Below are 57,671 nucleotides of genomic sequence, written 5' to 3' on the forward strand. Positions count from 1 at the left end.
GGCCGCCAACAGGCTTTTCAATGTGCCCGTATCACCCTGTACGACGGCGTCGGCGGCTCGTTCGAACCTCGATACAGGCGAACTAATGTCTCTGACATCGGAAATATGTTGCAGAAAAGCCGGCCAGTCTTCAAAGCCATGCTCCCGCGCTACGACGGCTCGGGCATCGTCCAGGCCGAAATTGGTATCCGGACGGTTCAGCAGCGTAATTTTTTCGGGATCAGGATGGTATTCGCGTATGAGCTTCAACGAATCGGTGTGGATCGACCGGCATGAATCCGCCAGTGCGGCGGCTTGTTTTTCATAGTATTCAGGGGTCGGGTCCGAGGTGAGGGGGGTAAGATCGGTCGTGTTCATGGGTGCGGTTTGGTCGGGGTTGAAACATAGAACAATTAGTATGTTTTTTAGAGCAATTACAATATCAACTCAGGAACTGTGGCAACGGGCTATCCCAGTTGTGCCTTGAACCATCGGTACCCGTACGCTTCCAGCGTAATGGTATGCCGGCCCTTGTGGTCCAGCACGCTTTCTATGTTGTTCATCAGGTCTATCAGCCGACCTGTACCTGCCTGGTTTTCAGGCACAACGAGTTCCAGCGACTTCTCACTGAAATTGTGCCAGATAAGCAGCGACCGGTTTCTCCAGGTATACCGCATTCCCAATATTTCACGGTAACCGGTGTCGATAATTTCCCACTCGCCGTAGCCGATTTCGGGACATTCTTTCCGGAGCCGGATCAGCGTGGTCATCCAGTTGAGCAGCGAGCCCGCGTCGCGCCGCTGGTGCTCCACATTGACATGCTCATAGGCATAATATCCTTCATCGATCACCGGATGGATCAGCTTGTTAGCCCTCGAAAAGCCGCCATTCACTTCGCCCGACCATTGCATGGGTGTACGCACAGCGTCGCGTTCCTGAAGTGCCAGGTTATCACCCATCCCGATCTCATCGCCGTAGCGGATCACGGGCGTGCCGGGGAATGAGAACATCAGGCTGTAAGCGAGTTCGGTTTGCTGGCGGTTGCCAAGCATTGGGGAAAGCCGGCGGCGGATTCCGCGTTCGTAAATCTGCATGTTTTTTTCCGGCCCGAAACGGTCAAATACAATCTGCCGCTCCTCGGGTGCGAGCCTGTCCAGGTCCAGCTCATCGTGGTTGCGGAGGAAGAATGCCCATTGGCTCCCCGGCGCTTTTTCGCGCGTCGCTTCCAGTGCTTTAATGAGCGGGCGCGTATCGGCGGTGGCCAGCGCGTAGAACGTGTATTGGTTTACATAAAAATTAAACATGAGGTGAATACCTTCCCCGTTCTCGCCGAAATACTTCTTGCTTTCTTGCGGCAGCACGTTAGCCTCGCCGAGCAGCACCGCATCTCCCCGCCTCCATTGCAGGAAACGGCGCATTTCTTTCAGGTATTCAAAATGCAGGGGCGATTTACCCTCCGCCGCGGGCGATTCGAGGATAAACGGAACGGCGTCGACACGGAAACCTGCAATGCCGAGTTCGAGCCAGTAACCCATGATGCGGTTGATTTCCGCGCGGACTTCCGGGTTATCCGTATTGAGATCGGGCTGAAATTCGTAAAACCGATGAAAATAATAGTCGCCGGTTTTCTTGTCGCGCGTCCAGGTGGCTTTTTGTACGCCGGGGAATACCATCCCTTTGTTCCAGCCTTTGGGCCGCTTGTCCGACCACACGTACCAGTGCCGTTTGGGATTATCTTTGGAACTGCGCGATTCTTTAAACCACCGGTGTTCGTCGGAAGTATGATTCACAACTAGGTCGATGATTACTTTAATCCCCAGCTTGCGGGCTTTGTGAATAAAATCCACGAAATCGCCGCTGGAACCATGGCGCGGGTCTACGCCGTAGAAATCGCTGATATCATAGCCGTTGTCGCGGTTCGGAGTGGGCTGGAACGGGGCCAGCCAGATCGTGTCCAGCCCCAATGCATGTAAATAATCGAGGCGATTGCAAAGTCCTTCGAAATCGCCCGTACCATCATTGTTGCCGTCCATAAAAGTCTCAAGGTCGAGGCTGTAAATGACGGCGTTTTTATACCAAAGTTCTTCCAGCATAGTTTCCGGGTTGATAATGCTAATTATATATAAAAGCAATGCCACCCGGCCCGGCGCCCGCTGGTGCGCGCCTCATACCTCCGAATACGCCCACTTGCTGATGTCGTTCCAGTTGTGCGTGGTGAGTTCGGCAGAATAAATTTCGATAAACATTTTATTTTCCGCGTCGTATTCGCCGTCGCGCCACTCTTCGTCGTCGATCCGCATGAAACGCACTTGTGATCCGTTTTCGGGCAAAGTTTTTCCTTCCATAAACCTGTATTTTGAGATAAATATGGTTTAGGAAGAAAAAACCTTGCCCGGAATCCCCTATCCGCCGTACATATTAAACGCCAGCAAATGCTTCCTGAAAATCGCGTCGAAGCGGTCGGCTTCCTTGTCTTGCTTCGCTCTCCGACATTCGCGGACGATACTTTGCAGAATGAAAAGGTCGGTGTTGACGTCGCGGCTCCGGCCGTTGCCTTTCTCTTTGATCCACGAAAGGTTTTCGTCCGAGCGAATGGCCATTGTCCGGGCGGAATCCAAGGCCTTTTCATGCTCGCCCACATCGAACAACGCCCCCACGAAACCAGCCGACACCTGGTCGTACGGAATGGTATCATCCGGCATGACGGCCATGGCCTTGTTCACCACTTGCCGGGCTTTGTCAATGCGGTTTTCGGCAATGAGCTGCTGCGCGAGCCGCAGGAACGACAGCCGCGCGGTGATCACAGGCGAGCCGAGATATGTATCGTCGTAGTACACCGCGGGATTATCCATTTCCCGCCATTGGGTTTTGTTCATCAGGTTGTCGTACATCAGGACCGAATTCACGTAGCCGTCCGACGCCCCCGGCACGCGCACGGGCAGCAGGCGGTAGGCATAACCTTCCAGTTGCAGGTATTCCTGCAAGCCCAGGTTGTGCGAAGAGCCCATTGTCGAAGAGAAGTAGACCGGCCGCTTCCAGTTGTTGCTCGCAATGATGTCGAGCATAACCAGGTCGCCTTTGAGCAAGTCGGTTTCGCCGATTTTCCAGCTCATGGAATCGCTCAGGTAGGGCAGCAGGTCTTGCTGGATGATGTTCATTTCTTTCACTTTTTTGGTATCCACGGGCAGAAAAAGCGTGGAAGAAGGCAGAATAGACGCCATATCGCCACTTGTGAGCGGCACCTGGATGGCCTTATTCTCCTGCTTGATCAGTTCGAGGTATTCTTGCAGGTTGATCCCGCTTTTCACCGAAGCGATTTCATAGAACGGCATGTATTCATTTTTGCCCAACTGATAATTCCCCGAATCCAGCGAAAGCGGCAGCGCATCCGACTTGTTGATCTTTCTTTTCAACTGCTCAATGTACCAGTCGGCCCCGAGGAAGGTTTGCACGCACACGCGCACATCGGTTCGAAACCCTTCCACTTCCTGCACATACCACAGCGGAAAGGTGTCGTTATCGCCTCCGGTGAAAAGTATCGCATTCGGGGCGCAGGAACTGAGAATGTTCCGGGCAAAATCCACCGCATGGTAACGATCGGCGCGGTCATGATTATCCCATCCCCGGATTACCATAATGCCAGGCACCGAAAAACAGGCCAAACCCGCCGCCACGGCACACAGGGAAGGCTTGTGGATGACGTTTTGGAGCAACCGCGCCGCCGCAATCACACCGAAGCCGATCCAGATGCAGAAAATGTAGAATGAGCCTACATAAATATAACCGCGCTCCCGGGGCTCGGAGGGTGGTGAGTTGAGGTAAAAAACGAGTGCTACGCCGGTCAGCGCGAAAAGCAGGCCTAATATCAGCAGGTCTTTGCGCCGGTAGTAATACATATAGATAATCCCGGCAATGCCCAGAATGAATGGGAGCATGAGGAAATTGTTATGTCCCCGGTTTTGGCTGATGCTTTTGGGAAATGAACCGGCGGTTTGCCATGGCAGCAACGTTCCCGCACCTTCCCGGTCGCTCTCCCTACCGGCGAAGTTCCACAGGAAATACCGCCAGTACATATGTCCCAGTTGATGCGAAAACAAATAGGAAAGGTTATGCCGCATGGTGGGCTTTTCACCGTCGGCCAGCCCGGTCATTTGCTGGTACAGCTTGGAATGGCCCGGCTGCGAACTGTACAGCCGCGGAAGAAGCATTTTGCTGCCTGGCTCGTATTCGTAAACGGGTTTGTGGTCGATCAATTCGTATTTGCCGTTTTTCTTTGCATACACGGGTGCGCCGCGCTTCTGGTTAATAGGCCGGGAGTCGAATGACGGCCCGTACAGCAACGGCCGGCTCTCGTACTGCTCTCTTTTTAAATAATATACAAACCGCAGGACATCGCTCGGGTTGTTTTCGTTGATCGGCGTGTTATAGCCCGAGCGCACCAGCACCAAAGCGTACGAGCCATAACCTATTAGAATAAACGCAAGCGAGAGCAGGCCGGTGTTCAGCAGCACCCGGCCCGTGCGATGCGTGTGGCGGATACCCCAAACCAGTCCGCCGATGAAGAGTATTGTGAAGAATGCAATGCCGGTATTGTAAGGTAACCCAAGCGAATTCACAAAAAACAGCTCGAATTTTCCAGCCAGCTCCGGCAGGCCCGGAATAATGCCTGCATTGATAATGCCCAAAATCAGCAATCCAAACGTAAACGCAGCACATGCACCGAAGAATCCCGGCTTGGGGTACCGTTTGAAATAATACACCAGCGACAGCGCCGGAATGGTGACCAGGTTGAGCAAATGGACGCCGATGGAAAGCCCCACCAGGTAAGCCGTGAATATCAGCCACCGGTTGCCGGCGGCGGGATCTTCGATGCCCTCCCATTTGAACACCGCCCAGATGACGATGGCCGTGAAAAAAGACGACAGCCCATAAACCTCCGCCTCCACCGCCGAAAACCAGAACGAATCGGACCAGGCGTATGCCAGCGCGCCCACCGCAGCGGCCGCATTCACGAGCAGCACATCCGCGGTTTCACCGGCTTCGGGCCGCTTTTTGAGCAACTTCCACACGAGCAGACTAATGGTTTTGAACAGGAAAAAAATTGTAAAAGCGCTGCTCAGCACCGATACCATATTGACCCAATAGGCCACGTTCATCACATTGCCCAAGGCCAGCAGCGAAAACAAGCGGCCAATGAGCAGGAACAGCGGCGCGCCCGGCGGATGCGGTACCTGAAGTTTGAATGCGCAGGCGATAAATTCCCCGCAATCCCAGAAGCTGGCCGTCCGCTCCATGGTAAGGACGTAGGTGGCCAGGCTGACGGCAAATACTGCCCAAGCCGCCAGATCGTTCCACTTTTTTAAGGATATCATGTTTGAAGGTGTTTTGGATGATGACCCAAAACTATCCAACACAATAGCCCGGCAGCAAACCGGCGATCTTAAAAAAAGTTAACAAAAGCCCTTGACAATGAGGCTTTAACTTTCTTTAACACCACAACAGGCTTACCAGCACGACGATAGCGTACCGACCGATCAGAATAACAGGGAAATACAGTAAAATAGTGAAGTCCACAGGGCAGCGCCTGCGGTTACAGTGATGATTACGCCCCCCAGAAACGGCAATTCAGCAGATTTTGAAAGTTTTACCGACCTTTCCATTCTCAATATTAACTTTTAACGATAGAGGTGAAAGCTGCCTCATTGCAGATCCATTTTCTATCAGCAAAAGTAAATATTTGAAATGAAATATAAAGTAGCCGGAAATAAATTGTAGTTTACTGATATATCGACAGATACTAGTAGCAATTCGACAATAATCATAGTAGAATTTTCATCAAAGCTCCGACCCGTTAGATCCCGTCTTCCTCCGCTTGTAAATTTCCACCTTTTTGAAGAGTTCGAGGATATTCGTCACTTCCAGTTTTTCGAAAATCCGGGCTTTATAGGTTGACACCGTGCTTTCCTTGATATTCAGATCGAGCGCAATGTCCTTGGTCCATTTGCCGGTGAGCAGCATGTCCATAATTTCCAGTTCGCGGTTGGAAAGGATTTCGAGGGGACTTTCCTTGCTTTCCCGTTCGAGCAGGGTGTTGTTTACAAGCTGATCCTGGATCACGTTGCTGATGTACGTACCGCCCGCCAGTACCGAAGTGATCGCCTTTTCAAGCTCTTCGTTGGAGGTATCCTTGGGCAGGTAGCCGTTAGCCCCCGCCTTTACGTAATGTATGGCGTACAATTCTTCGTCCTGCGACGAAAAAACGAGGATTTTCACCTTGTTCTGAATGTCGCGGATCTTCCCGATCATATTAAATGCCTCGCCGCCCGGGATTTTGATATCCAGGATCACCAGGTCAAAAAAACGCGACTGCAGATGTTTGAGGGTTTCGCTAAAAGTAGCCGCCTCGACGACCGTTACCGAGGGCAAAAAATCTTCAATCAGCAACCTGACGCCCATTCGCACAATGGAATGGTCCTCTACCAGCAAAACTGTTTTCATTCAAATTCCTTTTACTTCAAATCAGTTTTAAAAGTAGTTTAATATAAATGAATTCTAATGTAGAAAATCAACTACGCCCGACTTTATTTCATGAAAATGATATGCACTGCCGTTCCGTTGGGTTCGTTCGGCCTCGCCTGCAAACGCGCACGTATGAGCGTGCTGATCTCCTTGACTATCAGGAGGCCCATACCGAATTTTTGGGCGGCATTGCCGTTTCCGGGTAACTGTTTCGAGTCGCTGTTGATCCACTCGCTCACGGTGGCGTCCATGCCCGGGCCAGTGTCTTTCACGATCAGGTGCAGCTCATCGCGGAAGTCCTGGTAGGTGACGCTAATCGTGCCGCTGTTGGTCGCTTTGTTGGCATTGTCGATCAGGTTATGCAGGATAATGCTCACCAGCTGCGCGTTGTTCTTGATAATGACGCCCGGCGTGACTTCATTCACAAATCGGTTGGCATTCACCTCGGCGTCCTGGGTAAATATCGCAAACTTCTGCTCGACCATTTCATTCATGTCGAGATAGGTAAACTGGACGTCGGAGTTCTTATAGCGGAACTCTGTATATTCCAGCAGGTTTTTCATGAAGTGGTACAACCGGTAGCTCGACTGGCTGATGGCGCGCACCGTCGATAAGTCGGGATGATTGCGCGCCAGGCGGCCGGTGGTGGTCATCAGGAACCGCAACGGGCTTTTGATATCGTGTGAAATGCTGGCTATCAGGTGTTTCTGATGGGTGTATTCCGTTTCGAGCCTCTCCCGGGAATCTTCCAGGTATTGCAAGCTCGACCGCAGCTCGACTGTTTTGGCATCCAGATCGTTAATCGTGTCATAGAACGAACTGAAAAAGAAGTAGTTAATAAGAACAATCAGCGTAAAATTCTGGAATAGCTGAATGGCGATCGTGATCCGTCCCGAGCCATGCGGGCCCCAGGAAATGTAGCCTGCCAGATGTTGCTGGGCCAGCACATAAGCAATGAACGGCACCACCGCGAACGTCGAATAAATGACACCCCATCGGTTACCAAGCCCATAAAAGCCCGCCACGCTCACCACGACGAGGTACTGCAACGTGACCAGATCGAACCCTTTTTGAAAAACGTAAAGATTGGTCCAGATGATGGCCATGAAAATCGCCATCGCGGCATGCACGGCCTTGCGCCATGGAAAGCCGTAGGAAACTGCAATGTAGTAGACAACGATGATGCCCAGTAATACCGCCGCCCTGATCGCCTGCACATGGTAATGCTCCATTTGATAAAAAATAAGCAGGAGCGATGTCGTCAGGATTTTCAGGTTAAGTGCGTAGGAAAGTACCTTAATGCGGGCCCGGTTGAGGATACTTGGTTCAGTCTCCAACTGTTTTCGCACAGGCCATTCCAGAATCGATCGGATCATGTATTCACGTTTTCAAAATCGCTTTCCGCTGCGGGGTATGACGGTGCGAGAAGAGCCAAATCTACCTAAAAAACGCAACAGATAATGTAGAGATATTGCCACAAACAAAACAATAGCGATCTACAATGGCATTTTGAGGCCGATGTTAAATTTGTAAATTCCTGCTAATGAATGGCTGCGGAACGGACGCGGGAACACTGGAATCGAACGTATGATGTACGTTAATAAACGTTGAGTATAATTGACACCTTCCGGTCCTGCCGCGAAGGTGTTTTGTTTTACCGGGGTAGTTAGATTGTGGAGGTGCCGGCAGAACAGCTGCATCGGGTCCGCAGATCACCGGCCCAGATGGATGCCGATGATGTTGCTGATAAGGACCAAAAGTTATGAAGAGGAACGTGGTAAATAATGGTTGTGGAGGTGTGTGCGAGCTTTATTTCCCCGGCTTATCGGGAGCCTGCTTTTTGGATTTCTTCACTTCGCCAGGTGTAAACTCCCCGTTGATCCACCTTACAAAATTTTTGGACTGAACCTGATAAACCTGTGCTGATAGGGGTTTCAAATCCGACTTTTCGATTTCAAGAAGATAATCAGCCAAAAGTCGGTTGATCTCTTCCAGATATTTGCTTTGCGTCTTCATGAGAGGATTTTGTGTTTTTACAAATAAAGAACGATTATGATGCTCGATCAAGTGCGTGATTTCTATATCACATTGCAAGTATAATCCATTGCCTCCGATCGGTTTTTGTTTTTGGGGTGAGGGTGCTCATTTTGAGGGTGTAACAAGCCCTTCATGGGGAGAGAAAAGAGTGCTATCAAAACCCTTCAGTGGTCACTAAATTTTTACTACAAAACCATGTACAATGGTCGCTACCGGCCTTTCCAGAAGTTATGAAGTTGTAAATATCAAAGATTCGCCGCGACGCTGTCGCATACAAAAATGAAGGCCGGGACCGACTCCGGACCCACTCTCTAGTACTATTTCGACAACCGGCGTAACGTACAGCCCTATACTATCGAGGGGCGGAAAGTGATTGTCGTTACCGGCTTTTCCCGTTGCGTCCAGCACCGAACAAAACTGTCCGCTTTCGGACAAAAATTGAAGCCGATTAACGCTCTCGTAGCGCGGAAACGGCGTTTTGCGCGATTGGCAAAGTATTTGGGCATATTTTAGGGCGTATATGCGGCAAAACCGGCCTCACGGTAACCGCAGGCCTGCTTACCTGACTCTATTCGAAATCGCCCATGATCAGAAACTATATCAAAATCTCGATCCGCACGCTCACTAAAAACAAGGCGTACACCTTCATCAACATCACCGGGCTTGCCCTGGGAATGGCCGTGGCGATGCTCATCGGCCTGTGGATCCATGACGAACTGTCGTTCGACCGCCATTTCAAAAACTTCGACCGCATTGCCCAGGTATGGCAGCACCAGACGTTCAATGGCCACATCGGCACGCAAACGTACGTGCCGTTTCCGATCGGCGACGAAATCCGGAAGAACTACGGGGCCGATTTCAAACACGTGATCATGGCTTCCTGGAATGCCAGGCACATCCTGGCCGCCGGAGACAAGAAATTCAACAAAAACGGCCCGTACATCGAGCCGGACGCGCCCGAAATGCTGAGCCTCCGGATGATCCACGGCACGCGGGCCGGATTGAAAGACCCCTACTCCATTATGCTGTCCGAATCCGTGGCGAAGGCCTTTTTCGGCGACACCGATCCAACCGGCAGCGTGATGAAGGTCGACAACAATATCAATGTGAAAGTAACGGGCGTTTACGAAGATCTGCCCCACAACACATCGTTCCGCGAGATGTCCTTCATGATGCCCTGGCAGCTGATGGTCATCACCAACCCCTGGCTGAAAACCATGGACGATCCCTGGCGGCCCAACTCCTACCAAACCTACGTGCAGCTGATCGACAATGCCGACATTGATCAGGCTACGGCACGCATCCGGGACATCAAAAAGCGCAACATCAATAAGGAGCAGCTCAAATACAAGCCCGATGTTTTCCTGAACCCGATGAGCGACTGGCATCTGTATTCCGAGTTCAAAGAAGGCTATCGCGTGGGCGGGCGCATCGAATTTGTGTGGCTATTCGGCATTATCGGTGCTTTTGTGCTCATGCTTGCTTGCATTAACTTCATGAATCTCAGTACCGCACGCTCCGAAAAGCGGGCGAAGGAAGTCGGCATCCGCAAAGCCGTGGGATCGGTGCGGAACCAGCTCATTATCCAGTTTTTTTCCGAATCGTTTATCGTCGTCGGCTTTGCATTCGCAGTGGCGATTATGCTGGTGACGCTCTTCCTGCCGATGTTTAATGAGGTAGCCGACAAAAAGATGACCATGCCCTGGACGGAACCGCAGTTTTGGGCCGCAGGCATCGGTTTCAGCATTATTACCGCCCTCATTGCGGGGAGCTATCCGGCATTGTATCTGTCGTCGTTCCAGCCGGTGAAGGTGCTGAAAGGTACATTCCGCGCCGGGCGGTTGGCTGCGGTCCCCCGAAAAGTGCTGGTGGTGGTCCAATTTGCCGTGTCGATCATCCTGATCATCGGCACAGCCGTGGTCTTCAGGCAAATCCAGTTTGCCAAAAACCGGCCCGTAGGTTACAGTCGCGACGGACTTGTGTCCATTTCAATGTCGACCGATCATATTCACAAGCATTTTGAAGCGGTACGTCACGAATTGAAAAGCGCGGGCGCCATTGTCGAAATGGCCGAATCCGACAGTCCGATTACCGACACCTGGTCCTCGACGAGCGGCTTTGAATGGAAAGGCAAAGATCCTGAACAATCGGTCGACTTCCCGTTCGATGAAATATCTCACGAATATGGTAAAACGGTAGGCTGGCAGTTTGTTCAAGGCCGGGATTTCTCCCGCGAATTTGCGACGGACTCACTGGCGCTGGTGGTCAACGAAGCTGCGGTGAAGTTCATGGGACTACAAAGCCCTGTTAACGAAACGCTTACGTGGTTCAAAAAACCTTACAAAATCATCGGCGTGATCAAGGATCTCGTCGTGAATTCACCCTACTCGCAGGCCCAGCCGCAGATGTTCTGTCTTTCGGCCAGCCAGGGAAATATGGTCAGCATCCGGCTAAACCCCGCCGCAGGCGCATCGGAGTCGATCGGGAAGATCAAAGCCGTTTTTGAGAAATACGATCCGGGGTCACCGTTCGAATATGATTTTGTGGATCAAATGTACGCCAGGAAGTTTTCCGACGAAGAGCGGATCGGGAAACTCACCACGTTTTTCTCCGTGCTCGCAATCCTGATCAGCTGTCTGGGCCTGTTTGGCGTGGCATCGTTCATTGCCGAGCAGCGCACAAAGGAAATAGGCGTTAGAAAAGTGCTGGGCGCGACCGTGCTGAATGTGTGGGGACTGCTTTCGCGCGATTTCGTGCTGCTGGTTTGCATTGCCTTCGTGATCGCCTCGCCGGGCGCGTGGTACTTCCTGGAAGGCTGGTTGCAGAAATACGAATACCGCACGACGATTTCCTGGTGGATTTTTGCACTTACCGGCATCGGTACATTAATGATCACGCTGCTCACGGTTAGTTTCCAGGCCATCAGGGCGGCGATGATGAACCCCGTCCGCAGCCTGCGCTCAGAGTAGTCGCATTAGATTTTCGGCTCGATCCAAACCAGCGCAAGCACCAATACCAACCACGCAAGCCAGCCCCAGCCAGGTAGTTTTGCTACCGAACGTTCATTAGTGGCTACTGTTTTACCATTTTTGGGTTGAATGGAGAGTGTAAATTGCTGCATGAGCGCAGCATTCCGCAGCGGCGAGTGGGACGCTACAAAAAGCTCAGTCCCCAGCGAATCGTGGAGACTGAGCCATCCGCTTTCCGTTGGCTGGAATGTGGCCGCTGCCGAGCGGTTGTTCAATGCGGAAGTGGTTGTAAAAACCGTGTCGGCGCCAATGCGGACGAAGCGGGGCATGGGTTGAAAGTTGTTCAAATGGATGTTAGCCGGTAGGTTTTTAAAAGCCGGAGCGTCCCATTCAAGCACGGATGCAGGCGCAGGGCGCACGTACGCCATAATTTCGCTCCAAATCTTCCCGTAGGCAATGCTATCGCCCGAAAGCTGCAAGGGAAACGTCTCGTTCAGCAGGCTGGCGGCGATCGTTCCCGTTGTTTTTTCAACAACCAAAGGGTAATGCGGCGCTTTCACCTGGAAACTTTGCGGGGTAAAACGGAAAGGCTGCGCCGTGAGAATGCCCGACACCGGTACCGCTTCTTCATTGGAAATTTTAGTAGCCTCAAAGCCTGTCCCCTGGGCCTGGTTAATCACCCTCAGTTCAGCCGGTGGGTCGCTCAATTGGACAAAAAGCACACTTTTACCGTCTTTAACGGCCTTGCGGACCACTGCATGGGCTGCATTAGAGGGTGTGGTGACGATCAGATCGGGACTGCCCGTATTATTGATTTTAAGCAAACTACGTATGTCCTTGGATAATCTGGCGTCATACAGCGCCGCATGGCCTTGCTTACCCAGCCAGGTGGCAAGGTTTCGCGTCTCGAAATCGGGGTTATCGACCAGGAAACGGACGGTGAGCGGCTTGTCCGGCTGCGTGAAAAAACGCACGGTGTCGATCGTCCGTCCATCCAGGTGCAGCGTAGTGGTCGTGCGCCCTTCACCGAATGCCGCGAACGAGAGCGTAAAACGGCTATTTCCCGGATTCAGCAGCACGCTGTCCAGAGTTTGCCCCGCATATTTAATTTGTAAAACCTGCTTCTCAGCTGATTGAATAGCGCCTGTAATGCGCTGCAAGCCACCTCTTTTTACCACGCCTTTCCAATGCAGGTCCGACGCCTCACCGGATTTGAAATATGGTAGCCATCGCACCGCCGCCATGCCGCGCGACTGCCGGATACCGGCAAAAATTCCCGGCGCAAAATCCTGCCCGGCGATCACCAGCGTGTCCAAATCCGCCTGTTCGATTTCATCAGCGGAAACCACCCGTGCAGCCGGAAGGCTATCGCGCAACCGCCCTGACACTTCCTGGGGCACATTGCCGGCTATCAGCAGTCCGACGGCGGATTTACCCGCCACCGGCCAATAGGGGTCCAGCACCCAGGCCACCACACTTGCCCATAGCAACGCATTCAACCCCAGCCGCACTCCCAACCGACCCGAGTGCCGATGCCGCGTGTACAGTACCACGCATTGCACGGTCAGCAAGGCCAGCAGGGCCAGGGCAATCGCCAGGTTCAGAGGTACATTCCAGTTGAAATCAGTTTGGATCATTCGGGTTTAGTTCGCTGTGAGTCCGTTACCGCAGTGCCTTCCGGAACGCCGCTTCGAGTTCCTTTTCCGCCTTCCATGACGGCCGGCTTTGCAGTATGGCGTTCGTTCGGTGATGGAGGTCGCGCTTTAAAATGTTTGTTTCGGTGACTGTTAATGTGCGGCCCGTTGCCAGCTTTTGCAATGCGGCTATCATCGGCCAGTTCTGCAAACCGCCGTTCAAAGGCCCGCTTTCGATAATCCGCTGTGCCAGCTCCGAGCTGAAAGCGGCCAGTTTTGTCCGTTCGCTTTTTGGCAAATAGCCCTTTTCAAGATAACCCAGTAGCGTCGACGCCAGTCGCGCTGTTTGTTGGTCCTTAAACGCAATTTCATACTCCCATTTGGCAGCAAGGTCTTTTAGCTCGCCCGTGAGCCGCTTCTCCTTTTCCTTGATCGGCGGTGGGTCGTAGCCGCTTTTTTTCACGTAAGTCCGTGCCTTTTGCTGGGCTGTTTTGAGGTATTCCAACGCCTTGTGCTCAAACGGCAACGCCTTTTCGGGCGCATAAGTGCGCAAATGCAGCTCCGACTGCCACATTTGCTCCAAAGCCATTTTCAAAAGGCTTCGCGTAGATTGTTCGTAAAATGTATTCAACTCGCCATCGTCGTGCGAATGGGTGTATTGTTCCATCAATGCGGCCAGCGGGTCCTTTTCACCTGCGGGCGGTTCCGCGTGTCCGTGCGCGTGGTCGTGCTGATGCTCGTGTGCGGGTTCGTCCGCGTGAGAGCCGGCTCCCTCGCCGTGGCCGTCGGAATGGTGCGTGAAAGCGTCGATGATATCGCCGTTTTCAGCCCCCGCCGGGCTTTCCGCGCCTCCAATGCTGGTTTCAAATTCTTCGCCCAGGTACTGCCCGTAACGCAGCCGCAGCACCTTCTGATCGAAGCCGATCTCATTGGAAGTTGCATTAAAATCGCGTGTACTGAGCTTTTTCCGCCTGGCTATCAGCTTTTCCGTATCGATAATGATCTGCCGCTGGCTGCGGAAATATTCCGGCATGATGTTCACAGCCATGGTCGCGAGCTCGGCTTCCTCTATTTTCGCAGTGTCCTTATAAACAATGAAATACGTATCCGATTTGGTAAAATTCGCTTCCGGCTGGCGATTATCGACCGCCGCCCAATAGTAATAAAGCTCATCGCCCGGCGCGAAGTTAAGCGCATTCAGGTCCATCGTTTTGTGAAGGTTAGCCTCTTTGAAATCGGCCGGGCTGAGCGGCATCTTCACCTCTCTGAACTTGACATTCTCGCCCGACCCGCGCGCCACCGTGGCAATGATAAATGCCTGCTTTACGCGAAAATCATCCGATATTCTGGCAGAAACGCGGATGTTTTTAGGATCTTTTAAAAAATGATAATGGTATAGCTCCTTCGAAGCAGGCTCTATGCGCGGCGCGAGGTCCGGTAGCGCCTCCATTTTGTAAAACTCGGATTGGTACACGAGCGAATCCTTCCAATAGCCTTTAATCGAATACAGCCCCGAGCCGGTGATGCGATCCTGGTGCGTAAATACGCCGTTCGCTTCCCGCAAAGTCACTTCCTCTCCGCGGCTGCCGGCAATGCGGACCGTCAGGTTTTCATGCCTGTCGAACCGCACCGACCATGCTATTTTCGAACCGGTAATGGCACTGATATTCAGGTCGCCCGACTCCCGAGCGGGCAACCCGGTGTAGCCCGGCGCCACCACGCTCACCCGCGCGGAGCTCAACTTTGGAGCCGAAACAATGTGCTTCTCCGGCTTGCCCAGCTGCAACACAGCCGCGTTATCCGCCTTGACCGGCCAGTTTCTCAGCTTCATCGATCCATAAGCGACGCCCATCGCCAGCAGCACAGCTCCCAGGTAAATCCAGGTGCCGCGGTACACTTCGCGAACGGGAAAAGCAACGCGACCGGCGGCAATGCGTTCGAGCTGCATTTGTTCCACCACATTCAGATCGGGCTTATCGAGCAGGTCCAAGCTGTATTCCAGACCCGGATTGTGCCTGTGAATCAATGAAATGGCTATATTTTTTTTATCACTAAAAGCTTTTGTAGCAAACACACCGATCATCCCGCCAACAATGCCGATGAACAATTCCAGCCAGGGGTGGCCCGCCAGAAACGCGCCGGCCACCAAATGGAACGCGACGCTCAGCAATAAGCTCTTGAACACAGCCACCCATTGAGCCTGCATCTTTACCGAATGGACCAATTTTCTCAGATCAGCCATTGTTTCCCACCGGTTTTAGTAGCGACAGCCAGCGTTCGGCCACTAACAGCAATACCCAGGCCAGCAACAACCACGGCCTGAACAGGGCGCTTTGCTCCGTCACTGAGTCGCCCGATTTTTCAAACAATGCGTTCAACTGCTTCGTACTCAGCGGCACATTCGCCTTCTGCAGATCCATTTCCTTTACGAATAGATCGCCGAGCCACTCTGGCAATCGTGCGGTTTCCACCAGCTGCGACTCGGCCATAAGCAACCTTTCGGGCAGCTGGATCACCTGCGCCGGAGCGCCCCATTGATAAGCATTTCCCGAAACCACATAGGTTGTGCCACTCCGCGTGGCCTGCACGGGCTGGTCGGTAAAAATCCAGTCGTAGTGCTTTGTGAGGTTTTTCTGCGTTTCAATTTCAAACAAAAAACCATGAACCTTGGCCAATGCCGCCAATGCTGCGCTCATGGTTTGGCGCTGGCCGGCATCACTGTAATCGAGCAGCATGTGAATGAGCGCTTTTTCAGCGGCATTGATTTCCTTCAAAACCAATGGTTTACGACTGGCTGTATCGGCAAATGCAAATAACTGATAAGCACCGGGGACATACACTCGCGGAAAGTCGGAGGGCAAAGCGCTGTTGAAGTACAGTTTAAAGAACTTTGGAAATCCGTCTGCCAATGCATTCATATTCCGCTGCAAATCAGCCGGATCACCGGCCTTCATCGGTACATTTTCCAATCGGCTGATCCGCTCGGGGGATGCGCCGAGCCAGTACATTTTTTCACCCCCGGCAAGGGCGTTTTCCAGTTCAAATCGGTAGTTTTCGAGCACTGCCCGGTCCGCCTGAACCACGTGGATTACCTCTTTGAGCTCCGTGCCGCCAAACCAATCGGTAATGGGTTTGCTCAATATGAATGCCAACAGGGCAACCAATAAGCAGCGCAAAAGCATCAGCCAGACCTCGTTGAGCCGGAAGCCGCGGTGGCGGAGCGCCGTTTGCTCACCAAGCCAGCGCGTAGCGGCCCAGGCGATCGTCCGGCCTTTTTTCTGGTACCAGAAATGGATGGCAACCGGAATTGCAATGGCCAGCAGGCCCCAGAGCATATATGGCTGTAACAATGTCATGCGCTCTTTTTCCGGGCTAAAAATGCTTTCAAAACCATTCCGATGGGATCGCTCAGCCGTGCGCGTATGAAGCGGACGTGCGGGATTTGCAATGCATTCCTCAATTCATCGAGGTAGGTCTGCATGGATGCGTGAAAACGTATCCCGGCCGATTCCGCGTCGAGCTCTATTTCGCGCCCGCTTTCGAGGTCTTTGAAACGGTAAAATCCTTTCAGATCAAAATCGGCCTCCTGGTCGCCCAGGATTTGAAAAACGACTATTTCTCGGTGCGGACCGGCGAGCGAGCGCACCCAGGAAAGCCACTCGTCGCCTGCCTGAAAAAGGTCGCTCACCAAAATAAGCTGTTCCTTCCTTTTCGACTGAAACTCGGCATGCCGCAGCCCGCCGGATTGCCACGAGCCTTGCGCGCTCGTTTTTTCAAGCCCTACCAGTATTTTCTGGAATGCCTGCTTGGCCGACGAACCCGAACCCGTCCCGCAGATCGTCTCCACGTGACCGTCTCGCAGACCGTATAAGCTCATCTGATCATTCTGAATGTAGCCCAGGTAGGCCAGCGACGCGAGCAGGATTTGCGCATATTGAAGTCGGCTCACGCCGTTTTCCGCATAATTCATGGAACCCGACAGGTCGATCACAAACCGGATCTGGCGATCGCTTTCCGTCGATGATTCCCGGACAAGGTGCTTGTTTGTCCGGGCAAACAGTTTCCAGTCGATCCGCTTGGGATCATCGCCGGGGGCGTAATGCCGGTATTGTTCAAATTCGATGCCGATACCGGAGCGTTTACTGGAATGAATGCCCAGCATCAGCTCCTCGCTCACCAGCTTGCCGGTGAGTTGCAGGTTTTTGAGCTTGATCAGGCTGGACGCCAGTAATCCGGTGGTTTTCTGCATAATGTGATGTTCAAAGTTATCGGGCAGAGAGCAGTTCGTCGATCACCTGGTCGCTGGTAATGCCTTCGGCCTCGGCGCGGAAGTTCATGGCAATGCGGTGACGCAGCACGGGAAATGCCAATGCGCGAATGTCCTCCGGCACCACCGCAAACCGCTCGTGCAGCACGGCCCGCGCCTTCGCGCACAACACGAGCGCCTGGCCCGCGCGCGGTCCCGCACCCCAGTCGCACCATTCGCGCACGAATTGCGAGTCGGTATTCTCCGGCCGCGAAGCACGCACCAGCTGGTTGATCTGAACGAGCAGCTCGTCCGCAATGTGTACCTGACGTGTAAGCTTTTGCAGCTCCGCGATTTCGGTATCCGACAATATCCGGCCGATTTCCGGTTTCAGTGTCCCGGTTGTGGTCCTCAGCACGTCCAGCTCCTCCGTTTCGCTGGGGTAACTGAGTTTGATATACAACAAAAACCTATCCAGCTGCGCTTCCGGGAGCGGATACGTTCCGGCCTGCTCGATGGGGTTTTGGGTGGCGATGATCAGGAATGGGTTCGGCAACGGATAATTCTCGCCGCCGTACGTGACGCTCTTCTCCTGCATGGCTTCGAGCAATGCGGCCTGGGTTTTGGGCGGCGTGCGGTTGATCTCGTCGGCCAGCACGACATTCGCGAATAGCGGCCCGCGGTTGAATTTGAAAAACTTCTTGCCCGTTTCGTGATCTTCTTCCAATATTTCGGTGCCTATAATGTCGCCGGGCATTAGGTCGGGCGTGAACTGTATCCGCCGGAAGCTCATATGTAGCGCCTCCGACATTGTTTTGACCATCAGCGTTTTAGCCAAACCCGGCACACCTTCTAGCAAGCAATGCCCCGATGCGAGCAATGCAATCAAAATTTCTTCAATAGCATCCTGCTGGCCCACGATCACTTTCGCGATTTCGGCTTTCAGTAAAGGAAGCTTCGCGACGAGCGAGCGGTAATGTGACGTTGAGGTTTCCAATTTTGAATGATTGAATGAGTGAATTAGTGAATAAGGGGAGGCAAGGGAGGATGGAAGAAAGGGAGGAAAGAAAGTGGGACACCCTTCCTCCATCGTCCCTTTCTTCCCTTTCCTCCTCTACCCCGTCAACGCATAAACCACAATATTCACCCCAAATCGCGTATTGTCAACCGCTAGGAAGCGTTTGTTGCGGAAATCGTAGTCCCATTCGCAGCCGTAATCCTTGTTGCTGTACAGCACGCCGATCTTTCCGTTGATGATAATGGCTTTCAGGTAGTCGTGCACGAGGTCGTCGCCCCAGCCGTTCAGCTCGAAGGAGGTGGTCGGCGGGCCGTCGTCGAATTTGAAAAAACTGTGGTAGATAGGATGGTTGTTCGGGATTTTCTGCAAGGCTTTCGGGCCGAATGTCCGTGCCATTTCCTGCTCGAACGATTTGGCAAATAGTCCGTCAATGTCGTGGTTGCAGTCATCGACGAACACGAAGCCGCCATTCTGCACATACCGTTTGAAATGGTCGCGTTCCTGGGCCGAAAATTCTACCAGCTTGTGCCCGCTCAGGTAACAGAACGGACTTTTAAAAATCTCATTACTACTCAATTGCACCACTTTTTCCTTCTCGTCGACCGGGATTGTGGTGTACTCGACCAGCGAATGCAGCAAATTGGACGGCATTCGCTGGTCGGTATCCCAGTTACCGGAAGTGTATTGGATTCTGGTGAAGAAAAAAGGTTTCAATACTAAACTGCGTCGGACAACGATGAGAACGTAAATTCCCGGATTTTCATCGGCGGGATCAGGTAATTACTGTTGGTTTCGGTGCTCACCACGCGTTCGGGCTTGCCGAGCGTTTCGAGGTTGTTGAGCATGATGACCGGGCTTTCATTAAAACGGAAGTTCTTGATCGGATGTTTGATCACCCCGTTTTCAATGTAAAAAGTACCGTCGCGCGTGAGGCCCGTGAGCAGGAGCGTTTGCGGGTCCACTTCACGAATATACCAAAGTTTGGTAACCAAGATGCCGCGCTGCGTGGATTTGATCAACTCTTCCATGCTCGCTGTGCCGCCGGCCATGATGATGTTCGTCGGGAATGGCACCGGTTTGACATTGTTCTTTTGTGCCCAATAGCGCGAACAAACGAGGTTTTTGACCACCCCTTTCTCGATCCAGCTCATCTTATTGGCAGCCTGCCCGTCACCAGCCCAGGGCGACGACGGCAATTCCGGGTGCGTAGGGTCGGAGTAAATGTTAACGCGCTCGTCGACGATCTTCTCGTTCAACTTGCTTTTGCCGCCTGCTTTGCTCAGGAACGAGCGGCCTTCGTCGGCGCTTCTCGCATCGAAATTGAAGAATATGTTTTCCAGCAGCACTGCGGCGGCCGTCGGTTCGAGGATTACCGTGTATTTACCGGGTTCCAATGCCTTCGCATCCACCGATCCTTTTGATTTCTGAATGGCGATTTTCGTAGCAGCGGCCGTATCCAGCTTGGTCACGTCGCTATACCCTTTCGCCACATAGCCGGAGCCCTTGCCGTCAGGCGTGCGCACAGTGAGCGAAAAATTCACGCTCGTGCTCGGATAATAGGCAAACAGCCCTTTCGAATTCATCATAGCCGAATAGCCCTTCTGGTTTTCGAGAAATCCGGCGGCGGTCATGTTCTGCGAACGGGTGAGGTCGAGGCTTTTGGCAACGGCGTCAGCGCGGTAAGCGGGGTTGACACCCGCAGTGGAATCGAAGAAACCGTTCGATTTCAGATAGGTCTGCGGTTCCAGCAAGCCGACGTACTCGGGATTTTCCGGCGCCAGCCGCGCCAACTCCTCGGCCCTTCTGACCACTTTTTCAATGGATTCGTCGCTGAATTCGTCGATCGTCGCGACGCCCACTTTTTTCCCGAATGCGGATTGAACCTGCAAATTCTGGTTGATCAGCGAGCCGCTCGTCGACACTTCGTTGCGGGCATAGCGCAGGTTCCCGCGCTCCTCGCCCAGTATATTCACCTCGCATTCATCTGCTTTGGAATAGCTCAGCACTTTCTGACAAAGCGCCTTTGCTTCTGCTTCTGTTAGTATGATGGCCATTTTTTAATTTTGAATGATTGAATGATTGAATGAGTGAATGAGTGAATGAGTGAATGAGTGACCGGGTCGCCGGAGCGATGAGCCGCCGTGGAACGGGGAATGACCGAATCAGTGAATGAGTGAATTTTGAATGAGCAGCCGTGGAACGGGGAGTGAGTGAATAAAAGTCAAGTATCGTCAGGTGAGCTGAGGCGTTGACTTTTTAATCCTGACAATTTCATGACTACTCCTGACTCAATGACAATTTATTCAATCATTCAATCATTCGGTCATTCAGTCATTCACACATTCGCTCATTCACTCATTCACTCATTCACTCATTCCCCGTTCCACGGCGGCTCATTCCCCGTTCCACGGCGGCTCATTCCCCGTTCCACGGCGGCTCATCGCTCCGGCGACCCGGTCACTCATTATATCTTCCTCGCCGTATTGATCACATTTACCCCATTGAACCGCGCCGTCGAACTGCCGTGCGAAACGGCGCTGGATTGCATGGGTTGGCCTTTGCCGTCGAAGAATGAACCGCCCAGGCGGTAGTCGCGCTCGTCGCATACCTGTACGCATGAGTTCCAGAATTCCTGGGTGTTGGACTGGTAGGCCACGTCTTTCAGCATGCCGGCGATTTTACCATCTTTGATTTCGTAGTACAGCTGGCCCCCGAACTGGAAGTTGTAGCGCTGCTGGTCGATCGAGAAGGAGCCGTCGCCGATGATGTAAATGCCCTTTTTGACATCCTTGATCATCTCTTCTACCGACAACGGCGTTTTGCCTGCCGCCAGCGATACATTCGGCATGCGCTGGAACTGGACGGAGCTCCAACTGTCGGCATAGCAACAGCCGTGCGATTCTTTGGCACCAATAATGTGCGCCTGGTCACGGATGGCCTGATAGTTGACCAGCACGCCGTCCTTCACCAGGTCCCACTGTTTGGTATCCACCCCTTCATCGTCCCAGCCCACGGCCCCGAGCGAGCCTACTTGCTTTTTGTCGGCAATGAGGTTCACTTGCTTGCTGCCGTACTGGAAGTTTTTCGATTGCCATTTGTCAAGTGTAGCGAAGGATGTTCCGGCAAAATTGGCCTCATATCCCAGCACGCGGTCGAGTTCGAGCGGGTGACCTACGGATTCGTGGATCGTCAGCCACAAATGCGACGGATCGAGGACCAGGTCGTACTTGCCCGCTTCCACCGATTTCGCCGTCAGCTTTTCTTTCGCTTGCTTTGCGGCGGCCGTGGCGTCTTCGAGCATGTCGTAACCCATGTTGTAGCGGGTCGTGACGCCGGTAATCTTGTCTGCCGGGTTTGCTTGCAAATAATCATAGCCCATACCCATCGGCGCGCTGAGCGAGCGGCGCGTTTCGAACTTGCCGGTTTTGGGATCAATGGCGGTGACATTGAAAAGCGGCCAGATCCGGTGAATGTCCTGGTCGATGTAAGAGCCGTCCGTGGAAGCGAAATATTTTTGCTCATTCACCTGGAAAAGTATTGAATTCACGTAGTTGGCCCCATTTTTCATCGCTGCGTCGTTCACCGAAAGCAGCAGGTCCACCTTTTCCTTGATGGGAATTTCAAATGCATTCTTTTTAATGGGCGCCTTCCAGCTTACTTCGCCGAAACCCTTCTGAGGAGCGAGCTGCACAGGCTCCTTCACCAGCTTCGCATTGGCTTTGGCAATGGCAACGGCCTCTTCCGCTGCTTTTGCCAGCTGGGCTTCATTCTTGGCGTCGACTACCGCAGCAAAGCCCCAGCAGCCATTGGCGATCACCCGCACACCCACGCCGTAAGATTCGGTATTGACAATATTTTCGACCTTATCCTCCCGCGTAGTCACATATTGATTGAGGTAGCGGCCGATGCGCACATCGGCATAGGAGGCGCCTTTGGACTTGGCCGTGTTGAGGGCGGCATCGGCGAGCCGTTTCTTAACGGCCACGTCGTCACCCGCGACCAGGAATGCCTCCGGTGCCACGGGACGGCCCGTTGCGAAGCCGGGCAACATGAACGCTCCCGTTCCCAGCCCGGCCAGATGAATGAAATCTCGTCGTTTCAAAGTGTAGATATTTAGCTAATAGTGATATTGGGTGAGTTGAAAAAAGTGCAAATCATAAGTTAACGAATGACGGCACTGAGATCAACTCACCTGGTATGGGTGGCAGGAAATCGGTTTAAATGGATTACGGTTACCGCTACACTGCGTCCGAAAGGCTTGTAAACGTAAAATCGCGGATTTTGAGAGGTGGAATCAGGCTGCCGTTCGTGCGCACGGGTTTCCCGATCGCCTCCACGTTATTGAGCATGATTACCGGGCTTTCATTGAACCGGAAATTTTTGACCGGGTATTTGATCTGGCCGTTCTCGATGTAAAAAGTGCCGTCGCGCGTGAGGCCGGTGTAGAGCAGCGTTTGCGGGTCTACGCTGCGGATATACCAGAAACGGGTGACGAGAATGCCCTTTTCCGTGCTTTTGATCAGGTCGGCCAGCGAGTCGTTGCCGCCCTGGAAGATGATCCCGCCCGGCGACGGAATGGCTTTCACGCCTTTTTTGTCAGCCCAAAAACGGGAGTAGTACATATTCTTGACGACGCCGTTTTCAAACCAGGTCACTTTTTCCTGCGGACGACCGTCGCCGCCCGCAAATGGCGAGCCGGGCACTTCGCTGTTGGCCGGATCGGAATAGATGGTGACGCGCTCGTCCAGCAGTTTTTCACCCAGGCGGGTACCGCCGCCCTTTTTGCCCAGAAAGCTCCGGCCTTCGTCGGCGCTGCGCGCGTCCATGCTGCGCATCATGTTCTGGATCAGGTCGTGACCGGCCGTAGGTTCGAGGATCACCGTGTATTTGCCCGGTTCCAATGCCTTTGCATTCACCGACGCCAACGCCTTTTGCATGGCTATTTCCGTCGCGACCTGCGTGTTGAGTTTGGAAACATCGTTATAATCCCGCGCCACATAGCCCGAACCGGTGCCATCGGCGGTTCTCACAGTTACCGAAAAGTCGACGGAAGTGAATTTATTGTACCCAAACAGGCCTTTGCTGTTACCCAGGGCCGAAAAACCACTGTTGTCTTCCATGTAACCGGCGGCAGTGAGGTTTTTCCGGATGCAAGGGTCAATGCTTCCGAAAGCCGCCTTCGCGCGGTATTGCGGGTCAATGCCCGCGGTGCTGTCGGCAAATGCCTTTGTTTCTATATATTGCTGCGGGCCGAGCATAGGCATGTATTCGGGATTATCCGGCGCCAGCTTCGCAATTTCTTCCGCCCGCCGGACCGTCTTTTCCAACGACGCATCATCGAACTCATTGATCGTCGCAGTCCCTGATTTTTTGCCAAAAACAGCCGTAACAGAAAGCGAAAGATCGGTCGTTTCACCACTGGTCGACACCGAGTTACGGGCATAACGAATATTACCCACGCGGTCGCCGGACAGCGAAACACTCACCTCATCCGCCTTCGAAAACGCCAGCACCTTATCTATGATTTTCTTAGCCTGTTCTTTTGAAAGTATAGCCATTTTTGCGTTAGTCTTTTTTTAATTTTGAATGATTGAATGATTGAATGATTGAATTATGAATGAGTGAATGAGCCGCCGTGGAACGGGGAGTGAGCGAATGATTGAATCGTCAGGAAGTCAGGAGATCAGGAAGTCAGGTATTGTTAGGTCAGGTGTTGATTTTTCATACTGACAATTCATAACTATCTCTGAATCAATAGCAATTTATTCAATCATTCAATCATTCAGTCATTCAATCATTCCCCCGTTCCACGGCAGCTCATTCCCCGTTCCACGGCGGCTCATTCACTCATTCACTCATTCACTCATTCCCCGTTCCACGGCGGCTCGTTAAATCCTCCTCCCCGTATTAATAACATTCACCCCGTTAAACCTCGTTGTTGAACTTCCGTGGGATACTGCGCTGATTTGTGCGGGTTGTCCCTTGCCGTCGAAGAATGAGCCGAAGGTACGGTAATCGTCTTTGTCGCACAGCTGCACGCACGAGTTCCAGAATTCCTGGGTGTTGGATTGGTAGGCCACGTCGTCGAGCATGCCGGTGAGCTCGCCGTTTTTGATTTCGTAGAAGACCTGCCCGCCAAACTGGAAATTATATCGTTGCTGATCAATCGAATAAGAGCCGCGGCCGATGATGTAAATGCCTTTTTCGACGCCTTTGATCATGTCCGTCACGCTGCGTTTCTCGGTGCCCGGTTTGAGGCTGATGTTGGGCATGCGCTGGAATTGTACTGAACTCCAGTCGTCGGCATAGCAGCATCCGTGCGACTCTTTCTCGCCCAGGATTTGCACCTGATCGCGAATGGCCTGGTAGTTGACGAGAATGCCGTCCTTGATAATGTCCCATTCCTTGCACGGCACGCCCTCGTCGTCATAACCGACCGCGCCTAACGTGTTTGGCTGGGTTTTGTCGGCAACTATGTTGACGAGCTTGCTGCCGTAATTGAAGTTGCGGGTTTTCCATTTGTCTAGCGTTGCGAAGCTGGTTCCGGCATAGTTCGCTTCGTAGCCCAGCACGCGATCAAGTTCCGTGGGGTGACCTACCGACTCGTGGATGGTAAGTCCGAGGTGATTGGGGTCGAGAACAAGGTCATATTTGCCCGGCTCTACGGATTTGGCCGTCACTTTCTCCTTCGCCTGCTTGGCCGCCACGATCGCGTCTTCGACCATATCGTACGAATTCCGATAGCCGACTAATCCGTTCGGGCCTGCGATTTTTTCGGTAGCCAGGCCGTCGAGGTATTCGTAGCCCATGCCCATCGGCGAGCTGATCGCGTCGCGCGTTTTGAATTTGCCTGAGGCTTTGTCGGTCACCGTGACGGTAAACGTCGGCCATATGCGATGGATATCCTGGTCGATAAATGAGCCATCGGTAGAAGCAAAATACTTTTGTTCGTTGATAAAGAACAGGTTGGAGGTCACAAAATTGGCACCATTGTCCATTGCGGCGCCGTTCACCTTCATCAGCAGATCGATCTTCTCCCGCACGGGTATTTCGAATGCATTTTTGCTAAGGGGCGTTTTCCACGTTTTATCGCCGACACCCTGCTGAGCGGCAAGTACCACCGGCTCCTTCTGGAACTTCGAATTGGCCTTGGCAATCGCCACGGCGGTTGCGGCGCAGCGGGCAATGCCTTCGGGCGAGACGTCGCTCGTAGCAGAGAAGCCCCAGGTCCCATTGGCGATCACGCGAATGCCGATGCCGTAGGACTCACCGTTGACAATGTTTTGAACCTGTTTTTCGCGCGTGAAAAGGTATTGCTGCAAATACCGTCCAATACGGACGTCTGTGTACGTAGCCCCTTTGTCGCGCGCGCCGTTCAGTGCAGTTTCGGCGAGCTTTTTCTTTACTGAAACGTCGAGCCAGGGTTCCAGGAGCCGCTCTTCCTGCACAGGATACCCTAAAACGGGCACCTCGGCAAGCATCATTGCTCCCAGGCCGAAGCCCGACATTTGCATAAAATCTCTTCTTTTCATGGATTAAGGTTTAGCCTTGCGGCGCCGGATGAAGTTTTGACAGCATATTCAAACTCCAATGTAGTCAATATATTCGCAGCAAATATTGGTGTGGCAATTTTTTTAAAACCGGCATTTACCCCAAAGAAAAAAGCGCCGGAAGCTCTGTGGCTCCCGGCGCTTTGCGGGTGTGATAATCAGTACCTAGTACAGACGCGAAACCATCAGCGTCCGAAGCTGCTGCTCGTCCCAGGGCTTGTTCACATAGCTATGGAAATATCCTTTGCCGGCTGCCCAGCGAAACTCTTCGGTATATGCATTGCCGGTAAGCAGCACGCGCATACTGGAAGGATATTGGTTCGAAGCGTGTTTGAGGAATTCCAGCCCTGTCATTTCGGGCATCTGATGATCGGCGAAAATGACGTCGATTTTATGCTCGTCGAGGATCTTCAAACCTTCTTCGGTTGACTTGGCCAGGTAAATCTTGGCATCCCTGCGGAAGGTCGCTTTGAAGGAATTCAGATTATTAATTTCATGGTCAACATAAAGGATGCTCATAGTTATTAGATCGATCGGGGGTTACTACAAAGCAAATTTATGAATTAACTCATTACCCGGCACACAATCCCGGAAAGCGTAAAACACAGAAACGCCCCCTACTAATTCCAAAAGGTACTACAAATTAGTTCCTATGTAGCTAAAACCAACTCACTGTCAGTATTTTAATGACAAAAATTTTATTTAACGGTTAAATAAAATTCAATTAAAATATTAAAAAATAATTAGAGCAGGCCTCTAATTATTGCGGTATCGCTGCTGCAAAAGGTTCTTCATGTGCACATTCACATCCCACTGGCTCACCAGCGGCATCTGCGTGTACGGCATGGATGGCATGTAGGGTGCAGGGCCGAACTCGGTGGTGATGGTGAGTGTCGTTCCCCTTTGCTCGTGCGCAGCTACCACGCGATCCCACCAGCCCAGATGTGCATCAAGTACGTCGGCCCATTCGGGCGCGCGCGGGTCGTTCACCTGCGGGCCTTCGGGATGGCCCACGCGGCTGTGGATGTGATCGGTGCGGGAGATGGCGAGCGCTACTTCGTCGGGCAGGTCGGCCAGGAGTGACTCGTGAACGCTGCACCAATGTGAAATGTCGAGCGCGATGCGGAGCTTGGGGTTGGTTTGCAGGTAATGCTTAGTGACATGCGCCGCAAAAAGGCTTTTGCCCCGGTGCGTTTCATGAATAATGGGAATGCCCGATTCGGCGGACAATGCCGCCGCCAGCGCGAAAAGCCGCTGATTTTGAGCATTATCGAAATAGTCCTTCCCCGTTTGGCAATTGATAAGTACCGGCCTGGCGTCGATCAGGTTGCGAAGGTATTTTTCGTAATTGGCGGCATGCTCGTCAATGTCTTTCTCCAACGACTGCCAGTATTGCCCGATCAGTTGAAGGCCATGTGCTGCCAGTGTATCAAGAATCGCCTGCTTTTCCGGCGCTTCGAAGGGCAGCGCCATCTCTACGCCGTCGTAGCCCGCCGCTTTTACATTTGCACAAAAAGTATCGAAAGGCAGCGTATTGCCCCATTCGGGAGCAAAAAATTGAATATTCATTCAGTTAACGGTCAGCTTTTTTCCAATAGTTTCTCAATTTCTTCCAATGACCGGCCCCTTGTTTCGGGCACTTTGTTCCGGATGAAGAGGAAGTAACCCAGACAAACGCCTGCGTGGATCAAAAAGGTGACCGGCACGCCGAAATACTGGTTCATGACAGGGAACAGGGACGTCGTGAAAAAATTGGCGATCCAGAGTGCCAGCGTCGCAACGGCCATCGCATTTCCGCGGATACGGTTCGGGAAAATCTCCGACAGCGTCACCCAGGTGACCGGCCCGAGCGTAGCCGAATAAAAGCCGATGAATGCCAGCACGAAGACCAACACCCAAATGCCCGATAACTGCATGTAAAACGCAGCCGCCAATGCAATGGCGTCGGCAAACAGCAGGAAAGACCCATATTGAAGCAGCTTCTTCCGCCCTACCTTGTCGATCGTGAAAATGGCAACGAAAGTGGAGACAAAATTGGTGATCCCGATGATGATCGACTGCATAAATGCCGAGTCCTGCGCCATTCCCGCCTTTTTGAAAAGCTCCGGCGCATAGGAGAAGATGGAATTCTGGCCGACTATCTGCGAAAACACGGCGATCATGACCCCGATAAACACAATATGCCGGACTTCCTTTTTAAATAGCTCCGACACGCCCGTGTCGGACTTATCGGCGAAGCTTTGCTCGATCTGCTCCTGCTCCGCCAGCGAGTAGTCCAGGCCGCCAATGCGTTCCAGTACGATCTGCGCTTCGAATTCACGCCCCGACCGCACGAGCCAGCGCGGGCTTTCAGAGGCGGTGAACAGGCTGAAATAGAACAGCAATGCAGGGATCGACTGGGACGAAAACATCCAACGCCAGTTGTCTTCGACATTCAGCAACAGGTAGTTGGAAAGATAGGCCAGCAAGATACCGACGACAATCGATAGCTGGTAAAACGAAACGGTGGTGCCGCGCATAGATGCGGGCGAAATTTCGGCGAGGTAGATCGGACAAACCAATGCGGCCGCTCCCACGGCAACGCCGCTGAGCATGCGAAACGCGATAAACATATTAAAACTCATGGCCCAACCGGTGCCGCCACCCGTCATCGCGAATAGTACCGCACAGATCATCAGTAGCTTTTTACGGCCCAGCCGATCGCAAAGCCAGCCACCCATGACTGCGCCCACCGCAGCACCGAGGTTGATACACCCAACGGCCAGACCCGTTTCGAGTTCGCTCAACCCGAAATGCGCCTGAAAAAATGCAACTGTCCCGGAAATGATCACCAGGTCGAAACCAAACAGTATCCCGCCCAGCGCGGCAATGGCGCAGAGCAGGTAAACGTACTTTTTGTTGATCGGGACGGGAGGGTACTCCAATGCCGGAAGCGGAACGCCTGCTTGCGCCATAGTGTGTGTGTTATTTCAATGATACATCAGCTTCCTTGCTCAGAAAATCGGCCTCGGATTCGGCTAGCCCGCCTGCTTCGCGGGTAAGTAACGCGTCGTCCGGCACGATGTCTATCGGCGTGATACTGGCTGAACCCGACGACGATTCGTTGTAGCCGATATTGGTCGAACGGTTGTAGCACGAAATCAAAGACCAACGCGGCCGGTCGGACAAATTGGCCTCGGAGCGGTGCAGGATATTGCTATGAAAAAACAGCGCGTCACCGGCATTCAGCTCCACGAAAACATGCTCCATCGCACGCAAAGCGAGATCGACATGATGCTGCGAGGCGCCCACCTGCTCTCCCGAAAAACCATGCTCCACACGACCGATTTTGTGCGAACCTCGGATCACTTGCAGACAGCCGTTTTCCACGTTCGCGTCCGTAATTGCGACCATCACCGACATCATCTGCCCGGGATACAGGAATTCATTTTTATACCAGTAGCCATAATCCTGGTGCCATTCCCACGCGCCGCCTACCCGCGGCTCTTTCTGCATGAGTTTGGAATGATAGTGGCAAACAGAATGCGAAACATCGCCGGCTTGCCGTTCGAGCAGCTGGTCTACGGCCCGTACGAGTGTTTTGCCGCGGGTAAGCAGGCCGTACACATCGTCACCGGGTTTGTACCACAGGGAAAGTTTGCTCCGCTTGCCGGTACTGTCGTTGACATTAATCGCGTGCTTGCTGATGGCCGCGTCGTCGATGGCAATGCGGTAAAGCCGCGAAACTTCCTCTGCATCGTAAAAGCCGCGGACGATCAGATAACCGTCGGTATTGTACTGTTCAATTTGTGCGTGCGTCAATAATTGCTTAGCCATAATAGCGGAATTAGAAATGGTACTTTAACATTCCAAAATTCAGCTATTCCAAGAAATAAACGAATGAACGATTTTGTCTAAAACATGGATTATTTTACCTTTAACACGCTATCATTCCAATCAAAAAAACACACATTATGCGCAAAAGCAGAGGCTTCGACGGCGAGCTGATCATCGAAATACCCAAAGTAGCGACTTCCCACTGCGAGCAATTGCCGCTGATCAGCCATTTGTTCATTTCAAGAATGGGTTATTATCCCAAAGCATTGCACCATTATTACCAGCGCCCTAACGGCATTTCGCAGGCTATCCTGCTGTATTGTACTGATGGACAGGGCTGGATCGAACTGGGCGGAAACCAGCTGCACGTACGCGCGGGCGAGGTCATTCTGCTGCCTACTGAGCTGCCCCATGCCTATGGCGCCGACACCCAAAACCCGTGGAGCATTTACTGGATGCACATCGCCGGCGACCATTCCGATGCGGCCGTGGCGGCGGTAATGGACCGCGACGGCGAACCCGCCCGAGCCGTTCACGTAGGGTTTTCCGACGAGCGAAATGCGCTTTTCACGCACATTGCCAGCACATTACTGAAAGGTTACAGCGCGTCTAACCTGCTGCAAGCTAACCTTGCATTGCCGCATTACCTGTCGTCGTTCATCGCCCCGGAGCATTTCGGTGCGCAAAAGCCCTCCGCAGGCGCCGGCAGCCCTACCGAGAAAGCGATTTTATACATGCAGGAAAATCTTTCCAATTCCCTTTCGCTGGATAATATTGCCCGTTCGGTAAATTTATCGGTCTCATTTTTTTCCCGGAGATTCAAGAAAGATACCGGCTACGCGCCCATCGAATACTTCAACTATCTTCGAATCCAGAAGGCCTGCCAGCTGCTGCATTTCAGCACATGGCGGATCAATGAAGTGGCTTCCGCCATCGGTATTGACGATCCATTTTACTTTTCGAGGCTTTTCAAGCAGCAAATGGGCCTGTCGCCGGCGCATTACCGAAAAAACAAGGACATACCGCGACAGTGAGCCGCGGCTGTCCGTTAGCTCATCAGTTTTTAAAAATCCTTTGTGTAAAAAGCTTGTCGCTCCCCTGCTCCACACTGAGCAGGTAGATCCCTTTGGTAATGTCTGGAATAGCCACACGACCGCTCCCATTCATTTCCCGCCGCATCACTTCCACGCCGGCCATATTGATAATTTTCACCGTGGTACGACCGGTTTGCGGAGGCATTTGAAGATCGAGGTAATCGGTCAGTGGATTGGGCGCGATGCGAAAGGCGACGTCGCCGTTGCGGTACAGCGCGATGATTTTGGAATACTCAAACTGCCCATCCACGTCGATTTGTTTTAAACGATAATAGGAAGTGATACCCGGCGCTTCGGTATCCGTGAAAGTGTAATGATGTGCATGCTGGGAAGTGAGATTCCCTTTCACCTCCCCGATCAGGCGGAAATCGGTGCCGTCGGTCGAGCGCTCGATTTCGAAACGTTCATTATCGACTTCGGAAGCGGTTTTCCAGAAAAGCTGCGCCTGGCCGTTGCTGAGTTCTTTTAAATAGAAATCGGCCAGTTCAACCGGCAGCGGGTCTTCGATAGGCAATGTCGAATGCGCCAGCAGGCGGATGTAGGCGGCCTGGTAGTAAATCGCCGGCTCGGTGATTTCCCAGCTGTTGGTCGGCCAGCCGGTGTTGAAATCGAGGTAGCTTTTCTGGCGCGGTTGCCCGAACGGCGGCGACTGGCTACTGATCGTATAGTCGGCATTGGGCCCGCCGACGACGTATCCCGGCGCCGGGCCGTTCGGCGACGTGAGCGCATTGTCGTAAATGGTGCCGTCGTTGAACCACGCGTGGTAAATCTCGTTCGCGCAGCGCTCGCCGCCCACGCCGTACATGTTGGACAAATAAACGAGCCCCTGCGGGTTCACACCATGAAAATAATGGACTTGCTCGGTGGCCTTCCGGCGCAGGCTGGCCGCATTGCCCAGTCCGGCTTTGAGCATCGTGCGGTTCACATTGGCATAGTCGGCCTTGGGCATATTGCTGCCCCAGTGATACGACCAGTCGGGCATGAATGCGCGGTACAGATCGGCCGTCGTCCAGCCGAAGAAATCGTTCCAGTTGCCGTTCACCGCCGTACCGGCCGAGTTCCGAATGGCCGCGGCGACCGTGGGGTTGGCGCCGGGGAGCTGGGCGTAGCGCAGCAATGCATCCTGCAATTCGGTGGCATCCACGCCCCAATATCCCGAGCTCATGACGTCGGTTCCGGCATAATGATCGACTACAAACTGATTGTAAACCGCATTGCCCGTCCGCTCAAAAAGGTAAATCGCGGCGATCACCATCATGTTTCGCTGCGGCCCCACGGCCACATCCGCATCGCCGGACACGATGCTGCCGTCGTCGCAGTTGGTTTGTAATGTATTGGCATTGAAAAACGGCTGCACGTAATTAAAGCAGCTCACCGCTTTGGCTTCCAGCGCTCCCGCGTACGATGCGAGCGCGGGAATACCCGCGTACACGAGCGCCGCGTGCGAGAAAACCGAGGCAATCGTGGCCGATGCCGAAGTGCAGGTAGGGCCATAGTAACGCCCTTCCACATTCGCGCTGGGCGGTGAAGAGATGTTTTCGCTGTAATTCCGGCTGCCCATTTTGTTGTGCGTGCTGCCGTCGGCATTAGTCATTTTGAAAAGCCAGTCGAGCTCCCATTTCACCTCGTCGAGCAAGTCGGGAATGCCGTTGCTGCTTTCGGGAATGTTGAAATTATCTGTAAAAACCGAAGGGTTTTCCTCGTAGGCATAGAGCAGGTCGTGCAGCGGGCTGTGCGTAAACGCCACATACTTATTATAATCTCCCGCATCGAACCAGCCGCCGGTGAGGTTCTTTTCCAGCGTGGCATTGCTTTGGTCGTACACGTAGCGGCACTGCTGGTCCTGCAATGCATTCATGAAATTGTTGCCGTCCGTCCATTTGCTTTGGGCATAAGGGGCCACTTTCGGTAGGTTGCAGCGGTTGTAATAAAACATTTTAACGGCCGCCAGCATCACATTGCCGTAGGGATTGGACGTCACTTCAAAAACGGCCGAGCGCTGGTTGTTCGCCGGATCAAATACATAATAGCTTCCCACGGCGTTCAGCGCCGAGAAATCGAACCACCAACCCTGGTCGCCGGATGTGGCCTGTGTGTTACCATTATTCCAAACGGTAACCGGGCCGGTGAACACCACCGCATTGGTGACGCTGTTCCGCACTTCCATTGTCGCAGGCGGCGTGTAGCTCAATGCTGCATTGTAACCCACAACCGGATTGCTGAGCACAGCCACCTTTTCGGCGGCGGGCGCATATCCGAACTGATCGACGTGAATGAACTGGCTAACCTGCGCAACTCCCTGCACCGATAGCATCAATCCCAGCAAAAGCATCAGAATGCCCTTCCCTGGCAAATGGAGGTAATGTTTCCTCATGGCTAAAATGGTTTGAATTGATTGGAAAATGCTGTGTTCAGATCAACAACAGAGGCGGCAAATGCCTTTTTCAGCTAGGATGGGAGATGTACTCAGTCCTGGGGACACATGTAGAATTGAAATACATCCAAAGTTATTCCTAAATATTTAGAGAACAAATAAGATTCGCATGTAGAACTTATTAAATGGAGCTATTTTTTTCTCTAAAATAATACAAATATTTATTGAAATATTGAATTGCTTTTCTTATAATTGCATAGACAACTATTGGCAAACTTACATTGCGAAGCACATGCCGATCTATCAAAAACTAGGAACCATCCCGCCCAAGCGCCACACGCAGTTCCGAAAACCGGACGGCGGGCTTTACTATGAAGAACTCTTTGGAACGATCGGTTTCGAAGGCATGTCTTCCCTCCTCTATCACACCTGGCGGCCCACGCAGGTGAAATCGCTTGGCGAGCCCATTGACATTTCCCCGCGCGTGGCTGTGACCAACAATATGATGATGCGAAAGCTGATCGGCTTCGACATGAAACCGGCGGCGGATTATCTCGACAGCCGAACGCCGTTACTCATGAACCGCGATCTTATTCTCGGCCTGGCCGCCCCCAGCGGTGCTCCGATGGATTATTTTTACAAAAATGCCGACGCCGACGAGCTCCTGTTCGTACACCGCGGCTCGGGCAGGCTGCGCACGCCGTTCGGGCAGGTGCCATTCACATATGGAGATTATGTACTGATTCCCAGGGGTACAATTTACCAGATCGACTTCGATGGGCCTGATAACCGCCTGCTTTACCTCGAATCACATTCGCCCATTTACACGCCCAAACGCTACCGCAACCATTTCGGTCAGCTCACCGAGCATTCGCCGTATTGCGAGCGTGATTATGTGCTGCCCCGAGACCTCGAAACACACGACGAGCACGGGGATTTTGTCGTTAAAATCAAGAAACAGAGCCATTTTCACCCGGTCACCTACGAAACGCACCCGTTTGATGTCATCGGCTGGGACGGATACAATTATCCGTGGGCGTTTTCGATCCATAATTTCGAACCGATTACCGGCCGCATTCACCAGCCGCCGCCCGTGCACCAGACGTTCCAGACCGACGCATTTGTAGTATGCTCGTTTTGCCCGCGGCTTTACGATTACCACCCGCTGGCCATTCCTGCACCCTACAACCACAGCAATATCGACTCCGACGAGGTCCTGTACTACGTCGACGGCGACTTCATGAGCCGCAACGACATCGCGCAGGGGCACATTACGCTCCACCCGGGCGGCATCCCGCACGGTCCGCACCCAGGCGCCTACGAACGGAGCATCGGCAAAAAAGAGACCCAAGAACTCGCCGTCATGGTCGACACTTTCCGCCCACTCATGCTCACCGAACAGGCAATGGCGATTGACGACGGGCGGTACTTTATGAGTTGGGGGGAATGAGTGAACTTTGAATGAGTGAACTTTGAATGAGTGAATGAGTGAATCTTAAATTTTGAATGATTGAATGATTGAATGATTGAATAATTTTTTGTTTGATCTGGTCATGAAATTTTTATTCAATCATTCACTCATTCACTCATTCACACATTCAATCATTCAATCATTCCTCGTTCCACGGCGGATCATTCACCCATTCACTCATTCACTCATTCACCCATTCACCCATGCTCCCCCAAACCGCCCCCGCCCCCCGCCACACGACCGACTTCCTGCCTATTAACGGGACGGATTATGTGGAACTTTATGTCGGGAATGCGCTGCAATCGGCGCATTATTTCCGGAATGCATTCGGGTTTCAGCCGCTGGCGATGGCCGGGCTTGAAACCGGGCTCACCGACCGCGAATCGTACGTGGTGGTGCAGGACAAGATCCGGCTCGTTTTCACCTCTCCGCTGCACGGCGGCACGGCCATTGGCGCGCATATCGACCGCCATGGCGATGGTGTAAAGGCCATTGCATTGTGGGTGGACGATGCCGAAAGTGCGTTTCGCGAGACCGTCAGCCGCGGGGCCGAGCCCTTTTTTGAACCGGTTACCGAGCAGGACGCACACGGCCGGACGGTGCGGGCCGGAATATGCACTTATGGTGACACGGTGCATGTTTTTGTGGAGCGGACGCATTATGATGGCGTTTTCCTTCCCGGATTTGTCGCCTGGCAGCCGGAGCACTCGCCCGGGCCGGTCGGGTTGCGGTATATCGATCACATGGTAGGGAATGTGGGCTGGAACGAAATGAACCGCTGGGTGAAGTTTTACGAGGAAGTGATGGGTTTTAAAATGATGGTTTCTTTCGATGACAAGGACATTTCGACGGAATATTCGGCGCTCATGAGCAAAGTGATGAGCAATGGCAACGGGCGGATCAAGTTTCCGATCAACGAACCGGCGGAGGGTAAGAAGAAATCGCAGGTGGAAGAATACCTCGATTTTTACGGCGGCCCGGGCGTGCAGCATATTGCCGTGGCTACCGACCACATTGTCGACACCGTGCGTGCGCTGCGCGACCGCGGCGTGGAGTTTCTGCGCGTCCCTGCGGCCTATTACGACGACCTCCTCAGCCGCGTCGGGCATATCGATGAAGACATGGAAAGCCTCCGCGAACTCGGCATTCTGGTCGACCGCGACGACGAGGGTTACCTCTTGCAGATATTTACCCGGCCGGTCATGCCCCGCCCTACTTTGTTTTTTGAGATCATTCAAAGAAAAGGTGCGCAATCGTTTGGGAAAGGGAATTTCAAAGCATTGTTCGAGGCGATCGAGCGCGAGCAGATGGCGCGCGGCACACTTTAACGCAAACCCACCATGAACCAGGATTATGAACGCTACACCGACGCCGACCACCGGATGTGGCAGCAACTCTTCGAACGGCAAATGCAGCAGCTGCCGCGCATTGCCAGCCAGGCTTACCTGGACGGTATTGCGAAAGTAGGCTTTGTACCCGACCATATCCCGCATTTTGAACGCGAAACCAATCCTGCGCTTCGTGCATTGACCGGCTGGGAAGTGTACGTGGTGCCGGGACTGATCCCTCACCGCGAATTTTACACGCATTTGTACAACTGCCAGTTCCCCGCATCGAGCTGGCTTCGCAAACCCGAACAGATCGACTACCTGGAAGAGCCCGACATGTTCCACGACACCTTCGGACACGTGCCGCTGCTGAGTAACGAGGCATTCTGTGCCTTCATGGCGCATTTAAGCGAAGTGGCATTGAAGCATATCGACCAGGAGGAAATCCTGCAACGCATTTCGCGGCTCTATTGGTACACCGTCGAATTCGGGCTGATCCGTGAAAAAGGTGCACTGAAAATCTACGGCGGAGGCATTATTTCTTCTTCTGGTGAAAGCCGGTATTGCCTGTGCGACGATGTTCCCAAGATCGACTTCGACCTCGCATTGGTGCTCGACACGCCCTACCATATCGATCGCTTCCAGGACCATTATTTCGTGATCAGCTCCTACGAGCAGCTTTACGAGTCGGTTACCGGCATTGAACCGCTGCTGGAAGCGCATCTTTCCACCGGTATTAACCATTAAATGATATGCAGAACTCCTGGCTGCCGGTTGCCCCGGATTCCGATTTTTCGATTCATAACCTGCCTTTCGGGATATTCAGCGATGAGCGCCCGGCGCGGGCGGGTGTGGCGATCGGCGAATGGGTGATTGACCTGTCGGCAGCCTACGCGCTGAATATGTTCCCGCAATATCCCGAAGCCGGGAGTGCATTCCGAAAGCCGGTGCTGAACGACCTCATCGCATTAGGCCGGAATTTTTCCGAATATGTGCGCCATACGATCCAATTCGCCCTTTCCGACCCGGATTCCGTGCTCAACCAGTACGCCGCAAACCTGCTGATCGCTCAGAAAGGCATTCAAATGCACATGCCGCTGAAAGTCGGGAACTACACCGATTTTTATTCGAGTGAAGAACATGCCTTGAGCGTCGGTCAGATTTTCCGGCCTGATAACCCGCTATTTCCCAACTGGCGGCACATGCCTGTCGCTTACCACGGGCGCGCGTCGTCGATCGTCGTTTCGGGCACACCGGTGCGCCGGCCGGCGGGACAAATTATCCAGGAAAATGGCATACCTGCATTCGCACCGACGAATGCGCTGGATTTCGAGCTGGAACTGGCATTTGTGATCGGCAAAGATTCGGTTATCGGGCAGCCCCTAGCGGTTGCTGATGCTGAAACGTACATTTTTGGCGCCATGCTTTTTAACGACTGGTCGGCACGAGACATCCAAAGGTGGGAGTACCAGCCATTGGGGCCATTCACGAGCAAAAACTTCGCGTCCGGGGTTTCTCCGTGGATTGTGACCCTGGATGCCCTCGCGCCGTTCCGCACGCCCGCTCCCCCGCAGGAGCCCGCGCCACTCCCCTACCTTGCCTGCGAACCGCGCGAGAATTTTGACTTGTCGCTGTCCGTGGGCATCAGGTGCGGCAATGGCGCAGAGCATACCGTATGCCGGACAAACGCCCGGCACCTTTACTGGACGGCCGCACAGCAAATTGCCCACCACACGGTAACCGGCTGCAACCTGCAAACCGGCGATCTCATCGCCACAGGGACAATCAGCGGCTGGGAACGTGGCGAGAAAGGTTGCCTGCTCGAAGCCACCCTGAACGGCACTGAAGCCGTGCAGCTCGGCGAAAACGTCACAAGGCGCTTCCTCGAAGACGGCGACGAGGTGATTATGCGAGGATTTGGCCAAAACGGCCATGTGCGGGTTGGGTTCGGGGAACTGAAAGGCAGGGTGTTGGCAAGCCAAATGGGACGCTAATGACTTGCATTCATAAATACCAATTGGTATATTTGTTCTATGAACATTGGAACATCAAAAGCAGAGCGCACCCGAAATTTTATTATTGAAAAAACCGCAGAGATTTTCAACCGGAAGGGCTATGCGGGCACGTCCATGTCGGACATTACCGAGGCGACGGGGCTTACTAAAGGCAGCATTTACGGAAATTTCGAGAATAAGGAAGAAGTAGCGCTGGCAGTATTCGAATACAACCGTTCGCTGGTTTTCAACACCGTGCAGGCTCAGCTTGAAAAAGCGGAGACATATTTTGACAAAATGATGGTCTACGGCAGCGTTTACAAGGACGTCATCGCCAGCGTGGGCAACCGCGGCGGATGCCCGATCCTCAACACGGCCGTGGAGGCCGACGATACCAATGTCCCTTTGCAGCTTAGCGCCGCCAAAGCGCTTTTCAGCTGGAAAAAGAACCTGGTCGACATCATCCAGCGAGGGATCGCGGCAGGTGAGTTTCGTGACGGGACCGATGCCGAGGGAATGGCCGTGTCCATCATTGCCCTCATCGAAGGCGGAGTAATGATTTCGAAGGTCACGAACGATTATGCCAATATGGACCGCGTGCTGGCCACCGTGCAGCAACTTGTGAAAGGCATCCGCGCGTAAATATCGCGCTCCTTTTCCGCCGAAAGTTCGTCTGCTCCGCGCCGCTGGTCAGCCGTGCACACCGATGGTAATTTAGTGACTAAAAATATAACATTGCCGGGATCGCAACGTAAGTGCTTTTTTCTAAATTTGGAAGCATTGCCATGCAATAACCAATCTTCCAAGCAAAAACCATTTAACACAATGAAAGTAAAGTACTTACTGACCATGATTCTGGCGCTTACCATCTTCGCGGTAGCCGCAAAAGACCTCAAAACCGCCAACGACCTGATCGGAACGTGGAAATACACCGTTTCCAATGTACCGCCCGAGTACGAAACCGGCGTCATGACGTTCGAGGAGAAAGACAACAAAACCACCGGCTACCTGGGCCAGCAGGAACGCATGGAAATGAAGGAACTGACGGTAGACCAGGGCAAAGTCACCTTCAAACTCGATTTCCAGGGCGGCATCCTCACGGTAACCATGACGCAGGATGGCGACAAACTTTCGGGCACCATTGTGTCACAGGATGGCGAATTCCCGATTACGGCGGTGAAAGAACCTGCCAAATAAGGCATTCAGTTACAAGCAAAAAGCCGGAGCAGAATAGCTGTCTCCGGCTTTTTTGGGTCCTTATTTTACCCTTACGTACTTTTCGATATTCAATCGTTCCACACCGGCTGCCTCCACCTTCTCCACGCCCCGCTGCACAAGCGTATCGTTTTGAATGGAAATGGTGAAATGAAATTCGTTCCCCTCCCAGTCGCGCGCCGTGCAGTATTCCAGTTTCTCGGTGTAGGCGCTGTCTTGCAGCGTATAGGCCCCTCCGCCTGCGGAAAAGCTTGCCGTGGAATCTTTCCCTTTGCTGAGATCGTGCTGCAAAAAGGCGAAATGGCTGTCGTTGATGATTTTAATGAACGAAACATTTTTCGTGTAGTCGGTCACAGTGGTGTCGCCCTTCTCGATTAATGTGCCGCTGAGGAGTTTCCAGGTGCCTTCGAGCTCGCTGGGCTTGTTTTCATGGCCTTGCTGCCCGGCTTCCGGATTGCCGCAGGATGTAAAAATGAATGCGGCCAAAAGCCATGCAGGGAAATGTGTTTTCATAAATGTCGGTTGTTGTCAGGGGTTTCAATGGATAATCCAAACGGTTCGATCATATTGGACCAAAGGTACAAAAATCAATGTACCCTGCTGGTTGGCATTACGCGGTATCCTACAATGCCGCTTCCGCCAACCTTGTACCTTCCACGCGGGCGCGGATTTTCTCGAATGCGATCTCGCGTGCGGTTGAAACATCGTCCGCAAAGGGCGAAAAGCCGCAGTCGTCGGTCGAGCCGAGCTGGTTGAGCGGAATGTATTCGGCTGCTTGCAGCAGCAGGTCGCGGATTTCCTCCGGCGTCTCGATCCGGGGGGCGAGCACGTCGGTGACGCCCAGGAACACGCGCTGCCCGGGCCGGATATGCGCTTTTATGGATTCCAAAACGGATACCTTGTCTTTCTCCCCGGCATATTCCAGGTAAAAATTCCCCGCATTCAGCTGAAAAAATAATGGCAGGAGCTCGGTATAGGGCACGTCCGCGCTGTGGGTGGAATCGTGGTCGCCGCCGGGACAGGTATGAATGCCGATCCGGCCCCTTTCCGCGGCGGTGAACCGGCCGAGCAGCTGATTATTGAGCGCGATAAATTGTTGCAGAAGCCCCCTCCCCGGGTCAAGTTTCAGCGCCAGCCGCGCTTCCGTGAAGTCGATCTGGACATTGTAGGCGTGCTCATGAAGGCATCTGCGGATATCCGACTCCGCCTGATCGAGCAGATCGGCGGTGAACTGGGCTTGCGGATAGCCGTCGATTCCGGCAGCCGGGTACAGCAGGCTCATGGCCGATGCCGAGATTACCGCCTGTTTCACGGGCAATGCCGTGTGCCTGCGCGCTTCCCGCAGGTAGTCCACAGCGAAATTGCGGTAGCGGAACGGTCCGGATGTAAGCACCGGAAGTTGCCTCGTGTGCCCGTCCTCAAACGGGATCACCACCCCACCGGCGCCGAGGTTTAATGCACCATGAATGGGATACGTCGCGAAACTCGGCTTGGTTTGTTCGCCGTCCGAAATAACCGGCGAGCCGGTCCGTTCGAGGGAAATGATCGTTTCGCGGGTGGCTTGGGAATACAGCCTTGCGAGGTCCGCGGACGAAATTTCGTCTTTGGTATATGCCCGCATCGCTTGCAGCAGATAAGCCGGCCGCGGAATGCTGCCGATCGGTTCGGTAGGGATTGTTGTCATGTGTTAGGGAATGAGTCAGATTAACGCGGAGATCTTGCTTAAAACTACAAGAATAGGATTTCATTCCGTGTAGCAATTATTCATTTTATTTAAATAAATCAATTAAAAATACAAAATAACATCTCCACTTTGGCCCGGAGACATAAAACCCGCCCTGAATCAATCCAGAGCGGGTTTTGTTACTGATTAATTAAAAACTGAAATAATGATCCTACCTGAACCAACTGCCAACATACGCGTCATTGCCGGCGCTAATTCACTGGATATCATACTCAAAAATACCCATTACCCCGATGACCTGCTGGCTTCCGACGCGCCGGTCGCCTGCCGCATTGAATGGACCGCGGAGGGTCCGTTCCTCGTGTTCGGATTCCGGCTTCCGTCGTACGATTTCAGCGAACCGCTCGATAATCGGGGGCAGGGCTGCCCGGGCTGGCTTCATCAGCCGCAAATAACAGTTCGCCTGCTGCTCGCCGACAATGTCATCGCCGACCGCGTGACAGAACGGATATTCGTCCTGTCACAGCACGATAGCGATCGGATCAGGGGAAATCAATAGCCCGGGTTCTGAGGGGCCAGGCTGGGGTTTACCTGCAACTCCACGCGCGGAATCGGCATCAGGTAATCCCGGTTGGCATCGAAATTCTCGTGCGGTTCCAGCGAATTGGGACCTTTGAAAACCTTTTCGCCCAGGTTCCGCCGTTTGATATCGAACCAGCGTTTGTATTCGAATGCGAGTTCAAGGCGGCGTTCGTCGAGGATCAGGTCGATCATCGCGTCTTTGGCGAGGCCTGCTTTCACGTCTTCCGGGAACGTCGTCGGTCTGCCGGCCCAGTTTCTGGCCCTCGCCCGCACCTGGTTGATATACCCCAGCGCCTCCGCATTCGGGCCGTTCACTTCCACGGAAGCCTCGGCAGCGATCAGGAGGATTTCGGCATAGCGCATTGCAGCGTAATTATGGTCGGAATAGCGGCCTTCGGAATTGGAATTACCTGCAAAACGGGCGTATTTGGCGATATGCGGGCGTTTTGTGTTCGGGAACTCGGTGTAGGGAACCAGCTTGCCGCCGATCAGCAGCGAGTCCTCAAAACTCACTTCTTTGCGGTAATCGCGATTGTCCCAGGTGCTGTACACTTTGAGCGAAGGCACGATCACGCTCCATCCGCTGCGCGGCGCATCGCCTCCGCGAACGCCCGTCATGGGTGCCATAATATCGTCGTTGGCACCGCCTTCACCCGATTTCAGGCCCAGAAAGTCGATAGCGAAGATGTGTTCCTTCATATTCGGCACTTGCGGCGCCCTGAAAAGCGTCTGAAAATCCGCTTCCAGCCCGTAGCCGAATTTGTCTTTGTTATCAATCACCCATTTGGCTTCGGCATAGGCCTTTTGATACTGGCCCATCGTGAGGTACACCGAGGCGAGGTAGGACGCGGCCGTTCCCTTGCTGGCGCGGCTCCGGACCTCCGCCGACTGCTTGTCGGGCAGCCATTGCTTGGCAAATTCCAGGTCGGCAATGATGCTGGCGTACACGGTGGCCGCCGGCGTTTTGGAAATGGATTTGACGGATTCGGGATTGCTGATAAAATAGTCGATGTACGGAATGTCGCCGAACACCTGCACGAGGTTGAAATAGGCGAACCCACGGATGAAACGCGCCTCGGCAATGAGCGGGTTGCCGGTCGCCTCGGGCAGGCCCAGTTGCTGCGCACCAAAAATGGCCGCATTCGTAGCGCTCACAACCTGGTACCAAACCGGCCAGAACTGGTTGACCATGTTGTTGTTATCGTCCATATTGAAATCGTTCACCTGCTGGCGCTCGGCGGGCGTTCCACGGTCGCCGATGTCCTCCATATCGCTTCGCAGCATCAATGCGGATACGAACTGGCGGCCATAGAGCCGTTCGGTGGCGATCCATCCATATGCACCCATAATGGCCGTTTCCACGTCTCTCGATGTCCTGAACAGCGCTTCCGGTGCGAGTAGCCCCACCGGCTTTTCATCCAGGTCGGCGCAGCCCAGCAGCGTGGAAAGCGCCACCGTAAGGAATATTGGTTTATTAAATAAATGCTTCATTATCATGTCCGTTTAATGCTTAAAAACCGAGGTTCAATCCGATGGTGTACGACTTTGCGTTGGGGTAGCTTCCGTAATCGAGACCGAGGTTACGGTTGCTGTCGGTGTTGTTCTCCGATGTGTAGTTCACCTCCGGGTCGTAGCCTTTGTAGTCGGTGAAAGTCAGGATGTTCTGGGCACTGGCGTAAATGCGCAGCTTGCTGATCCTGAGTTTTTCCAGTACCGGTTTCGGAAGATTGTAACCCACGGCAAGGTTTTTCATCCGGATAAAGCTTCCATCCATCACCCAGCGCGTGGAAACGCGGCGCGTGCGGCCTGTGGCGGCTTTGGGCACGTTGGTGTTGGTATTGGTGGGCGTCCAGCGGTTCAGCGCCTCGGTGGTAGCATTGTTGATCCCCGAAAGCAGGTTCAGTTCCATGAGCGTGTAGCTCAGCACGTCGTTCCCTTTCGAAGCCTGGAAGAATATGTTCAGGTCAAAGCCTTTCCAGCTGAAATCGTTGTTCATGCCCCAGGTAAATTTCGGGTGCGGATTGCCGATGATCGTGCGGTCGTCGCTGTTGAGCATGCCGTCGGGTTCGCCGGTGAGCTGTCCGTTGGCATCTTTCTTCCCATTGATATCCCTGAATTTTTCGCCTCCGGCCACTACTTCAAAACCGCCGCCGGGGACGAAACTATCGCCCTGCTGGTACACGCCGTCATAAATCCAGCCATAAAAGCTTCCCACAGAATGTCCTTCGCGCAGCACCTGGGTTTGTCCCATACCCACCATGTGCCCCGGCGCGGAGCCGTACAGGATGTCCGTACCTGCGGGCAGTTTCAGGATTTTGTTGCGGTTCAGTGAGAAATTGATGTCAGTATTCCATTTGAATGCGCCTACCAGGTTTCGGGTGTTCAATGTAAATTCAAAACCTTTGTTTTCCACTTCCCCGATATTCTGTAATTGGTTGGTATAACCCGAATACTGAGGCAATTGCACGCTGAACAGCAGGTCTTTGGTTACGCGGCGGTAGTAGTCGGCCACGAGGTTGATGCGGTTATTGAAAAGGCTCACATCCGCACCCACATCGAACTGGTGGGTTGTTTCCCAGGTAAGGTCGTCGTTGGCGACGGTGGTCGGGCGCACGGCGTTCACGGGCGTTCCGTTTATGATCGCATACACGTTCGAGAAGCGGGCCATGGTTTGGTAAGGCTCAATGGCTTGGTTACCCGTTAAACCATAGCTGACGCGCCATTTCCACTGGCTGATCGCCGACAGGTTTTGCATGAACGGCTCGCTCGACATTTTCCAGGCAAATGCGCCGGAAGGGAACGTGGCCCATTTGTGGTTTTTGCTGAAATTCGATGAACCGTCCTGGCGGATGTTGGCCGTGAAAAGGTATTTGTCGGCCAGGGAATACGTCAGACGTGCATAATAGGAAGCCAAAACCCATTCGGTCAGACCCGAAGTAGGACTTTGCCAAACGGACGACCCGCCCAGGTTCCAGAACGAAACCGCATCGGTAATGAACGATTGCCCCGAGCCGCCCCAGTTTTCGCTGGACGATTTCTGGTACGAATAGCCCGCCATCGCCGAGAAATCGTGTAATGCACCTATCTTTTTATTGTAGGTCAGGTAATTTTCATTCAACAGCAATGTGCTCTTATTGCCATCCACGGTGGCCGCTCCGCCCACATTACGGCCGTCGTTCAGCGTGGTGGGCGTGAATGCGCCCCTGCGGCTGCTGTTGGTGGTGGCACCGAGCGTAATCCTGAATTTCAGGTCTTTCAGAATGCTGTATTCGGCATAAAGGTTACCCTGGATACGGTCGGCCAGTGTTTCGTTCTGAAGCTGGGTGGCGATGGCGTACGGGTTATCGATCGGGTCACTCAGGCGAGCCACCGTAAAGCGGCCGTTAGCGTCGCGGATCGGCTGGTCGGGCTCGAATTTCAATGCGGCCGACATCACTCCGGGCGTGAGCCCGCCGGAGCCTTCCTGCGTACGTGACTGCTCGCGCGACACGCGCTGTGCGAAAAGGTTAAGGCCCAGTTTGAGGCGCTTCGTAGCATTGATATCGATATTGCTCGTAATCGAATAACGCTTGTATCCCGAGTTCAGGATCACGCCCTTTTGGTCGTAATAGGCGCCAGAAACGTAGTATTTCACCGCCTCGCTGCCGCCTGCTACCGACAGCTGGTGGTTTTGAATGCCCCCGCGGCGGAAAACTTCTTCCTGCCAGTCGGTATCCGCGCCTTGCGACACGATGTTCGGTCTGATTTCCTGAACATAATCGAGGAACTGCGAGGCATTCAGCAGATCGAGCCGGTTGATCTCCTTCTGACTGGAAAACGAGGTATTAAAATCGATTCTTGGCTTGCCCGATGTCCCTTTTTTCGTGGTTACCATGATCACGCCGTTGGCGCCGCGTGAACCGTAAATGGCTGTGGCCGAAGCATCTTTAAGAATTTCAATGGACTCGATATCCTCCGGCGGCGGCAATGTACCGCCCACGAAGCCATCGACCACGTATATCGGGTCGCTGCTTGCATTGATGGATGTTCCCCCGCGGATACGAACCTTGAATGACGAACCGGGCTCGCCATTGTTGGCCTGGATCTGCACGCCGGCGGCGCGGCCCTGCAATGCCTGCACGGTGCCTAACGCCGGATAGGCGGTTAGTTCCTGCGATTTAACGGAGGCCACCGAGCCGGTCACGTCGCTTTTCTTGACAGTTCCGTAACCTACCACGAGCACTTCTTCGAGCGATTTCTGGTCCGTTTTGAGTGAAATATTAATCTCCGTTCTGGCGCCCACCTGCACTTCCTGCGGCTCATAACCTACGAAGCTGTAAATCAGCACGGTATTGGCATTTTCAACAGCTAGCGAGTAGTTACCACCGGCGTCCGTGGACGTGCCCGTTTGTGTACCCTTTACAAGAATATTCACGCCCGGCAAAGGCTCCTTACTTTCTGAATCGGTCACACGACCTTTGATAGTAATCTCGTTTGCTACCTGCAAACCCGCTTTCATGGAAGCCTCCGGTTCTCCCGAGGTCCATTTCGGCGTTTCCGACGGGCGGATCACGATGTTTTTTCCCGAAACCTCATAGGTAAGCCCCAGCGGCACGAGAAACTCTTCCAGAATCTTCGAAAGCTCCTGGTTTGACTGCTGGATGGTCACTTTCCGGCCCGACTGGATCATTTTGGAACTGAAAATAAACCGCACGCCGGCCTGCTTCTCGATCTGATGCAGGACTTTCTTTACTTCCAGGTCCTGCGCTTGCAGGCTGATACGCTTGTTGAGCAGTTCCTGCGCACGCACGTCAGCCGCGAACGCATTCCCGACCAGCCAAACCGACATTACCAATTGCGCGACGCTTATCCGCATAAGAACTAACCATTTACGATGGAACTGTACCGGTATTTTCATACATTTGAACGGTTTTGTTAATTGAAACTTGGCAAAATCTTTCCTCCTCATCCCATTTGCATGAGATGTGACGGTCTGCTAACCTTTGAGGATATCGAGCCGGCCATGTTGGCGCATGGGCCGGCTTTTTGTTTATAAATTCTTACAACCTTTGCCTTCCACCACAATGCGGCCGTCGATGCTTTTGTAGCTCGCTCCCACGGCCTTGCACACCAGGTCGAGCTGTTCGTAAAGTGACATTTCGGTGAGTGTGGCCGTGATCGGGCATTCGTCCATCAGGTTTTTATCGTAAATAATGTCGATGCCATACGCGCTTTGCAATGCCGCGAACACATCGGAAACGGCCGTTTCGTCAAATTCGAAATGCGGCGCCACGTTGCCTTCCATCACTACTTCGGGCAGCGGCACGATGCCCTTCGTGATTTTCACGGATTTTCGCACGAAAACCACCTGTTGGTTAGGCTCGATCACAACGCCCGTGAGTTCTCGGGAGGCCTGCTTCTCGATCGCTTCCGGCTCTTCTCGAGAAAATACGGCCACTTTCCCCGTTTTCACGGCAACGGAAACCTCCTGCTCATTGGCAAATGAGCGAACGGTGAAGCTGGTACCCAATACTTTGGTTACCAACTCATTGGCATACACGAAAAACGGTTTGGAAGGATCTTTGGCTATATCAAAAAACGCTTTCCCGGAAAGGAAAACTTCGCGCTTAACCTCCTTGAAATGAATGGGGTAACCGACTTTACTACCCGGATCGAGGATGATGCGGCTGCCGTCTTCGAGGGTGATCGTCAGCGGCCGGGAAGTGGTGTTGGTCGTTTCGCGCATTTCCATTCCGGCCGCGGCCACCAGTTGCTCGTAATCAATCGCATGGGACTGATTTCGCATCCAGAACAGCCAGCCGGTTCCGGCGAGCAGCACCAGCATGGCGGCAATGCGCACCATACGGCCCGCATACCAAGGCGTTGGCTTCTCCGCCTGGCCGAGTTGCCGCGTTTCCAGCCTTTCCACGATCCGTTCCACCGCCTTTCGCTTCTCAGGATTTGGTAATGAAGCATTTGCAGGCCGGATCGACAGCACCAGTTGCCGGGCACGCTCCACCATTTCACGTTTTTCGGGATGTGCGGCGAGCCAGGTTTGCCAGGTTTCCTCATCCTCGCGCGTGGGGTTGAGCACCCAGTTGCGGAACGGTTTATCCCAAACAAACTCCCCCAAACTGAAATCGCGGTAACGGTCCATGGTCAAAATATTGCTTTTCAAACACCATTAGACCGTCCCAGCAGCGGGATACTGTATTTTTCTGATTTTTTTTGAAATTTTTTAAATGAGGCGTTTCAACTGTGGAAAGTCACTGCCAGGAACAGCGATACGATGGCTTTCCAATGTGACTTGATAAACTTGAAAGCCTCTTGCAGCAGGTTGGAAACAGATTGCGGCTGAATGTCCATCACCATCGCGATCTCCTCGCGTTCCATATCATTGTAAAAACGCAGAAAAACGGCTTCTTTTTGCCGTTTGGGAAGTCCATTCAGCATTTCGGTCATCCGTGAGGCAAGCAGCCGGTCGTTTTCGGACTCGATGAGCTGGTACTCGGCATTGAATTCCAGGTCGAAAACCATGTCGGATTCATTGTAATAGTCCATGCAATCCATGCGCAGGCGCGAAGCGAGGCGATGCAGGCGGCGGCGGAGCGAGGCAAGCAGGTAAGGTTTCGGCGGGATGTCGGGATTGAGTACATTGCGTTTTTCCCAAATGCCCAGAAAAATGTCCTGAATGCAATCCTTGATGAGCTCGCGGTCGGAATTGAACTTGGTCCCGTAGTGAAAAAGGAGGTCGTAGGTGCGGTTGATGAGTTGTTCATAAGCGGTTACATCCCCCGTAAGCATTGCCCGCCACAGCCGCTGCTCTTCTTCTAAGAACAGGTCCTGGTGGAGTTCCGGACGGGGTTCCGAACGCGCAAATGCCTTCATGAAAACGGATGAATTTTAGCCGGGTTATGAAAACAAAAGCAATCGCGCCCGGTTTCTTACTTCAATCCATCACATTTAATCTTCAATATGTCATAGTGCCGTTTTAGATTTGAGCGCTTTCAGCGTTTTAGCGTCAATCGGGATAATTGTACCATGCTTATGGTCTTTGGGCACGCCGACTTCCCCGGAAATATTAGTAAAGGTCTTGAAGTCAGACGTTTTGACTGCTCCGTAGGTCTTGTCGCGGTACTGATCAAAATAGATCAGCCAATCATTTTTAACCTTTATCACAGTGGGCCCTTCCGTTAGAAAACCGGTGAATGGTTCTGAGACCTGCTGGTAAGGCCCCAGCACATTGTCGGCAAACGCGACTTTGATGTTCCGCTGCGGGCGGGTATTGTCTTTCAAAACGAGCACATAATCGTCTTTTTTCCGCTTCGCGATCACGCAGTCTATCACGCTGAAACCGGGATCGAGGAACAATGCGGCTTTGGAAAAAGTCTGAAAATCCCTGGTGGTGACATAATACATCCGGTGATTGTTACGCTCATCCTCCTCGCCTTTCGGAAACTTAAAAGGGATAGTTGAGGCCCAGATAATCACAAAACGATCATTTTCATCATCATAAAACAGTTCCGGCGCCCACACATTCACAACGTCCGGCTCATGTTCCATCACCGGCAAAAACCGCTGCTCCGACCAATGCATCATGTCCTTCGAACTGGCATACCCAAAGCCCTTATCACCTTTCCAATTCGTTGTCCAAACCAAATGAAACGTACCATCTTTCCCACGCGCAATCGACGGGTCCCGTATTAGCTTCCCGCCCACTTCGGGTTGGAGATACCCACCGCCCAGGTCCGTCCAGTGGTAGCCGTCATGGCTGTATGCGAGGTGCAGGCCATCGGTAGCGGGTTCACGGAAGGAAGTGAAGAGGTAGGATTGCTTTTGGCAGGAAAAAGAGAGTGTGGATACGAGTAGTAGGATTAAGCGGATAGTGTTCATTTTTGACTAATTAATTTTAATGCGAATACAGTTATTTAAGTCGCTTAACAAAATTTGCGCAACCCTGTTAAATCAATAAGCAGCGAACCGAAGCCGAAATGAGTCTACTTAGGAAGTAATTACATTTCAAAGGACCTAATCTTCTTTTGGAGCCGAACGGAAAAATTTTTCCCTTTAAAGGCTGATGAAATTAGATTAAGTTGCAATTAGTTACAACGTGATCCAGTTTGGTTGCAGAAAATTCCATGTACATGATTTCCATATCAATAGGTTTTATCTAGTCTGAAATTTAACAACGAACAACCATGAAGAAAAAACTACTTTTATCCTGTATTCTGCTCATTTCCGCCCTCGTCAGCCACGCACAAAACATCCAAGGCGCACTTCGCAGCGGCGACACACCAGGAAAGCTCATATTTCTGATTAAAAACAATGGCACATCCACTGTTACGGGAAATCTCACTGAGATAAAGTACACACTCAGTTTAGGAGGCCAAACCTTATTCAGGAGAAAATTTCTGCCTACTTATCCAGATCCGAAAGACGTCATAAAGGATTATTCATACTGGAATTTCGGTCCAAAAAATAGACAATCCTGGACCGGGAGTTTGCCGATCTCCCTAGCGCCCGGAGCCACGCTGGATCTTGTCGAATTTCAGGTTTATGATGCAATGACCGGTATCGGCGGTAACACTTCCATCGGTATGATTGCAGGAGTGATCGAGGCATATCACGAGTGGTCCATTAAAATAGGTGGTTTAGAAGCAGCAGATCAGGTTAACAGGTTTTTTAGCCCGGGGGCTGGCATAAGTGTGTCTAATGATGCAACACGAAGCTCGTTATTTATTCCATTATATGTTCTGCCACTTCCTGTGGTGCTGAAATCTTTCTCCGCTTCGAAAGAATTGAATCAAACAATTTTGAACTGGGCCACCACCGAAGAATCCAACAGCCGGCATTTCGAAATCCAACGAAGCTCGAATGCAAAACTTTGGTCAACCATTGCCACTGTGAACTCGGAAGGCGAAAGCAAAGTCCTGAAAAACTACATATTTGCCGATCCTAACCCAATTTCCGGAATAAACTATTACCGGTTAAAGATGGTGGACAATGACGATACATTCGCTTACAGTAAAATTGAGTCTGTCGAATTCCCTGAAATTTCACAAGCCTGGCCTAATCCTACCTCGGGCGTGGTTCACCTCTCGCCAACCATTGGACGCAAAATTAAATCAGCGCAACTTTGGGACATGTCCGGAAAGCTGGTAAAAAGTCTCGAACCATCTGTGAATAATACCGTTCATGTCGGTACTGCTGTCGAGGGACTGTACCTGATAAAAGTGATACAAGACGACAATAGCCAGATAACATCTAAGATTGTAGTCAATAAATAAATCTGGCACTACCTGCTTATTCACTCCCGCGCGGAAAATCCGTAGGTTACGGTAAAATTCAGCCGGGGGTGATCAAGCTTCATCGACGAAGCCTACTCCCCCTTCCCATTAGACTTATCAATAATCACCGCCAGCAAAATCACCAGCCCCTTCACCACCTGCTGCCAGAACGGCGATACATTCAATAGCACCAAGCCATTATTCAAAACCCCAATGATCAGCGCGCCGAGGACGGTGCCGAGGATGCTGCCGCGGCCGCCTGAGAGCGAGGTGCCGCCGATGACCACCGCCGCAATGGAGTCGAGCTCGTAGCTGATGCCGGCGTTGGGCTGGGCGGAATCGAGGCGCGAGGTGACCATAATGCCGCCCACCGCGGCGAGCGCTCCGGCGATGGTGTAGACGACGATTTTGACCCTATTGACATTGATCCCCGACAATCGCGAGGCGCTTTCGTTGCCCCCGATGGCGTAAATGTAGCGTCCAATGCGCGTCTTGTCCGTGAGGAAAACCGCCAGCGCTACTACCACAATGGAGATCCAAACCGGCACCGGGATGCCCAGAAACCAGCCCGTGCCGATAAACAAGAACGTGTCCCCCAGCCCGCTGATCGGGAAACCGCCCGTCCAGAGCATGGTCAGGCCCCTGGCCACGGTGAGCATGGCGAGCGTCGCCACAAACGGCGGCACTTTGAACTTCGTAATGGCCCAGCCATTGAATGCCCCCAGCGCCGAGCCGGAAAGGATGCCAGCAAGAATGGCCCCAAGCACGGTGAAGCCGATAAACAGGTTTTGGCCCGGCAGTTCAATACCGTTTTTGAGCAAGCCCGCCGTAATGGCGCCGCATAAGGCAAGCACCGAGCCGACAGATAAGTCGATCCCCGCCGTTAGCACAATCAAAGTCATACCTACCGAAATGCAGATATTGACCGAAATCTGGCGCATAACGTTCCATAAGTTAGAGAATGTCAGGAACTTATCCGACATGATACTCAACGCCAGACAAAGCAGAAAGAGCGCGATGAGCGACTGAAACTTGGCAAGAGGTAGACCACGCTCTAACCTCGGCGGTCGGCTATCGGCTGTCGGCGATTTTTGCGAAGCACCGGTACGCTCGTCACTGGTTATTTCATGCATGTTTTGTGACATAGGAATATTACGTGTGCACATTTATAACAATTCAAAAAAGCCAACTGCCTACTACCGAAGCACAATTATCTTACGGCCGACTGCCGATGGCCGAAGTCCCAATTCCTATCGCCGCTTTCAGTATTTCGTCTTCCGAGGCTTCGCTCGCCAGGAATTCGCCGGTGAGCCGGCCTTCGGACATCACCAGAATGCGATCCGAAATGGCCAGGATTTCGGGCAATTCCGACGAAACCACCAATATGCCCAGACCTTCCTGGGCAAGCCGGATGATGAGTTTGTAAATCTCCGTTTTGGCGTTGATGTCGATCCCGCGCGTCGGTTCGTCGAGCAGGAGCACCTTCGGCTTGGTGGCAAGCCATTTGGCGAGCACGATCTTCTGCTGGTTGCCTCCGCTGAGGTTTTTGGCTTTTTGCTCTTTCGAAGGCGTTTTAATCCGTAACTCGCTGATATAGTGATCAGCAAGCGCACGCTCCTTCGAATCATTGAGCGTGCCGAGGCTTTCCATTTCCTCTAAAGTGGTGAGGCTGATGTTGTTTTTCACGCCCAGACCGAGCACCAATCCATCCTTTTTCCGGTCCTCGGGCACGAGCGCGAGCCCGGCTGCGATGGCGCGTGCGGGCGAATCGCAGCATATCGATTGGCCGTCAATGCGCACTTCGCCGCTTGAATGTGCGGGATGCAAGCCGAAGATGGATTCCAAAAGTTCAGTGCGTCCTGCGCCCATCAGGCCAAAAAGCCCTACGATTTCACCTTTACCAATATGGAAAGAAATATTGCTCAGCACATTACCCGTTTTTACCCGGCTTTTCAGGCTCAGGTTTTGCACTTCCAGTAAGGCGTCGCAGGCACCGCGGTCGGTGGTTTTACGCATGACTTCAATTTTCCTGCCGACCATCTTACTGATCAAAAGGTCCTGCGTCATCCCGGCCATTTCGCCGGATTCGACGCTTTTGCCGTCGCGGAGCACCACGTAGTTGTCGGCAATGCGGAAGAGCTCGTCGAGTTTGTGTGACACATATACGATGGCCTTGTTCTGCGCTTTCAGGTCGGCAATGATGTCGAAAAGCACCTCTACCTCACTGCCGGTAATGGCCGATGTGGGCTCATCCATGATGATCAGTTCGGCGTCGGTGAGCAGTGCTTTGGCGATTTCGACGATCTGTTGCTGGCCTACTTTGAGTTTAAAAACCTGCGAATCGGGGTTTACTTTCAGTTTCAGCCGGTCGAGCAGTTCCTGCGTGCGCTTACGCATGCGGCTTTTGTCCATCGTGCCGTATTGCGTCACCAGCTCGCGGCCGAGGAAAATGTTTTCCGTGATGGTCAGGTAGGGAATTAAATTGAGTTCCTGGTGGATGATCACCACGCCTTGCTGCTGGGCATCTTTCGGGCCGGTGAACTTTGCCGGCTCGCCTTTGTAATGCATTTCGCCCTCAAAATCGGGATAAACGCCCGACAGGATTTTCATCAAAGTCGATTTCCCCGCCCCGTTTTCGCCGATCAATGCAGTAACCTTCCCCGCTTCGATCGACAATGAAACGTTGTCCAACGCGATCACGCCCGGAAACCGCTTCGTGATTTGCTTCACTTCCAACAATGTAGCTGTCATGGCTTTTCGATTTGGAGATGGATCGGGATAATTTCGATATCGTTTACCTGCAAATGTGCGCGGTTGAGCTCTATCGCCCCGTGAAAGGCAATGCGGTCGCCTTTTTTAACTTTGGATTTAAATGGCGGCACCACTTTTTCGCGGATCAGCTTGTTGATTTCGGCAGACACATTATTGAAATCCATCGAGTTCGTAAATGCATTAATGTCGATCGCACCCGAGGCATCGCGGACGGCATTACCGAAAATGTATTCCGTCGCAATGCGCACATTTCCAGCATTTTCGCTGGCGCCAGCCAGTTTTACGGATACTTCATTTTCACTTACATCCGCTACCACACCTTCCCCTTTTACGAGAAAATAGCGGATGTTGCCAATGCCCAGCGCGTGCGAATGTTGTTCAAATGCCTTGTCTTTTTCAGTTTTAAGCTGGCTAGTCAATGCACTCAGTTCGACAGCCTTCGACAAGCCCGGCGTCAGTTTTTTATCCCAAAAATCCAGGGCATAACCAGCCGCATTAAAGGTCGCGGCGCCAGCCTTCACCTCATCCAGCTTCTTGATATACACCGAATTATAAGCCAGCAATGCAACTACGGCCAGGTAAAGCAAGTATCGGATCGGTTTGGGCATAGCTATTCTTTTTCGCCGTAAGCGGCATAATTTTCGACATTGTCCTTGCGCACCAGCTCCACGGCCACCGGCATTTTACCAGGGAAATCGCGTTTGCCTTTGAAATACTCGTCGGCAAATGTGGCGGCGGTTTGCGCCATTACTTCCGGGAACTGCATTCCGGTTGCCAGTATCTTGCCGTCGTTGATGGACTTAACCACATCCTCCGCCCCATCGAAGCCGAAAACCTTCACGCGATCGGCCTTTCCGGCGGCTACCAAGGCCTGGTAAGCACCCATGGCCATCGCATCGTTGCCGCAGAACACGCCGTCGATATCCGGGTGCGCTTGCAGCAGCGACTCCATCACTTCCATGGCCTTATTACGGTCAAAATCAGCACTTTGCTGGGCGACCATTTTCAACCCCGGGTAAAAATCCACCACGCTGTGAAAGCCCTTCGAGCGGTTCCAGGTATTGTTATCGCCCACCATCCCGAGGATTTCGACGTATTTTCCTTTCTTATTCAACGTCTCCACGAAGTACTTGCCAATCGCCACGCAGCCGGAATAGCTGTCCGACAGAATCTGAGACGTGGCCACGCCATTGGCATTCACCTCCCGGTCCATGCAAAACACCGGCACGCCCGCGGAAACCGCATTTTTCACATTCACGATGGAGCCATCGGCGTCCGTCGGATTGAACAGAATGGCATCGTAACCCGAGGCTATCGCATTGTCGAAATGGTCGGTTTCCTGGGCAGTATTATTTTGGGAATCAAAAATTTTGGATTCGTAGCCCAGCTGTTTCGCTTTCGCCTCGGCTTTTTGGGCAAGGAAAACGAACCACGGGTTGTTCAATGTCGAAATCACGATCGCAATCTTCTTCGGCTCGTCCTTGGATTCTTTTGTTTTACAACCTAAAAATCCAAACCCGAAAAGGATGCAAAAAAACGCTATGCGAATGCTGGTATTCATGCTGTAACAGGTTTAGGAAGCTGCGTTCACGAGCGACTGGCTAAGGATACACAGTCACAATCACGCGCTGGTAACGTGTGAGCGAAGGCACGCCATTGTCGGTCACCGCGAGCACGATGTGGATCGTCTCCGGTTTCTCCACCTTTGGAGCCACAAAAGACGTTTGTGCCGCTTTTATATCCTTTATTCCAATGGATTCTTTGATGTTATAGCTGCCCGGCTCGGGGTAGTAGATCCATTCGTAAGCCAATGTATTACCGTCGGGATCGGATGAGCCATCGGCACTAAGCTGCACGGTTTCACCCACTTTGGCATTGATGCGCGTGCCGCCTTTCACGACCACTTTCGGCGGGTGATTGGCTTCTTTATAAGGTTTGATCGTCCAGTCCATGCGCGCTGCGAAATCGTGCTGGAATGCTTCGCGCCAGCGCCACAATGTGGCTTTGTTGCTGGTGTGGTAGGCGCCGTCCACGCCCTTTACCTCGTCCATGGCGTCGGTGTAAATCGGGCGGGTTTCGGGTTCGTAGAAGTATTTAAGTGTGCGCGGCGTGTAAAGTTCATACCGTCCGCCCCAGCCGCCGTATTCCGGGTGCTCGGGGTCGTTGAGGCCATTATTCACCAATCCCAGAAACGACGGCGTGTCGCCTTCCATGAGGAATTTGGTAAATGGATATTCCTTGCCCATCGGGCCGTGGCTGCGGACGTGCTCGTCGAGCCAGGGATTGTCTACGATTTCAAAATTGGCACCCGAAAAGCGGCCATGAAACTTGTCTCCGCTGATGCCCGACCAGGTGGCGTAATGGTAAGCGCCCGCCGCATGGTAACCCGGACTGCCCACATAAAAAACGTCAGGGAAGTTTTTACGAATCCACGGGCCTGTATCGTCCTGGTCCGAAATGGTGTACATCCTGATTTTGGAAACGAATTTCTTCACATCTTCGGGCGAGCGGGTCATTTTCACTTTCCAAAGAGCCTGTGCGAGGCAGTTAGCGCCTCCCCAGACGGGAATCCATACCGGCCGGTCGTCCTTTTTATCCACCACCTTAATAATCCACTCCGATCCTTCCGAATCTTTGCCCTTGCCCACTGCATTAAGGCCGAAGTCCGGGTAGGCGCTTTTGGTGATACCGATCAGGTAATCTGCTTCGGGATAGCCTTTTTCGTGCAAAAGCAGGTTTGGCCGCACTTTCCGGTAGGCTTCGATCAGCTCCTTGATCTTCTCCGGTGCGACGCGCTTTTGCTGGTGAATGGAAGTCGTAGCCACAAGGCCTTCGACATCCCACTGGTTGGAATAGGTCAAAAACCGGATCATCGACTGGGTGTCGTCCGGTTCGTTTTCAATGTCTGTAAGTACCAGCACGCGGTGCTTCTGCGCTTCCTGCACCTGCGCTGCACCCGGTATAGTCACGCCGAGCACGCCCACGCCGGCCAGAAGCCATGCAGCACCGCAGTACATTTGTCTAATCAGTTTCATAAATTTTGACCAAATAACCCTATTTGAAAAAGACCTGATGGTATAACGACTAATTAACTGCTCGGTGACACTTACACGAGCAGCAGCCTACCTGCCCAACGCAAGCGCCGTGGCAGCGATGCCTTCCTCCGAAATGCCGTAATGATTGAAAATCTCCGATTGGGAGCCGGTAACCGTGTATTCGTCGGGGATACCGATGATCTTGAAGCGGTTACAGAAGTTGTTTTGTATTAAAAACGAAGCACAAGCCTCGCCGAGCCCGCCGAAAATGCTGTGCTCTTCCACGGTAATAATAGGCTGACCGGTAGCCGCAATTTTTCGCAAAAGATCGTAATCCAGTGGCTTAATCGTGTGCATGCTCACCACCGTAGCCGACAAATCATGCTCGCGTTCGAGGCGCTCGGCGGCCAGCAGCGCGGGTGCCACGGTTTCGCCGGTGCCGATGATGGTGATGTCGTTCCCCTGCCGCACAATGCGGCCCTTGCCGAATTCAAATGTCTTTTCATCCTCCGAAAGCAGCGGCATCGTTTTTTTGCCGAAACGAATGTACACCGGCATGTCCGTCTCCACAGCCGCCACAATGGCCTGCTCGGTTTCGAAATTATCCGCCGGGGCCACGACCATCAGGTTATTAATGGTGCGTAAAACCGCGAAATCGTGCAGGCTGTGGTGCGTGGAGCCCAATGCGCCATAGCTCACGCCCGCGCTGATGCCGATCAGCTTAACCGGATTGTCGGAATAAGCGACATCGTTTTTGATCTGCTCCAAAGCCCGGGCCGTGAGGAAACAGGCCGGCGAAACGGCAAAAACCTTCTTGCCTGCCGAAGCCAGGCCCGCCGCTACCCCCACGAGGTTTTGTTCGGCAATGCCTACTTCGATGATCTGCTCAGGAAATTGCTGCCCGAACGGCACCAGCTTGCCCGAGCCGCGCGAGTCGCTCGTTACCACAATAATGTCCCGGTCGGTTTTGGCGAGTTGCTGCAATGTGCCCGAAAAGACTTCCAGGTTGGCGCGCTGGCTCACAGCAATGTTCTCGATGGTCGCATCCACTATTTTTTCGATTTTAATTCAATGTCAGGTTTCCGGAA

The 57,671-nt window shown here is 52.9% G+C and carries 45 protein-coding genes (1 of these 45 cut by a window edge); 10 read left to right on the top strand and 35 right to left on the bottom strand.

All coding sequences use genetic code 11. The annotated features are described in order from the left end of the window. From DFER_RS10250 to DFER_RS10280, 7 genes are all read right to left on the bottom strand, one after another. Positions 1-357: the 5' end (the start) of an ankyrin repeat domain-containing protein gene (locus DFER_RS10250; protein ID WP_015811557.1), read on the bottom strand. 900 nt of this gene lie to the left of the window's left edge; only the first 357 of its 1,257 coding nucleotides appear in the window; the start codon lies at positions 355-357; its stop codon lies off the left edge, out of view. Positions 358-446: 89 nt separating this feature from the next. Continuing rightward, positions 447-2,072, bottom strand: a complete 1,626-nt coding sequence (locus DFER_RS10255) for an alpha-amylase family protein (RefSeq protein WP_015811558.1) — start codon at positions 2,070-2,072, stop codon at positions 447-449. A gap of 72 nt (positions 2,073-2,144) precedes the next feature. Then, positions 2,145-2,324 carry a hypothetical protein gene (locus DFER_RS10260; protein WP_015811559.1) on the bottom strand — a complete coding sequence of 60 codons (180 nt, stop codon included), beginning with the start codon at positions 2,322-2,324 and terminating at the stop codon, positions 2,145-2,147. A 57-nt stretch (positions 2,325-2,381) separates the two neighbouring features. Then, positions 2,382-5,351, bottom strand: a complete 2,970-nt coding sequence (locus DFER_RS10265; RefSeq protein ID WP_015811560.1) for a glycosyltransferase family 117 protein — start codon at positions 5,349-5,351, stop codon at positions 2,382-2,384. A 463-nt stretch (positions 5,352-5,814) separates the two neighbouring features. Further along, the gene (locus tag DFER_RS10270; protein WP_015811561.1) at positions 5,815-6,477 is read right to left on the bottom strand and encodes a response regulator; all 663 of its coding nucleotides are present in this window, start codon (positions 6,475-6,477) and stop codon (positions 5,815-5,817) included. 83 nt (positions 6,478-6,560) lie between these two features. Beyond that, positions 6,561-7,874, bottom strand: coding sequence for a sensor histidine kinase (locus tag DFER_RS10275; RefSeq protein ID WP_015811562.1), 1,314 nt, complete (start codon positions 7,872-7,874; stop codon positions 6,561-6,563). A gap of 433 nt (positions 7,875-8,307) precedes the next feature. Continuing rightward, positions 8,308-8,514, bottom strand: coding sequence for a hypothetical protein (locus tag DFER_RS10280; RefSeq protein ID WP_015811563.1), 207 nt, complete (start codon positions 8,512-8,514; stop codon positions 8,308-8,310). 605 nt (positions 8,515-9,119) lie between these two features. Between DFER_RS10280 and DFER_RS10285 the strand changes: the two genes are divergently transcribed. Next, entirely contained in the window at positions 9,120-11,504 is a 2,385-nt protein-coding gene (locus DFER_RS10285; protein ID WP_015811564.1) for an ABC transporter permease, read from the top strand. 5 nt (positions 11,505-11,509) lie between these two features. On the opposite strand, the gene DFER_RS10290 is transcribed toward DFER_RS10285, so the two are convergent. The 14 genes from DFER_RS10290 to DFER_RS10355 form a co-directional block, all read right to left on the bottom strand. Continuing rightward, on the bottom strand, positions 11,510-13,141 hold the full coding sequence (locus DFER_RS10290; protein WP_015811565.1) for a hypothetical protein: 1,632 nt from the start codon (positions 13,139-13,141) through the stop codon (positions 11,510-11,512). Between the two features lie 25 nt (positions 13,142-13,166). Further along, positions 13,167-15,380 carry a DUF4175 family protein gene (locus DFER_RS10295; protein ID WP_015811566.1) on the bottom strand — a complete coding sequence of 738 codons (2,214 nt, stop codon included), beginning with the start codon at positions 15,378-15,380 and terminating at the stop codon, positions 13,167-13,169. Further along, positions 15,373-16,494 (bottom strand): BatA domain-containing protein, encoded by a 1,122-nt coding sequence (locus DFER_RS10300; protein WP_015811567.1) that lies wholly within the window; start codon positions 16,492-16,494, stop codon positions 15,373-15,375. Before DFER_RS10300 ends, DFER_RS10295 begins: the two co-directional genes overlap by 8 nt. Next, complete coding sequence (locus tag DFER_RS10305; protein ID WP_015811568.1) at positions 16,491-17,387, bottom strand: DUF58 domain-containing protein; 897 nt, start codon at positions 17,385-17,387, stop codon at positions 16,491-16,493. The genes DFER_RS10300 and DFER_RS10305 overlap by 4 nt, the downstream gene beginning before the upstream one ends. 16 nt (positions 17,388-17,403) lie before the next feature. Beyond that, the gene (locus tag DFER_RS10310) at positions 17,404-18,474 is read right to left on the bottom strand and encodes an AAA family ATPase (protein WP_015811569.1); all 1,071 of its coding nucleotides are present in this window, start codon (positions 18,472-18,474) and stop codon (positions 17,404-17,406) included. A gap of 24 nt (positions 18,475-18,498) precedes the next feature. After that, a complete protein-coding gene (locus DFER_RS10315) occupies positions 18,499-19,116 on the bottom strand; it encodes a DUF4159 domain-containing protein (protein ID WP_041734929.1) in 618 nt (205 codons plus the stop codon). Positions 19,117-19,118: 2 nt separating this feature from the next. Further along, positions 19,119-20,456 carry a TldD/PmbA family protein gene (locus DFER_RS10320; protein WP_015811571.1) on the bottom strand — a complete coding sequence of 446 codons (1,338 nt, stop codon included), beginning with the start codon at positions 20,454-20,456 and terminating at the stop codon, positions 19,119-19,121. A gap of 410 nt (positions 20,457-20,866) precedes the next feature. Further along, positions 20,867-22,504: a TldD/PmbA family protein gene (locus tag DFER_RS10325; RefSeq protein WP_041734931.1), complete on the bottom strand. Its 1,638-nt coding sequence runs from the start codon at positions 22,502-22,504 to the stop codon at positions 20,867-20,869. A gap of 136 nt (positions 22,505-22,640) precedes the next feature. After that, positions 22,641-23,960 (bottom strand): TldD/PmbA family protein, encoded by a 1,320-nt coding sequence (locus tag DFER_RS10330; RefSeq protein ID WP_015811573.1) that lies wholly within the window; start codon positions 23,958-23,960, stop codon positions 22,641-22,643. A gap of 330 nt (positions 23,961-24,290) precedes the next feature. Continuing rightward, a complete protein-coding gene (locus tag DFER_RS10335) occupies positions 24,291-25,934 on the bottom strand; it encodes a TldD/PmbA family protein (protein WP_015811574.1) in 1,644 nt (547 codons plus the stop codon). Between the two features lie 183 nt (positions 25,935-26,117). Further along, positions 26,118-26,471 (bottom strand): response regulator, encoded by a 354-nt coding sequence (locus DFER_RS10340; RefSeq protein ID WP_015811575.1) that lies wholly within the window; start codon positions 26,469-26,471, stop codon positions 26,118-26,120. Positions 26,472-26,708: 237 nt separating this feature from the next. Next, the gene (locus tag DFER_RS10345; RefSeq protein ID WP_015811576.1) at positions 26,709-27,521 is read right to left on the bottom strand and encodes a sugar phosphate isomerase/epimerase family protein; all 813 of its coding nucleotides are present in this window, start codon (positions 27,519-27,521) and stop codon (positions 26,709-26,711) included. 11 nt (positions 27,522-27,532) lie between these two features. Continuing rightward, positions 27,533-28,906: a sugar porter family MFS transporter gene (locus tag DFER_RS10350; RefSeq protein ID WP_015811577.1), complete on the bottom strand. Its 1,374-nt coding sequence runs from the start codon at positions 28,904-28,906 to the stop codon at positions 27,533-27,535. Between the two features lie 10 nt (positions 28,907-28,916). Then, entirely contained in the window at positions 28,917-29,768 is an 852-nt protein-coding gene (locus tag DFER_RS10355; protein WP_015811578.1) for a phytanoyl-CoA dioxygenase family protein, read from the bottom strand. A 137-nt stretch (positions 29,769-29,905) separates the two neighbouring features. Here DFER_RS10355 and DFER_RS10360 point away from each other — a divergent pair, with 137 nt between their 5' ends. Continuing rightward, the gene (locus DFER_RS10360; RefSeq protein WP_015811579.1) at positions 29,906-30,802 is read left to right on the top strand and encodes an AraC family transcriptional regulator; all 897 of its coding nucleotides are present in this window, start codon (positions 29,906-29,908) and stop codon (positions 30,800-30,802) included. Between the two features lie 22 nt (positions 30,803-30,824). Here DFER_RS10360 and DFER_RS10365 read toward each other — a convergent pair whose 3' ends face one another. After that, on the bottom strand, positions 30,825-33,236 hold the full coding sequence (locus DFER_RS10365; RefSeq protein WP_015811580.1) for a glycoside hydrolase family 9 protein: 2,412 nt from the start codon (positions 33,234-33,236) through the stop codon (positions 30,825-30,827). Positions 33,237-33,528: 292 nt separating this feature from the next. Between DFER_RS10365 and DFER_RS10370 the strand changes: the two genes are divergently transcribed. From DFER_RS10370 to DFER_RS10395, 6 genes are all read left to right on the top strand, one after another. After that, positions 33,529-34,686, top strand: coding sequence for a homogentisate 1,2-dioxygenase (locus DFER_RS10370; protein WP_015811581.1), 1,158 nt, complete (start codon positions 33,529-33,531; stop codon positions 34,684-34,686). 224 nt (positions 34,687-34,910) lie between these two features. Continuing rightward, entirely contained in the window at positions 34,911-36,035 is a 1,125-nt protein-coding gene (gene hppD / locus DFER_RS10375) for a 4-hydroxyphenylpyruvate dioxygenase (RefSeq protein ID WP_015811582.1), read from the top strand. 12 nt (positions 36,036-36,047) lie between these two features. Then, on the top strand, positions 36,048-36,782 hold the full coding sequence (gene phhA / locus DFER_RS10380; RefSeq protein WP_015811583.1) for a phenylalanine 4-monooxygenase: 735 nt from the start codon (positions 36,048-36,050) through the stop codon (positions 36,780-36,782). Between the two features lie 5 nt (positions 36,783-36,787). Then, a complete protein-coding gene (gene fahA, locus DFER_RS10385; RefSeq protein ID WP_015811584.1) occupies positions 36,788-38,029 on the top strand; it encodes a fumarylacetoacetase in 1,242 nt (413 codons plus the stop codon). Positions 38,030-38,068: 39 nt separating this feature from the next. After that, complete coding sequence (locus tag DFER_RS10390) at positions 38,069-38,671, top strand: TetR family transcriptional regulator C-terminal domain-containing protein (protein ID WP_015811585.1); 603 nt, start codon at positions 38,069-38,071, stop codon at positions 38,669-38,671. Positions 38,672-38,854: 183 nt separating this feature from the next. Continuing rightward, complete coding sequence (locus tag DFER_RS10395; RefSeq protein ID WP_015811586.1) at positions 38,855-39,226, top strand: hypothetical protein; 372 nt, start codon at positions 38,855-38,857, stop codon at positions 39,224-39,226. A 60-nt stretch (positions 39,227-39,286) separates the two neighbouring features. Here DFER_RS10395 and DFER_RS10400 read toward each other — a convergent pair whose 3' ends face one another. After that, positions 39,287-39,757: a hypothetical protein gene (locus DFER_RS10400; protein ID WP_015811587.1), complete on the bottom strand. Its 471-nt coding sequence runs from the start codon at positions 39,755-39,757 to the stop codon at positions 39,287-39,289. Positions 39,758-39,866: 109 nt separating this feature from the next. Beyond that, complete coding sequence (locus DFER_RS10405; protein WP_015811588.1) at positions 39,867-40,928, bottom strand: cobalamin-independent methionine synthase II family protein; 1,062 nt, start codon at positions 40,926-40,928, stop codon at positions 39,867-39,869. 205 nt (positions 40,929-41,133) lie between these two features. On the opposite strand from DFER_RS10405, the gene DFER_RS10410 reads away from it, so the two are divergent. Further along, a complete protein-coding gene (locus tag DFER_RS10410; protein ID WP_015811589.1) occupies positions 41,134-41,487 on the top strand; it encodes a hypothetical protein in 354 nt (117 codons plus the stop codon). Here the strand turns inward: DFER_RS10410 and DFER_RS10415 are convergent. The 5 genes from DFER_RS10415 to DFER_RS10435 all read right to left on the bottom strand — a co-directional run bounded on the left by DFER_RS10415 (position 41,481) and on the right by DFER_RS10435 (position 49,382). Then, positions 41,481-43,001: a RagB/SusD family nutrient uptake outer membrane protein gene (locus DFER_RS10415; protein ID WP_050774674.1), complete on the bottom strand. Its 1,521-nt coding sequence runs from the start codon at positions 42,999-43,001 to the stop codon at positions 41,481-41,483. The two genes, DFER_RS10410 and DFER_RS10415, sit on opposite strands and share 7 nt — an antisense overlap. Before the next feature lie 19 nt (positions 43,002-43,020). Continuing rightward, positions 43,021-46,365 (bottom strand): TonB-dependent receptor, encoded by a 3,345-nt coding sequence (locus tag DFER_RS10420; RefSeq protein ID WP_015811591.1) that lies wholly within the window; start codon positions 46,363-46,365, stop codon positions 43,021-43,023. Positions 46,366-46,539: 174 nt separating this feature from the next. Beyond that, positions 46,540-47,646, bottom strand: coding sequence for a FecR family protein (locus DFER_RS10425; RefSeq protein WP_015811592.1), 1,107 nt, complete (start codon positions 47,644-47,646; stop codon positions 46,540-46,542). Positions 47,647-47,741: 95 nt separating this feature from the next. Beyond that, on the bottom strand, positions 47,742-48,377 hold the full coding sequence (locus DFER_RS10430; RefSeq protein WP_015811593.1) for an RNA polymerase sigma factor: 636 nt from the start codon (positions 48,375-48,377) through the stop codon (positions 47,742-47,744). A gap of 90 nt (positions 48,378-48,467) precedes the next feature. Continuing rightward, positions 48,468-49,382: a glycoside hydrolase family 43 protein gene (locus tag DFER_RS10435; protein WP_015811594.1), complete on the bottom strand. Its 915-nt coding sequence runs from the start codon at positions 49,380-49,382 to the stop codon at positions 48,468-48,470. A 305-nt stretch (positions 49,383-49,687) separates the two neighbouring features. Here DFER_RS10435 and DFER_RS10440 point away from each other — a divergent pair, with 305 nt between their 5' ends. Further along, positions 49,688-50,776, top strand: coding sequence for a T9SS type A sorting domain-containing protein (locus DFER_RS10440; protein ID WP_015811595.1), 1,089 nt, complete (start codon positions 49,688-49,690; stop codon positions 50,774-50,776). A gap of 92 nt (positions 50,777-50,868) precedes the next feature. Here DFER_RS10440 and DFER_RS10445 read toward each other — a convergent pair whose 3' ends face one another. The 6 genes from DFER_RS10445 to DFER_RS10470 form a co-directional block, all read right to left on the bottom strand. Further along, entirely contained in the window at positions 50,869-51,759 is an 891-nt protein-coding gene (locus DFER_RS10445) for an ABC transporter permease (RefSeq protein ID WP_374754563.1), read from the bottom strand. 232 nt (positions 51,760-51,991) lie between these two features. Beyond that, complete coding sequence (locus tag DFER_RS10450; RefSeq protein ID WP_015811597.1) at positions 51,992-53,527, bottom strand: sugar ABC transporter ATP-binding protein; 1,536 nt, start codon at positions 53,525-53,527, stop codon at positions 51,992-51,994. Continuing rightward, positions 53,524-54,156: a DUF2291 domain-containing protein gene (locus tag DFER_RS10455; RefSeq protein ID WP_015811598.1), complete on the bottom strand. Its 633-nt coding sequence runs from the start codon at positions 54,154-54,156 to the stop codon at positions 53,524-53,526. The genes DFER_RS10450 and DFER_RS10455 overlap by 4 nt, the downstream gene beginning before the upstream one ends. A gap of 2 nt (positions 54,157-54,158) precedes the next feature. Next, positions 54,159-55,109, bottom strand: coding sequence for a D-ribose ABC transporter substrate-binding protein (locus tag DFER_RS10460; RefSeq protein ID WP_015811599.1), 951 nt, complete (start codon positions 55,107-55,109; stop codon positions 54,159-54,161). 40 nt (positions 55,110-55,149) lie between these two features. Next, positions 55,150-56,583 carry a DUF1593 domain-containing protein gene (locus DFER_RS10465; protein ID WP_015811600.1) on the bottom strand — a complete coding sequence of 478 codons (1,434 nt, stop codon included), beginning with the start codon at positions 56,581-56,583 and terminating at the stop codon, positions 55,150-55,152. An 87-nt stretch (positions 56,584-56,670) separates the two neighbouring features. Further along, positions 56,671-57,633: a transketolase family protein gene (locus tag DFER_RS10470; RefSeq protein ID WP_015811601.1), complete on the bottom strand. Its 963-nt coding sequence runs from the start codon at positions 57,631-57,633 to the stop codon at positions 56,671-56,673. Between the last annotated feature and the right edge of the window lie 38 nt (positions 57,634-57,671).

The sequence above is a fragment of the Dyadobacter fermentans DSM 18053 genome, assembly GCF_000023125.1.
GTDB classification, from domain to species: domain Bacteria; phylum Bacteroidota; class Bacteroidia; order Cytophagales; family Spirosomataceae; genus Dyadobacter; species Dyadobacter fermentans.

Excerpts from the sequence above, each read along its gene's own strand:
- DFER_RS10255 (WP_015811558.1), bottom strand. The coding sequence starts at position 2,072 with ATGCTGGAAGAACTTTGGTATAAAAACGCCGTCATTTACAGCCTCGAC.
- DFER_RS10260 (WP_015811559.1), bottom strand. The coding sequence starts at position 2,324 with ATGGAAGGAAAAACTTTGCCCGAAAACGGATCACAAGTGCGTTTCATG.
- DFER_RS10265 (WP_015811560.1), bottom strand. The coding sequence starts at position 5,351 with ATGATATCCTTAAAAAAGTGGAACGATCTGGCGGCTTGGGCAGTATTT.
- DFER_RS10270 (WP_015811561.1), bottom strand. The coding sequence starts at position 6,477 with ATGAAAACAGTTTTGCTGGTAGAGGACCATTCCATTGTGCGAATGGGC.
- DFER_RS10275 (WP_015811562.1), bottom strand. The coding sequence starts at position 7,874 with ATGATCCGATCGATTCTGGAATGGCCTGTGCGAAAACAGTTGGAGACT.
- DFER_RS10280 (WP_015811563.1), bottom strand. The coding sequence starts at position 8,514 with ATGAAGACGCAAAGCAAATATCTGGAAGAGATCAACCGACTTTTGGCT.
- DFER_RS10285 (WP_015811564.1), top strand. The coding sequence starts at position 9,120 with ATGATCAGAAACTATATCAAAATCTCGATCCGCACGCTCACTAAAAAC.
- DFER_RS10290 (WP_015811565.1), bottom strand. The coding sequence starts at position 13,141 with ATGATCCAAACTGATTTCAACTGGAATGTACCTCTGAACCTGGCGATT.
- DFER_RS10295 (WP_015811566.1), bottom strand. The coding sequence starts at position 15,380 with ATGGCTGATCTGAGAAAATTGGTCCATTCGGTAAAGATGCAGGCTCAA.
- DFER_RS10300 (WP_015811567.1), bottom strand. The coding sequence starts at position 16,494 with ATGACATTGTTACAGCCATATATGCTCTGGGGCCTGCTGGCCATTGCA.
- DFER_RS10305 (WP_015811568.1), bottom strand. The coding sequence starts at position 17,387 with ATGCAGAAAACCACCGGATTACTGGCGTCCAGCCTGATCAAGCTCAAA.
- DFER_RS10310 (WP_015811569.1), bottom strand. The coding sequence starts at position 18,474 with ATGGAGGAAGGGTGTCCCACTTTCTTTCCTCCCTTTCTTCCATCCTCC.
- DFER_RS10320 (WP_015811571.1), bottom strand. The coding sequence starts at position 20,456 with ATGGCCATCATACTAACAGAAGCAGAAGCAAAGGCGCTTTGTCAGAAA.
- DFER_RS10330 (WP_015811573.1), bottom strand. The coding sequence starts at position 23,960 with ATGGCTATACTTTCAAAAGAACAGGCTAAGAAAATCATAGATAAGGTG.
- DFER_RS10335 (WP_015811574.1), bottom strand. The coding sequence starts at position 25,934 with ATGAAAAGAAGAGATTTTATGCAAATGTCGGGCTTCGGCCTGGGAGCA.
- DFER_RS10340 (WP_015811575.1), bottom strand. The coding sequence starts at position 26,471 with ATGAGCATCCTTTATGTTGACCATGAAATTAATAATCTGAATTCCTTC.
- DFER_RS10345 (WP_015811576.1), bottom strand. The coding sequence starts at position 27,521 with ATGAATATTCAATTTTTTGCTCCCGAATGGGGCAATACGCTGCCTTTC.
- DFER_RS10350 (WP_015811577.1), bottom strand. The coding sequence starts at position 28,906 with ATGGCGCAAGCAGGCGTTCCGCTTCCGGCATTGGAGTACCCTCCCGTC.
- DFER_RS10355 (WP_015811578.1), bottom strand. The coding sequence starts at position 29,768 with ATGGCTAAGCAATTATTGACGCACGCACAAATTGAACAGTACAATACC.
- DFER_RS10360 (WP_015811579.1), top strand. The coding sequence starts at position 29,906 with ATGCGCAAAAGCAGAGGCTTCGACGGCGAGCTGATCATCGAAATACCC.
- DFER_RS10365 (WP_015811580.1), bottom strand. The coding sequence starts at position 33,236 with ATGAGGAAACATTACCTCCATTTGCCAGGGAAGGGCATTCTGATGCTT.
- DFER_RS10370 (WP_015811581.1), top strand. The coding sequence starts at position 33,529 with ATGCCGATCTATCAAAAACTAGGAACCATCCCGCCCAAGCGCCACACG.
- hppD (WP_015811582.1), top strand. The coding sequence starts at position 34,911 with ATGCTCCCCCAAACCGCCCCCGCCCCCCGCCACACGACCGACTTCCTG.
- phhA (WP_015811583.1), top strand. The coding sequence starts at position 36,048 with ATGAACCAGGATTATGAACGCTACACCGACGCCGACCACCGGATGTGG.
- fahA (WP_015811584.1), top strand. The coding sequence starts at position 36,788 with ATGCAGAACTCCTGGCTGCCGGTTGCCCCGGATTCCGATTTTTCGATT.
- DFER_RS10390 (WP_015811585.1), top strand. The coding sequence starts at position 38,069 with ATGAACATTGGAACATCAAAAGCAGAGCGCACCCGAAATTTTATTATT.
- DFER_RS10395 (WP_015811586.1), top strand. The coding sequence starts at position 38,855 with ATGAAAGTAAAGTACTTACTGACCATGATTCTGGCGCTTACCATCTTC.
- DFER_RS10400 (WP_015811587.1), bottom strand. The coding sequence starts at position 39,757 with ATGAAAACACATTTCCCTGCATGGCTTTTGGCCGCATTCATTTTTACA.
- DFER_RS10405 (WP_015811588.1), bottom strand. The coding sequence starts at position 40,928 with ATGACAACAATCCCTACCGAACCGATCGGCAGCATTCCGCGGCCGGCT.
- DFER_RS10410 (WP_015811589.1), top strand. The coding sequence starts at position 41,134 with ATGATCCTACCTGAACCAACTGCCAACATACGCGTCATTGCCGGCGCT.
- DFER_RS10415 (WP_050774674.1), bottom strand. The coding sequence starts at position 43,001 with ATGAAGCATTTATTTAATAAACCAATATTCCTTACGGTGGCGCTTTCC.
- DFER_RS10420 (WP_015811591.1), bottom strand. The coding sequence starts at position 46,365 with ATGCGGATAAGCGTCGCGCAATTGGTAATGTCGGTTTGGCTGGTCGGG.
- DFER_RS10425 (WP_015811592.1), bottom strand. The coding sequence starts at position 47,646 with ATGGACCGTTACCGCGATTTCAGTTTGGGGGAGTTTGTTTGGGATAAA.
- DFER_RS10430 (WP_015811593.1), bottom strand. The coding sequence starts at position 48,377 with ATGAAGGCATTTGCGCGTTCGGAACCCCGTCCGGAACTCCACCAGGAC.
- DFER_RS10435 (WP_015811594.1), bottom strand. The coding sequence starts at position 49,382 with ATGAACACTATCCGCTTAATCCTACTACTCGTATCCACACTCTCTTTT.
- DFER_RS10440 (WP_015811595.1), top strand. The coding sequence starts at position 49,688 with ATGAAGAAAAAACTACTTTTATCCTGTATTCTGCTCATTTCCGCCCTC.
- DFER_RS10445 (WP_374754563.1), bottom strand. The coding sequence starts at position 51,759 with ATGTCGGATAAGTTCCTGACATTCTCTAACTTATGGAACGTTATGCGC.
- DFER_RS10450 (WP_015811597.1), bottom strand. The coding sequence starts at position 53,527 with ATGACAGCTACATTGTTGGAAGTGAAGCAAATCACGAAGCGGTTTCCG.
- DFER_RS10455 (WP_015811598.1), bottom strand. The coding sequence starts at position 54,156 with ATGCCCAAACCGATCCGATACTTGCTTTACCTGGCCGTAGTTGCATTG.
- DFER_RS10460 (WP_015811599.1), bottom strand. The coding sequence starts at position 55,109 with ATGAATACCAGCATTCGCATAGCGTTTTTTTGCATCCTTTTCGGGTTT.
- DFER_RS10465 (WP_015811600.1), bottom strand. The coding sequence starts at position 56,583 with ATGAAACTGATTAGACAAATGTACTGCGGTGCTGCATGGCTTCTGGCC.